At 58.7% G+C, this 57479-nt stretch carries 50 protein-coding genes and 4 tRNA genes (2 of these 54 cut by a window edge); 22 read left to right on the top strand and 32 right to left on the bottom strand.

Annotation, left to right across the window (positions count from 1 at the left end; translation table 11 throughout):
• The 14 genes from rpoC to Q5H89_RS06700 all read right to left on the bottom strand — a co-directional run.
• Nucleotides 1-3133, bottom strand: the 5' portion of a protein-coding gene (gene rpoC / locus Q5H89_RS06765; RefSeq protein WP_305018547.1) for a DNA-directed RNA polymerase subunit beta'. Its footprint begins 1223 nt before the window's first position; the window shows 3133 of its 4356 coding nt (coding positions 1-3133); its start codon is at nt 3131-3133; the stop codon falls past the left edge of the window.
• A 485-nt stretch (nt 3134-3618) separates the two neighbouring features.
• Complete coding sequence (gene rpoB / locus Q5H89_RS06760) at nt 3619-7485, bottom strand: DNA-directed RNA polymerase subunit beta (RefSeq protein ID WP_305018927.1); 3867 nt, start codon at nt 7483-7485, stop codon at nt 3619-3621.
• Between the two features lie 422 nt (nt 7486-7907).
• Nucleotides 7908-8288 carry a 50S ribosomal protein L7/L12 gene (rplL, locus tag Q5H89_RS06755; RefSeq protein ID WP_208131245.1) on the bottom strand — a complete coding sequence of 127 codons (381 nt, stop codon included), beginning with the start codon at nt 8286-8288 and terminating at the stop codon, nt 7908-7910.
• Between the two features lie 60 nt (nt 8289-8348).
• Nucleotides 8349-8903, bottom strand: a complete 555-nt coding sequence (rplJ, locus tag Q5H89_RS06750; protein ID WP_305018546.1) for a 50S ribosomal protein L10 — start codon at nt 8901-8903, stop codon at nt 8349-8351.
• A 16-nt stretch (nt 8904-8919) separates the two neighbouring features.
• Complete coding sequence (gene rplA / locus Q5H89_RS06745; RefSeq protein WP_305018545.1) at nt 8920-9618, bottom strand: 50S ribosomal protein L1; 699 nt, start codon at nt 9616-9618, stop codon at nt 8920-8922.
• A gap of 20 nt (nt 9619-9638) precedes the next feature.
• Complete coding sequence (rplK, locus tag Q5H89_RS06740; protein ID WP_208131242.1) at nt 9639-10082, bottom strand: 50S ribosomal protein L11; 444 nt, start codon at nt 10080-10082, stop codon at nt 9639-9641.
• 115 nt (nt 10083-10197) lie between these two features.
• Nucleotides 10198-10755 (bottom strand): transcription termination/antitermination protein NusG, encoded by a 558-nt coding sequence (gene nusG, locus Q5H89_RS06735; RefSeq protein WP_305018544.1) that lies wholly within the window; start codon nt 10753-10755, stop codon nt 10198-10200.
• Nucleotides 10756-10766: 11 nt separating this feature from the next.
• Entirely contained in the window at nt 10767-10964 is a 198-nt protein-coding gene (secE, locus tag Q5H89_RS06730; protein WP_305018543.1) for a preprotein translocase subunit SecE, read from the bottom strand.
• 53 nt (nt 10965-11017) lie between these two features.
• Nucleotides 11018-11091 (bottom strand) — tRNA-Trp (locus Q5H89_RS06725).
• 160 nt (nt 11092-11251) lie between these two features.
• Entirely contained in the window at nt 11252-12439 is a 1188-nt protein-coding gene (gene tuf / locus Q5H89_RS06720; RefSeq protein ID WP_305018542.1) for an elongation factor Tu, read from the bottom strand.
• A gap of 169 nt (nt 12440-12608) precedes the next feature.
• Nucleotides 12609-12680, bottom strand: a tRNA-Thr gene (locus Q5H89_RS06715).
• A 17-nt stretch (nt 12681-12697) separates the two neighbouring features.
• Nucleotides 12698-12770 (bottom strand) — tRNA-Gly (locus Q5H89_RS06710).
• Nucleotides 12771-12793: 23 nt separating this feature from the next.
• A tRNA-Tyr gene (locus tag Q5H89_RS06705) sits at nt 12794-12873 on the bottom strand.
• 169 nt (nt 12874-13042) lie between these two features.
• Entirely contained in the window at nt 13043-15610 is a 2568-nt protein-coding gene (locus Q5H89_RS06700) for a M1 family aminopeptidase (protein WP_305018541.1), read from the bottom strand.
• 97 nt (nt 15611-15707) lie between these two features.
• On the opposite strand from Q5H89_RS06700, the gene Q5H89_RS06695 reads away from it, so the two are divergent.
• From Q5H89_RS06695 to frr, 3 genes are all read left to right on the top strand, one after another.
• Nucleotides 15708-16211, top strand: coding sequence for a biotin/lipoyl-containing protein (locus Q5H89_RS06695; protein ID WP_305018540.1), 504 nt, complete (start codon nt 15708-15710; stop codon nt 16209-16211).
• Between the two features lie 43 nt (nt 16212-16254).
• Entirely contained in the window at nt 16255-17067 is an 813-nt protein-coding gene (gene pyrH, locus Q5H89_RS06690; protein ID WP_305018539.1) for a UMP kinase, read from the top strand.
• A gap of 100 nt (nt 17068-17167) precedes the next feature.
• Nucleotides 17168-17731, top strand: coding sequence for a ribosome recycling factor (frr, locus tag Q5H89_RS06685; protein ID WP_305018538.1), 564 nt, complete (start codon nt 17168-17170; stop codon nt 17729-17731).
• Nucleotides 17732-17810: 79 nt separating this feature from the next.
• On the opposite strand, the gene nadD is transcribed toward frr, so the two are convergent.
• The 6 genes from nadD to Q5H89_RS06655 all read right to left on the bottom strand — a co-directional run bounded on the left by nadD (nt 17811) and on the right by Q5H89_RS06655 (nt 21991).
• Nucleotides 17811-18407: a nicotinate (nicotinamide) nucleotide adenylyltransferase gene (gene nadD / locus Q5H89_RS06680; protein WP_305018537.1), complete on the bottom strand. Its 597-nt coding sequence runs from the start codon at nt 18405-18407 to the stop codon at nt 17811-17813.
• Complete coding sequence (gene gmk / locus Q5H89_RS06675; RefSeq protein ID WP_305018536.1) at nt 18404-18994, bottom strand: guanylate kinase; 591 nt, start codon at nt 18992-18994, stop codon at nt 18404-18406. Before gmk ends, nadD begins: the two co-directional genes overlap by 4 nt.
• Nucleotides 18995-19006: 12 nt before the next feature.
• A complete protein-coding gene (locus tag Q5H89_RS06670) occupies nt 19007-19309 on the bottom strand; it encodes a hypothetical protein (protein WP_305018535.1) in 303 nt (100 codons plus the stop codon).
• A gap of 58 nt (nt 19310-19367) precedes the next feature.
• Complete coding sequence (locus Q5H89_RS06665; protein ID WP_305018534.1) at nt 19368-20009, bottom strand: sigma-70 family RNA polymerase sigma factor; 642 nt, start codon at nt 20007-20009, stop codon at nt 19368-19370.
• 171 nt (nt 20010-20180) lie between these two features.
• A complete protein-coding gene (locus tag Q5H89_RS06660; protein ID WP_305018533.1) occupies nt 20181-21221 on the bottom strand; it encodes a glycosyltransferase family 9 protein in 1041 nt (346 codons plus the stop codon).
• Complete coding sequence (locus Q5H89_RS06655; protein ID WP_305018532.1) at nt 21218-21991, bottom strand: glycosyltransferase family 2 protein; 774 nt, start codon at nt 21989-21991, stop codon at nt 21218-21220. Before Q5H89_RS06655 ends, Q5H89_RS06660 begins: the two co-directional genes overlap by 4 nt.
• Nucleotides 21992-22107: 116 nt before the next feature.
• On the opposite strand from Q5H89_RS06655, the gene Q5H89_RS06650 reads away from it, so the two are divergent.
• Entirely contained in the window at nt 22108-22977 is an 870-nt protein-coding gene (locus tag Q5H89_RS06650; protein WP_305018531.1) for an SDR family oxidoreductase, read from the top strand.
• A gap of 77 nt (nt 22978-23054) precedes the next feature.
• The gene (locus Q5H89_RS06645) at nt 23055-24095 is read left to right on the top strand and encodes an LLM class flavin-dependent oxidoreductase (protein WP_305018530.1); all 1041 of its coding nucleotides are present in this window, start codon (nt 23055-23057) and stop codon (nt 24093-24095) included.
• 170 nt (nt 24096-24265) lie between these two features.
• On the opposite strand, the gene ahcY is transcribed toward Q5H89_RS06645, so the two are convergent.
• Nucleotides 24266-25585, bottom strand: a complete 1320-nt coding sequence (gene ahcY / locus Q5H89_RS06640; RefSeq protein ID WP_305018529.1) for an adenosylhomocysteinase — start codon at nt 25583-25585, stop codon at nt 24266-24268.
• Nucleotides 25586-25680: 95 nt separating this feature from the next.
• On the opposite strand from ahcY, the gene Q5H89_RS06635 reads away from it, so the two are divergent.
• The 3 genes from Q5H89_RS06635 to metK all read left to right on the top strand — a co-directional run bounded on the left by Q5H89_RS06635 (nt 25681) and on the right by metK (nt 28998).
• The gene (locus Q5H89_RS06635) at nt 25681-26298 is read left to right on the top strand and encodes a hypothetical protein (protein WP_305018528.1); all 618 of its coding nucleotides are present in this window, start codon (nt 25681-25683) and stop codon (nt 26296-26298) included.
• A gap of 118 nt (nt 26299-26416) precedes the next feature.
• Nucleotides 26417-27622, top strand: coding sequence for a THUMP-like domain-containing protein (locus tag Q5H89_RS06630; RefSeq protein ID WP_305018527.1), 1206 nt, complete (start codon nt 26417-26419; stop codon nt 27620-27622).
• Nucleotides 27623-27735: 113 nt separating this feature from the next.
• Nucleotides 27736-28998 carry a methionine adenosyltransferase gene (gene metK / locus Q5H89_RS06625; protein WP_305018526.1) on the top strand — a complete coding sequence of 421 codons (1263 nt, stop codon included), beginning with the start codon at nt 27736-27738 and terminating at the stop codon, nt 28996-28998.
• A 68-nt stretch (nt 28999-29066) separates the two neighbouring features.
• Here metK and hpf read toward each other — a convergent pair whose 3' ends face one another.
• From hpf to Q5H89_RS06605, 4 genes are all read right to left on the bottom strand, one after another.
• Nucleotides 29067-29366 (bottom strand): ribosome hibernation-promoting factor, HPF/YfiA family, encoded by a 300-nt coding sequence (gene hpf / locus Q5H89_RS06620; RefSeq protein WP_305018525.1) that lies wholly within the window; start codon nt 29364-29366, stop codon nt 29067-29069.
• Nucleotides 29367-29507: 141 nt separating this feature from the next.
• Nucleotides 29508-30392 (bottom strand): tyrosine-type recombinase/integrase, encoded by an 885-nt coding sequence (locus tag Q5H89_RS06615; protein WP_305018524.1) that lies wholly within the window; start codon nt 30390-30392, stop codon nt 29508-29510.
• Nucleotides 30393-30545: 153 nt separating this feature from the next.
• Nucleotides 30546-30740, bottom strand: coding sequence for a 30S ribosomal protein S21 (rpsU, locus tag Q5H89_RS06610; RefSeq protein ID WP_305018523.1), 195 nt, complete (start codon nt 30738-30740; stop codon nt 30546-30548).
• Nucleotides 30741-30928: 188 nt separating this feature from the next.
• Nucleotides 30929-32077 carry an acyl-CoA dehydrogenase family protein gene (locus tag Q5H89_RS06605; protein ID WP_305018522.1) on the bottom strand — a complete coding sequence of 383 codons (1149 nt, stop codon included), beginning with the start codon at nt 32075-32077 and terminating at the stop codon, nt 30929-30931.
• A gap of 274 nt (nt 32078-32351) precedes the next feature.
• Here Q5H89_RS06605 and Q5H89_RS06600 point away from each other — a divergent pair, with 274 nt between their 5' ends.
• The 6 genes from Q5H89_RS06600 to Q5H89_RS06575 all read left to right on the top strand — a co-directional run bounded on the left by Q5H89_RS06600 (nt 32352) and on the right by Q5H89_RS06575 (nt 40142).
• Nucleotides 32352-33236: a polysaccharide biosynthesis/export family protein gene (locus tag Q5H89_RS06600; protein WP_305018521.1), complete on the top strand. Its 885-nt coding sequence runs from the start codon at nt 32352-32354 to the stop codon at nt 33234-33236.
• Nucleotides 33237-33271: 35 nt separating this feature from the next.
• The gene (locus Q5H89_RS06595) at nt 33272-35776 is read left to right on the top strand and encodes a polysaccharide biosynthesis tyrosine autokinase (protein ID WP_305018520.1); all 2505 of its coding nucleotides are present in this window, start codon (nt 33272-33274) and stop codon (nt 35774-35776) included.
• Between the two features lie 9 nt (nt 35777-35785).
• Entirely contained in the window at nt 35786-36562 is a 777-nt protein-coding gene (locus tag Q5H89_RS06590; protein WP_305018519.1) for a tyrosine-protein phosphatase, read from the top strand.
• Nucleotides 36563-36613: 51 nt separating this feature from the next.
• Nucleotides 36614-37636, top strand: a complete 1023-nt coding sequence (locus Q5H89_RS06585; RefSeq protein ID WP_305018518.1) for an NAD-dependent epimerase/dehydratase family protein — start codon at nt 36614-36616, stop codon at nt 37634-37636.
• Between the two features lie 150 nt (nt 37637-37786).
• Nucleotides 37787-39184, top strand: a complete 1398-nt coding sequence (locus Q5H89_RS06580; RefSeq protein ID WP_305018517.1) for a tetratricopeptide repeat protein — start codon at nt 37787-37789, stop codon at nt 39182-39184.
• Between the two features lie 127 nt (nt 39185-39311).
• The gene (locus tag Q5H89_RS06575; protein ID WP_305018516.1) at nt 39312-40142 is read left to right on the top strand and encodes a phosphosulfolactate synthase; all 831 of its coding nucleotides are present in this window, start codon (nt 39312-39314) and stop codon (nt 40140-40142) included.
• A gap of 84 nt (nt 40143-40226) precedes the next feature.
• Here Q5H89_RS06575 and Q5H89_RS06570 read toward each other — a convergent pair whose 3' ends face one another.
• Complete coding sequence (locus tag Q5H89_RS06570; protein ID WP_305018515.1) at nt 40227-42992, bottom strand: beta strand repeat-containing protein; 2766 nt, start codon at nt 42990-42992, stop codon at nt 40227-40229.
• 356 nt (nt 42993-43348) lie between these two features.
• Nucleotides 43349-44266 (bottom strand): bestrophin family protein, encoded by a 918-nt coding sequence (locus Q5H89_RS06565; RefSeq protein ID WP_305018514.1) that lies wholly within the window; start codon nt 44264-44266, stop codon nt 43349-43351.
• Nucleotides 44267-44384: 118 nt separating this feature from the next.
• On the opposite strand from Q5H89_RS06565, the gene Q5H89_RS06560 reads away from it, so the two are divergent.
• Together Q5H89_RS06560 and Q5H89_RS06555 are read left to right on the top strand one after the other, a co-directional pair.
• Nucleotides 44385-45050, top strand: coding sequence for a DedA family protein (locus Q5H89_RS06560; RefSeq protein WP_305018513.1), 666 nt, complete (start codon nt 44385-44387; stop codon nt 45048-45050).
• Between the two features lie 75 nt (nt 45051-45125).
• Nucleotides 45126-45869 carry a shikimate dehydrogenase family protein gene (locus tag Q5H89_RS06555; protein ID WP_305018512.1) on the top strand — a complete coding sequence of 248 codons (744 nt, stop codon included), beginning with the start codon at nt 45126-45128 and terminating at the stop codon, nt 45867-45869.
• A 90-nt stretch (nt 45870-45959) separates the two neighbouring features.
• On the opposite strand, the gene wrbA is transcribed toward Q5H89_RS06555, so the two are convergent.
• Nucleotides 45960-46574: an NAD(P)H:quinone oxidoreductase gene (gene wrbA, locus Q5H89_RS06550; protein WP_305018511.1), complete on the bottom strand. Its 615-nt coding sequence runs from the start codon at nt 46572-46574 to the stop codon at nt 45960-45962.
• A 358-nt stretch (nt 46575-46932) separates the two neighbouring features.
• Here wrbA and Q5H89_RS06545 point away from each other — a divergent pair, with 358 nt between their 5' ends.
• The 4 genes from Q5H89_RS06545 (at nt 46933) to uvrB (ending at nt 51492) form a co-directional block, all read left to right on the top strand.
• A complete protein-coding gene (locus Q5H89_RS06545; RefSeq protein ID WP_305018510.1) occupies nt 46933-47526 on the top strand; it encodes an RNA polymerase sigma factor in 594 nt (197 codons plus the stop codon).
• A gap of 18 nt (nt 47527-47544) precedes the next feature.
• Nucleotides 47545-49155, top strand: coding sequence for an outer membrane beta-barrel protein (locus tag Q5H89_RS06540; protein ID WP_305018509.1), 1611 nt, complete (start codon nt 47545-47547; stop codon nt 49153-49155).
• Nucleotides 49156-49201: 46 nt separating this feature from the next.
• Nucleotides 49202-49360, top strand: coding sequence for a hypothetical protein (locus tag Q5H89_RS06535; RefSeq protein ID WP_305018508.1), 159 nt, complete (start codon nt 49202-49204; stop codon nt 49358-49360).
• Nucleotides 49361-49446: 86 nt separating this feature from the next.
• Nucleotides 49447-51492, top strand: a complete 2046-nt coding sequence (gene uvrB, locus Q5H89_RS06530; RefSeq protein ID WP_305018507.1) for an excinuclease ABC subunit UvrB — start codon at nt 49447-49449, stop codon at nt 51490-51492.
• A 14-nt stretch (nt 51493-51506) separates the two neighbouring features.
• Here the strand turns inward: uvrB and Q5H89_RS06525 are convergent, their stop codons facing one another.
• Nucleotides 51507-52010 carry a DUF421 domain-containing protein gene (locus tag Q5H89_RS06525; RefSeq protein ID WP_305018506.1) on the bottom strand — a complete coding sequence of 168 codons (504 nt, stop codon included), beginning with the start codon at nt 52008-52010 and terminating at the stop codon, nt 51507-51509.
• 114 nt (nt 52011-52124) lie between these two features.
• The gene (locus Q5H89_RS06520) at nt 52125-52610 is read right to left on the bottom strand and encodes a hypothetical protein (protein WP_305018505.1); all 486 of its coding nucleotides are present in this window, start codon (nt 52608-52610) and stop codon (nt 52125-52127) included.
• A gap of 240 nt (nt 52611-52850) precedes the next feature.
• Between Q5H89_RS06520 and Q5H89_RS06515 the strand changes: the two genes are divergently transcribed.
• Nucleotides 52851-55163 carry a patatin-like phospholipase family protein gene (locus tag Q5H89_RS06515; protein ID WP_305018504.1) on the top strand — a complete coding sequence of 771 codons (2313 nt, stop codon included), beginning with the start codon at nt 52851-52853 and terminating at the stop codon, nt 55161-55163.
• On the opposite strand, the gene Q5H89_RS06510 is transcribed toward Q5H89_RS06515, so the two are convergent.
• The gene (locus Q5H89_RS06510) at nt 55130-56200 is read right to left on the bottom strand and encodes a glycoside hydrolase family 43 protein (protein WP_305018503.1); all 1071 of its coding nucleotides are present in this window, start codon (nt 56198-56200) and stop codon (nt 55130-55132) included. The two genes, Q5H89_RS06515 and Q5H89_RS06510, sit on opposite strands and share 34 nt — an antisense overlap.
• A gap of 8 nt (nt 56201-56208) precedes the next feature.
• On the bottom strand, nt 56209-56922 hold the full coding sequence (locus Q5H89_RS06505) for an alpha/beta fold hydrolase (protein WP_305018502.1): 714 nt from the start codon (nt 56920-56922) through the stop codon (nt 56209-56211).
• 263 nt (nt 56923-57185) lie between these two features.
• On the opposite strand from Q5H89_RS06505, the gene Q5H89_RS06500 reads away from it, so the two are divergent.
• Nucleotides 57186-57479, top strand: partial view of an RNA polymerase sigma factor gene (locus tag Q5H89_RS06500; RefSeq protein ID WP_305018501.1) — the 5' end (the start) only. Its footprint extends 342 nt past the window's final position; 294 of the gene's 636 nt are visible here — the first part of the coding sequence; the start codon lies at nt 57186-57188; the stop codon falls past the right edge of the window.

Here is a 57479-nt window from a genome sequence, read left to right as displayed (position 1 = left end):
ACTCGGCCAGAATAACGGCGTTGTACGGGTCCCAGTTAACCAGCTCTTGGCCTTTCTCTACCTCCTGGCCTTCCTTCACAAGGAGGAAAGAGCCATAAGGTACGTGATTGGCAATGAACACTTTGCCCGTGCCTTTTTCCACGATGCGGATTTCGCCCGAGCGACCCATCACCACGTTGGTTTCAGCCCCTTCGGAGTTGGTACCAGCTACGGTGCGGATATCTTCGAACTCTACCACGCCGTTGAACTTGGCGCGGATGTTCGCTTCCACCGCAATGTTCGAGGCCGTACCACCTACGTGGAACGTGCGCAGCGTGAGCTGCGTACCCGGCTCGCCAATCGACTGGGCCGCGATAACACCTACTGCTTCACCCTTCTGCACCATGCGGCCCGTGGCCAGGTTACGGCCGTAGCACTTGGCGCAAATGCCGCGCTTGCTCTCGCAAGTCAGCACCGAGCGAATTTCTACCGACTCGATGCTGGTAGCATCGATGCGGCGGGTTACTTCTTCCGTAATCTGCTCACCAGCCGCCAGAATCACTTCTTCGGTCAGCGGGTCGATGATGTCGTGCACGGCCGTGCGGCCCAGGATACGCTCGGCCAGCGGCTCTACGATGTCCTCGTTGTCTTTCAGGGCGAAGGTTTCGGTACCGCGTAGCGTGCCGCAATCCGGCTCGTTCACAATAACGTCCTGCGAAACGTCAACCAGACGACGGGTCAGGTAGCCGGCGTCAGCCGTCTTCATAGCCGTGTCGGCCAGGCCCTTACGGGCACCGTGGGTCGAGATGAAGTACTCGATTACGTCGAGGCCTTCTTTGAAGTTCGACAGAATCGGGTTCTCAATAATCTCGCCTACCGAGCCTTGCAGCGACTTCTGGGGCTTAGCCATCAGGCCACGCATCCCGCCGAGCTGACGAATCTGCTCGCGCGAGCCACGGGCGCCCGAGTGCATCATCATGTAGATGGAGTTGAAGCCCTGGTTCTCCTTTTCGAGGCGACCCATCAGCGTCTCCGTAATCTGCGAGTTAATGCGCGTCCAGACGTCAATAACGGCGTTGTAACGCTCGTTATTCGTAATCAGACCCATCTGGTAGTTCTGCGTTACGGCAGCTACGTCGGCCTGCGCCTGCTTGATGAGCACGTCCTTCTCTTTCGGAATCTGGATATCACCCAGACCCATGCTCAAGCCGCCCTTGTAGGCCGACTGGAAGCCTAGCGTCTTGATGTCGTCCAGGAACTGCGCCGTGCGGGCCATGCCCGTGCGCTTGAACACCATCGAGATGATTTGCTGCAGCTTCTTCTTGGTCAGTAGCTCATCCACGAAACCTACCTCGGTCGGCACGAGCTGGTTGAAGAGCACGCGGCCGGCTACGGTTTCGATGGTCTTCTGCACTAGGTCGTCATTCTCGTCGCGAACCATCGTGCGCACCTTGATGTAGGCGTGCTTCGACAACTGCTTCTCGTTGATGGCGATAACTACTTCTTCGTCCGAGTAGAAGATGCGGCCTTCGCCCTGAATCTTCTCTTCGGGCGTCGAGCGCTTGCCTTTGGTCACGTAGTACAGCCCTAGTACCATGTCCTGCGACGGTACCGCGATGGGCGCGCCGTTGGCTGGGTTCAGGATGTTGTGCGACGCCAGCATGAGCATCGAAGCTTCCAGGATAGCGGCCGGGCCTAGCGGCACGTGCACGGCCATCTGGTCACCGTCGAAGTCAGCGTTGAAGGCCGTACAAACGAGCGGGTGCAGCTGGATAGCCTTGCCCTCGATGAGGCGCGGCTGGAATGCCTGGATACCCAAGCGGTGCAGCGTAGGCGCCCGATTGAGGAGTACCGGGTGGCCTTTCAGCACATTTTCCAGGATGTCCCAAACTACGGCGTCCTTGCGGTCCACGATTTTCTTGGCCGACTTCACCGTCTTCACAATCCCGCGCTCAATGAGCTTGCGGATAATGAACGGCTTGAACAGCTCGGCCGCCATGTTCTTAGGCAGGCCGCACTCGTGCAGCTTCAGCTCGGGGCCTACCACGATTACCGAGCGGCCCGAGTAGTCAACGCGCTTACCAAGCAGGTTCTGACGGAAGCGGCCCTGCTTGCCTTTCAGCATATCGGACAGCGATTTCAGGGCGCGGTTGCCTTCGGCGCGCACAGCGTTCACTTTACGCGAGTTGTCGAAGAGCGAATCGACAGCCTCTTGCAGCATGCGCTTCTCGTTCCGCAGAATCACTTCCGGCGCTTTGATTTCAATCAGGCGCTTGAGGCGGTTGTTGCGGATGATAACGCGGCGGTAAAGGTCGTTCAGGTCGGAAGTAGCGAAACGGCCACCATCCAAGGGCACGAGCGGGCGCAGCTCGGGCGGAATAACCGGCACCATGCGGATTACCATCCACTCGGGGCGGTTTTCCACGCGGGTAGCGGCATCGCGGAAAGCTTCTACTACGCGCAGACGCTTCAGCGCCTCAGCCTTACGTTGCTGCGACGTTTCGTGCGCCGCCGAGTCGCGGAGCGAGTAGCTCAGCTCGTCGAGGTTGATGCGCTCGAGCAGCATTTGCAGCGCGTCGGCACCCATCTTGGCGATGAATTTCTGCGGGTCCTCGTTGGGCAGCAGCTGGTTTTCGCGGGGCAGCTTGTCGATGATGTCCAGATACTCATCTTCCGTGAGGAAGTCGAGCTGCTGCACACCCTCTTCGGCTTGTACGCCGGGCTGCACCACTACGTAGCGCTCGTAGTAGATAATCTGGTCGAGCTTCTTGGTAGGCAGGCCTAGCAGGTAGCCAATTTTATTGGGCAGGCTCTTGAAGTACCAGATGTGCGCTACGGGCACCACCAGTTCGATGTGGCCCATGCGCTCGCGGCGCACCTTCTTCTCAGTCACCTCCACGCCGCAACGGTCGCAGATGATGCCCTTGTAGCGAATGCGCTTGTATTTGCCGCAGTGGCACTCCCAATCCTTTACCGGGCCGAAAATCCGCTCGCAGAACAAGCCACCCATCTCGGGCTTGTAGGTGCGGTAGTTAATCGTTTCCGGCTTTACTACTTCGCCGGTGCTCCGCTCCAGAATTCCTTCGGGCGAGGCAAGCGAAATAGTAACCTTCGAGAAGTCCTGTACTAACTTCTTGTTTTTTGCGAAAGCCATTAGGTTGATTTATTAGCTGTTAGCTGTTTGGCTTTTAGCTGTTAGAGTCTTTTCTAACAGTTCGACGCTACGAAAAGTGCTCTGCGGGTCGGACAGGTACGCCACGCAGTAGGTTTTCGTCAGGCCTTATATCATTTATCATCTACATAAAGCGCCCGATTCCTTTTACTACCCTGACCTGTCTCGGGATAGCTGTTTCGTATCGGGCACCTCTTAACTAAATTCTGTAACTATCAGGTGTCGAGAAAAATATTGTATACAATCCCGACAACACCAGAAATCCACCTATCGCGATTGAAAGAGTTTGGTGCTTCACGTAGAAACTATCGGGGCTGGGTTTACTTCCAAACAGCCCCAACACTTTAACTAAAGTGAGTGCTCCTATAATTAATCTAGCTCCTCCAAACAGGTAAGGCAGATATTCCATTCGCAATTAAGTATTTAGGGAGAGTCAGCTGTTCCGAACTAACTCTCCCTATAACAACTTAGTCCAGCGTGATTTCCAGCGCCAGACCGCGCAGTTCGTGAATCAACACGTTGAACGACTCGGGGATATTCGGCTTGGGCAATACGTCGCCTTTTACAATGGCTTCGTAAGCTTTAGCACGGCCTACCACGTCGTCCGACTTCACGGTCAGGATTTCCTGCAGCACGTTGGAAGCACCGAAGGCTTCCAGCGCCCACACTTCCATCTCGCCAAAGCGCTGGCCACCAAACTGCGCTTTACCACCCAGCGGCTGCTGCGTAATGAGCGAGTACGGCCCGATGGAACGCGCGTGCATCTTGTCGTCAACCAAGTGGCCTAGCTTGAGCATGTAAATCACGCCCACGGTCACCGGCTGGTCGAAGCGGTCGCCGCTCAGGCCATCGTGCAGGTAGGCCCGGCCCCAGTCGGGCAGGCCTGCTTCGGTCAGTTCCTTGGCAACTTCATCTTCGGTAGCGCCGTCGAAAATCGGGGTAGCGTAAGTGCGACCCATTTTCAGGCCAGCCCAGCCAAGTACGGTCTCGTAAATCTGGCCGATGTTCATACGGCTAGGTACACCGAGCGGGTTAAGCACAATGTCCATCGGCGTGCCATCGGGCAGGAAGGGCATATCCTCATCGCGTACGATGCGGGCTACTACCCCTTTGTTACCGTGGCGGCCGGCCATTTTATCACCCACCTTCAGCTTGCGCTTCTTGGCGATGTACACCTTGGCTAGCTGCACGATACCGGCGGGCAACTCGTCGCCAACCTCCAGCGTGAAGCGGTCGCGCTTAAAGCGGGCCGTAATGGTATTGCGACGCTTCGCGTAGTTCTTGATGAGTTGTTGCAGCAGCTCGTTCACGCGGTTGTCGGCCGTCCAGTGGTCTAGCTGCAGGTCCTTGAAGAGGTTCACCTCTTCCGGCACCGCGTAGTTGCTCTCATCGCGGTAGGCGTTCTTATCGGGGAACAGCGCTTCGCTGATGTTCTTCCGGTTGAATTTCACACCCTTAGCCAGCACCTCATCACCAAAGCGGTGCTTGATGCCCTGCGAAGTTTTGCCTTCCAAGAGGGCCACCAGCTTATCAATCATGATAGCTTTTACACCACGCAGCTCGCGGGCGTAGCCTTCCTTCAGGTCTTCAACTTCCTTCTTCGATTTGGCCCGTAGATTCTTGTCCTTCTTCGGGCGCGAGAACAGCTTGGTGCCAATAACCACCCCATTGAGTGAGGGCGGCGCCTTCAGCGAAGCATCCTTCACATCGCCGGCTTTGTCACCGAAGATGGCGCGGAGCAGCTTCTCTTCCGGGGTCGGGTCGGTTTCGCCCTTCGGCGTAATCTTACCGATGAGGATGTCGCCTTCGCGAACCTCCGCCCCTAGCCGGATAATACCGTTGTCATCGAGGTTACGCACGGCTTCTTCGCTCACGTTCGGAATCTCCGAAGTCAGCTCTTCTTCGCCGCGCTTGGTCTCACGCACTTCCAACTCAAACTCCTCAATGTGAATCGAGGTGAAGATGTCGTCACGAACTACGCGCTCCGAGATTACGATGGCATCCTCGAAGTTGTACCCTTGCCAGGGCATGAAGGCCACCTGCATGTTGCGGCCGAGGGCTAGCTCACCGCGGTTGGTGCCGTAGCCCTCGCAAAGTACCTGGCCTTTGGTTACGCGCTCGCCGTTTTTCACCAGCGGCGTGAGGTTGAGGCAGGTATCCTGGTTGGTACGACGGAACTTGATGAGGCTGTACGTCTTGCGTTCCGCATCAAAGCTTACCGACAGGTCGTCTTCGCTCAGGTCGTACTTGATGATAATGCGGTTAGCATCTACCGAGTCCACGTAGCCCTCGCCTTCGGCGATGATGAGCGAGCGAGAGTCGATAGCGGTGCGGCCTTCCAGACCCGTACCCACAATCGGAGCCTCGGGGCGGAGCAGCGGCACTGCCTGGCGTTGCATGTTCGAGCCCATGAGCGCACGGTTGGCGTCATCGTGCTCCAGGAACGGAATCAGCGAGGCAGCTACCGATACAATCTGGTTCGGGGCCACGTCCATGTAGGTATACTCTTCCGGCCCAACGACCGGGAAGTCACCTTCAAAACGACCCTTTACCAACTCCTGCGTCATTTTGCCCTCGTTGCTGAGCAACGAGTTGGCCTGCGCAATGTGGTGCGTATCCTCTTCCTCAGCGGTCAGGAACTTCACGTTCGAGCTCATGTCTACCGCACCGCTCGATACTGTGCGGTAAGGCGTCTCAATAAAGCCCATCGAGTTCACACGAGCGTGCACGCACAGTGACGAAATCAGTCCGATGTTCGGACCTTCCGGCGTTTCAATTGTGCAAAGACGACCGTAGTGCGTGTAGTGTACGTCACGTACCTCGAAGCCGGCGCGCTCGCGCGACAGACCTCCCGGCCCCAGTGCTGATACGCGACGCTTGTGCGTCACCTCAGCTAGGGGGTTGGTCTGGTCCATGAACTGCGACAGCTGGTTGGTGCCGAAGAACGAGTTAATCACACTCGAAAGCGTGCGGGCGTTAATCAAGTCAACCGGCTTGAAATCCTCGTTATCGCGCACGTTCATGCGCTCCTTGATAGTACGCGCCATCCGGGCCAGGCCCACGCCGAACTGGGCGTAAAGCTGCTCCCCTACCGTGCGCACGCGACGGTTGCTCAAGTGGTCAATATCATCGACAATGGCCTTCGAGTTAATCAAACCAATCAGGTACTTCACAATGAGCACGATGTCTTCATTGGTCAGCACGCGCGACTGCTGCTCCATCCCAATCTGGAGTTTCTTGTTAATCCGGTAGCGGCCCACTTCCCCGAGGTCGTAGCGCTTGTCCGAGAAGAACAGCTTCTGGATGATATCGCGGGCAGTCTCTTCGTCGGGAGCCTCCGTGTTACGGAGCTGGCGGTAAATCTGCTCTACGGCTTCTTTCTCCGAGTTGGAATTGTCCTTCTGCAAGGTGTTGTAAATGATTGCGAAATCCGCAATATTCACGTTCTCCTTGTGCAGAATTACCGACTTGGCACCAGCTTCTACGATAGTGTCAATATCCTCCTCATTGATGGTCGAATCGCGCTCCAAGAGCACTTCATTCCGGTCAATAGAAACTACCTCACCGGTATCCTCGTCCACGAAGTCTTCCGTCCAGGTACGGAGAACACGGGCGGCCAGCTTGCGGCCAACGGCCTTTTTGAGGCTCTTCTTATCAGCCTTTACTTCCTCACTCAGGCCAAACAAGTCCAGTATGTCCTTGTCCGTACCGTAGCCGATAGCACGCAGCAGCGTCGTAACCGGGAATTTCTTCTTGCGGTCGATGTACGCGTACATCACGTTGTTTACGTCCGTGGCAAACTCAATCCACGAGCCTTTGAACGGGATAATACGGGCCGAATACAGCTTGGTACCGTTCGTGTGCTTGCTCTGGGCGAAGAATACGCCCGGCGAGCGGTGCAACTGCGATACGATAACGCGCTCGGCGCCGTTGATAACGAAAGAGCCCTTTTCCGTCATGTACGGAATGTTGCCCAAGAAAACTTCCTGCTCAATGGTCTGGAAGTCTTCGTTATCCTTGTCGTTGCAAATGAGCTGCAATTTGGCTTTCAGCGGCACTGCATAGGTCAGGCCGCGGTCGATGCACTCATCCACCGTATACTTGGGTGGGTCAACGTGGTAATCGATAAAGTTCAGCACGAAGTTTTCGCGCGAGTCCGAAATCGGGAAGTTCTCGGCAAATACCTTGAACAGACCCTCATTGGTACGGCTAGCGGCGGCCGTTTCGAGCTGAAAGAACTCCTGGAACGACTGCACCTGCACGTCCAGAAAATCCGGGTACTCGATAACTTTCTTAATCTTGGCGAAGTTGATTCGCTCACTGGCCCCAGTCAGGTGTTTGACTTCGGCGGCCTCAGTTGCTTGCGGTGTAGCCAATTGGAAAGGTTTTAAAAATGTACACGTAAGCTATTGTAGTTACGCGAGTTAGCTCTACTATCAACCTTAGTTTGGAAGATTGCTTTTACACCTGCACCTACGGTAAAAGCCTTCGGACAAACTCAGGCGCGTTGAGCGCAGCAAAGGACCTTACCACGTTGATTGTCAAATGAGTCCGAAACTCTTGCGACTAGTAACGTGATAAGGTCCTCTTATTTTGCTTCGCTCCATGCGGGATGATAGAAGAAGAAAACTGCTAGCGTAAGACAACCAAAAACAATGGCTTTCGGTTGCAAAAGGTAACTTATTCTCTACAAACAGGAAAAGACCTGGCTAAGTGCCAGGCCTAATCCGATTCGGGAGCAAGCCCGCAGGCGAACCTACTTAACTTCTACTTCAGCACCAGCTTCTTCGAGCTGCTTCTTCAGGCCTTCGGCCTCATCTTTGGTAACGCCTTCTTTCAGGGGCTTGGGAGCACCGTCAACCAGTTCTTTAGCCTCTTTCAGGCCCAGGCCGGTCAGGTCTTTTACCAGCTTAACTACTGCCAGCTTCTGGCCACCAGCAGCTTTCAGGATTACGTCGAACGAAGTCTTCTCCTCAGGAGCTTCAGCAGCAGCAGCGCCGCCACCACCAGCTACCATCACGGGAGCAGCAGCAGCCGGCTCGATGCCGTACTCATCTTTCAGGATACCAGCAAGTTCGTTTACTTCTTTAACGGTGAGGCTAACAAGCTGCTCAGCGAAGGCTTTCAAATCGGCCATTTCGGTAGGTATTAGGGGGTTGTAAATTGAAAATTGAAAGTTGAAAAAGGTGAGCAGCGGTTAGCCAGCAGCTTCTTCTTTTTCGGAAAGCGTTTTGAGGATGCCAGCCAGCTTGCTGCCGCCGCTCGACAGAGCAGAGATAACGTTTTTGGCGGGCGATTGCAGCAGGCCGATGAGTTCACCGAGCAGTTCCTGCTTGCCTTTGATGGTGGTGAGGCCTTCAAGCTGGTCAGCACCAATGAAGATGCTGGCGTCGATGAAAGCACCCTTCAGCGCGGGCTTCGGCGTCACGCCACGGCCGTAGGCCTGCGCTTTGTAGAAGTCCTTGAGCAGCTTAGCGGGAGCATTGCCGCTCTCTTTGGAGAACAATACGCCCGACTGGCCTTTCAGCGCCGCGTCCATCTCAGCCGTATCGCCACCGAGGGTGTCGAGGGCCTTGCGGATGAACGAGTTTTTATACACCTTGAATTCCATGCCGCGGTTGAAGCAGAGGCGGCGGAAGTCGTTGATTTTCGCTACCGACATGCCCGAGGCATCGGTAATATAGAATGCGTTGTGCGACTGGAACTTCTCGCTCAACTCATCCACGAGGGCTTGTTTTTCTTCCCGATTCATGGTTGGTTGATGTTAATTAGCTAGCGGAAGAAACCGTGCTGTCAACCGGCACGGCCGGCGACATGGTGCTGCTGAGCGTGATGCTGCGGATGTAGGTGCCTTTCGACGAAGATGGCTTCAAACGACCGAGCGTCTGAATTACTTCCAGCGCGTTCTCAGCCAGCTTGCTGGGCTCAAACGATACTTTACCTACCGAGCAGTGGATGATACCGGTTTTGTCAACTTTGAAGTCGATTTTACCGGCTTTCACTTCCTGCACCGCCTTCGCTACGTCAGTCGTTACCGTACCCGACTTGGGGTTCGGCATCAGACCACGCGGGCCGAGCACGCGACCGAGGCGACCAACTTTCGCCATTACCGAAGGCATGGTGATAATTACGTCGATGTCGGTCCAGCCTTTTTCGATTTTGGCGATGTAGTCGTCCAGGCCTACGAAGTCAGCGCCGGCGGCGGTGGCTTCGGCCTCCTTGTCGGCGGGCACGAGGGCTAGCACACGAACAGTTTTACCAGTGCCGTGGGGCAGGGTGGCTACGCCGCGTACCATCTGGTCGGCTTTGCGGGGGTCTACGCCGAGGCGAACGTCGATATCAACCGAGGCGTCGAACTTGGTGTAAGTAATATCTTTCACCACTTGCGCGGCTTCGAGCAGGCTGCGTACCTGCGTCAGGTCGTGTTTGGCAAGGGCTTCCTTGCGCTTTTTGCTGATTGCTGCCATTGTGTATGTCCTCCGGTTAGTTATTCAGCAAAAGGCGAGTCGCCCTTCACGGTGATACCCATGCTGCGAGCCGTACCGGCTACTTGCTTCATGGCCGACTCTACTTTAAAAGCGTTCAGGTCGGGCATTTTGGTTTCGGCGATGGTACGAACCTGGTCCCACGTTACCGAGCCTACTTTGTTACGGTTGGGCTCTTTCGAGCCGTTCTGCAACTTGGCGGCATCCATCAGGAGAACCGGCACCGGAGGCGTCTTAATGACGAAGTCAAAAGACTTATCCGTGTACATCGTAATCAGGACGGGGCAGATTTGGCCGGCTTTATCTTGGGTGCGCGCATTGAACTGCTTGCAGAATTCCATGATATTCAAGCCTTTACTACCAAGCGCAGGTCCAATCGGCGGCGCGGGGTTTGCGGCACCTCCCTTTACCTGAAGCTTCAGGTAACCTCTAATTTCTTTGGCCATTTGGTTTGTAAAGCTGTGGCTGGCTCGACGTAACTCGCGCTAGCCTCAGTTTAAAGTAAACTCCTAGTGGAAGCCCCGCCTGACCGGAGTGGATATCAGACGACGTAAATAGTAACTATTCCTTCTCTACTTGGGTGTAGCTCAACTCTACTGGCTGAGCGCGCCCGAATATTTTCACGATAACGTTGAGCTTCTTACGCTCTTCAAATACCTCGTTGACGTTGCCACTAAAGCCGTTGAATGGGCCGTCGATAACTTTCACTAGTTCGCCCACGGTGAAAGGAGTTTCCAGCTCGGCCGTCTTCTCTTCCGCTTCGTCAACCACACCTAGTAAACGATTCACTTCGTTGAGCGAGAGTGGCACTGGCTTGGCGTTAGTAGTCTTGGTTTCCTTATCGCCCAAAAAACCGATAACACCCGGCGTCGAAGTGATAATGTTCTGTACCTCGCCATGCGTCAAATCCGAATGGATGATGATGTAGCCGGGGTACAAATTGCGCTCGCGCACGCGCTTTTTGCCGTTGCGCATCTCAAACACTTTCTCAATCGGAATCAGTACCTGCGGCAGCAAGTCCTGTAGATTGTGGCGACCGATTTCGGTCTCCATATACGTTTTGGCTTTCTTTTCCTGGCCGCTCACGGAGCGCACCACGTACCATTTCAATTCCCCCATCTTTGTAGAGCCTAGCGGGCGAAAGTTTGGTAAAATGCGTTGAGGGCAGAGTTAAAGCTCACATCCATCAGGCCCACCACCGCGGCAAATACCAGCGAGCCAATCAGCACCAAGCCGGCGCTCTTTTGTAGCTCAGTGGTCGAAGGCCACGTTACGTTGTAACGCATCTCCTCGATGGTATCGCGGAAATAGTTGTTCAGCTTAGCCATGTCGCAATCAAGCCGGTGAGGGCGTAAAAAAGAGCCGCCAGCAGCGGCCCAGGTGGCACGAGTGGAGAGATTCGAACTCCCATCAAAGGTTTTGGAGACCTCTATTCTACCCTTGAACTACACTCGTGGGTAATAATCCCGACAGCACTATTTGCTTACGGGAGTGCAAAGGTAGTAAAACTTTGTTAGTTAGACAACACTTGCTCACTAACTAGTAAAGTTTTACTTATAAAAAAAACGCCCCCGATTATTCGGGAGCGTCTTTCTATCCAGTCAGGAAGCTACAACTAGTCGAGGATTTCAGTTACCTGACCAGCACCTACCGTACGGCCACCCTCACGGATAGCGAATCGGAGGCCTTTTTCCATTGCCACCTTGTTGATAAGCTCAACCGTGATGGTGATGTTGTCGCCGGGCATTACCATTTCAACGCCCTCGGGGAGGGTGATGATGCCGGTAACGTCGGTGGTACGCAGGTAGAACTGCGGACGGTAGTTGTTGAAGAACGGGGTGTGGCGGCCGCCTTCCTCTTTTGAGAGTACGTACACCTCAGCCTTGAACTTCTGGTGGGGCTTAACCGAGCCGGGCTTGCAGATAACCATGCCGCGACGGATGGCTTCTTTTTCAATGCCACGGAGCAGCAGACCTACGTTGTCACCAGCTTCGCCACGGTCCAGGATTTTGCGGAACATTTCCACACCCGTTACCGTCGACTTTAGGCCTTCAGCGCCCATGCCGAGGATGTCAACTTGCTCACCCGAGTTGATGATACCGCGCTCGATACGACCGGTGGCAACAGTGCCACGGCCCGTAATCGAGAACACGTCCTCTACCGGCATCAGGAAGGGCAGGTCGGTCAGACGAGCAGGAATCGGAATGAACGAGTCAACCGCGTCCATCAGCTCGTTGATTTTGGGAACCCAGTTGGCGTCGCCGTTCAGGCCGCCGAGGGCCGAACCCTGGATAACCGGAATGTTGTCACCATCGAAGTTGTAGAACGACAGCAGTTCGCGGATTTCCATTTCCACAAGCTCGAGCAGCTCGGGGTCATCCACCATGTCCACTTTGTTCATGAACACAACCAGCTGGGGAACACCTACCTGACGGGCGAGCAGGATGTGCTCACGGGTCTGGGGCATCGGGCCGTCGGTAGCAGCTACCACGAGGATAGCGCCGTCCATTTGAGCAGCACCCGTTACCATGTTCTTCACGTAATCGGCGTGACCGGGGCAGTCAACGTGCGCGTAGTGACGGTTGGCGGTCGAGTATTCTACGTGGGCAGTATTGATGGTAATACCACGCTCTTTTTCCTCGGGGGCGTTGTCAATCGAGGAGAAGTCGCGCTTTTCAGCCAGGCCCTGGTTAGCCAGCACCGTGGTGATAGCTGCGGTCAGGGTCGTCTTGCCGTGGTCAACGTGACCGATGGTGCCGATGTTTACGTGCGGCTTCGACCGGTCGAAATTTTCTTTAGCCATTGTAAAGAGTTGAGAAAAAAGAGGGAATTAAAAACTGAAAAAGCACTAGGCCTTATTGCAAGAAAAGCGAAACCCAGCGTGGGCCAATTCAGGCTTGAATGCTGCGTATCGCTTTTTCTGCTGACCCGGTCCTAACCTAGCCCGGGGGCCGGTAGTTCCGTCACTGCTGAGCCATTTATGGGATTTGAACCCATGACCTCTTCCTTACCAAGGAAGTGCTCTACCACTGAGCTAAAACGGCTTATTCTAAATAATTTGAGCGGGAGACGAGGTTCGAACCCGCGACCTGCAGCTTGGAAGGCTGCCGCTCTACCAACTGAGCTACTCCCGCAGATGGCATCAAAAAATCAAATGTGGGGGTAACAGGACTCGAACCTATGAACCCGAAGGAGGTGAGTTACAGTCACCCGCAATTGCCGCTATGCGATACCCCCATTTGTTGCAAATCCAGTCGTTTACCGGAATTGAGACGCAAAAGTACAGGTTTTTTGAGAAGATGCAAGAGATGCAGCAGAAAAAGTTGCTAGATTTTTCCGCTCTCCTGCATTTTCAACTTGGCTAAAAACTACGTTTTTGAATCTACCTGACACCTTTTTACTTGATTTACATCAGGTTATAGTAGGCTTTAAGGCGCTCATCGGGTTCTTTAGTTTTTATGTCCAGCAACACAGCTTTTAACTCGGGCTGGCTGGCCGCCAGGGTCATCAGGCCCCGGTAGGCACCTAGCCGCACCACATACTGCGGGTGGCTGCGGGCCAGCTGCGTAAGGGTTTGCACGCCTTTTTCACGCTCGATAACCGGCATCTGCACCATGAAAGCGCCGAAGGCCTGCAGGTAAGTGTACAGGTCTGCTTCGGTGAGGTCGGGCAGGCGCCGCATAAACCAGGCGTATTGGTCTATGCTGCCTCGCTGCGCGTAGTAATTGGCAATTGCAACCACCAAGCCCGAATTGGGGGTGTTTTCGAGGGCAGCTATTTGGGGCCGGGCATTAACGGCGGGCATCTTGGCCAGGGCTTCGATAGCAGCGGCCTCCACTACGTAGGAGCTATCGCGCAGGGCTGCCTGGTAAGTGGCCGCGTAGTTCTCGTTGGGGAAGGCAGCCAGCGTAACCAACGCCTGCGCGCGCACGGCACTGCTGGGGTCGGCGGTGGCCAGGCGCTGCACTTCGCCGCGCACGGCGTTGGCGCTAGGGCCCCGGTAGCCCCGCAGGTGGTCGAGGGCGGCGCGCCGCACGGCAAAGAAATTATCGGACAAAGCATTGCGAAACAGGCCACTTACCGCAAAATCGGAGGTTTTATTTTGCAGCAGGTCCATCGCCTCGTACTTCTGCAAGTAGTTCTGGGCGTGGTAGAACTGAAAGATTATTTCCTCTACGCTACGCTCCTCATCGAGCTGGGCCAGCAGTTGGTTTTCGCTATCGAACTTGACCATCGTGGGCTTGTCGGCCGCCAGAAACGAGAAGGTTTGGTCGGCTTTGGTGATGGTGACGCGGTGCTCGGTGGGCTTCTCCTTCTGCCAGATGGTGACCATTACCGGCAGGCGAAACACCGGCTGAAACACCGTGTCCTGGGTTTGCTGCACGTGCAGCAGCACCTGCCCGTTGCTGTAAGAGTGAGATATTTTTAACTCGGGGTGGCCGCGCTGCATAAACCACTGGTCGAAAAACCATTGCAGGTCCTCGCCGGTCGTTTCCTCGAACGCGGTACGCAACTTGCTGATTTCGACGGCTGTATATTTATTCTGAGCCAGGTAGTGGCTGAGGGCGGTGAAAAATGCTTCGTCGCCCACGTATTTGCGCAGCATGTGCAACACCCGGCCGCCCTTCTCATACGAGTGCCGGTCGAACATATCCTCGCGGTTGACATAGTGGTAGCGAATGAGGGGCTCGCGCTTCGACTCGGCTTCTTCCAGGTAATGCGCCAGGTCTTGCTGCTGCACCAGGGCCGCCGCGTCGGCGCCGTACTTGTGCTCGGCCCAGAGGTACTGCGAGTAGTTGGCGAAGCTTTCATTCAGCGGCAGGTTGCTCCACGACTCGCAGGTGACGTAGTCGCCAAACCAGTGGTGAAACAGCTCGTGGGCGATAACCGACTCCGAGGTTTCGTAGGGGTTGTCGAGCAGTTCGCGGCGGGTGAGCTGAATGGCCGCGCCGTGCACGGTGGCGGTGGTGTTTTCCATGGCGCCACTCACGTAGTCGCGCACGGCAATTTGCGCGTACTTCTCCCACGGAAACTCGACCCCTAGCTTCTTGGAGAAGAACTCCATCATCTCGGGCGTGTGGCCGAAGATGGCTTTTGCGGTGCTTTTATACTTGGGCTCGACGTAGTAATCGACGGCCTTGCCGTGCCAGGTATCGTTCACCACCGCAAAATCGCCCACGGCCAGCATGGTGAGGTAGGGCGCGGCGGGCAGGCTCTGGCGCCAGGTATCGGTGCGCGAGCCATCGGCGTTTTTCCTGGAGCTGACGAGCAGGCCATTCGACAGCGTTTTGAACTGGTCCTCCACCGTGAGGGTGATTTCCTGGGTCATGCGCTGGTTGGGATGGTCGATGGTCGGAAACCAGCACGAGCTGCTTTCCGTCTCGCCCTGCGTCCAGATTTGGCGCGGCTTGTTGGCCTCTTTGCCCAAGGGGTTAATGAAGTATAAGCCCTTGGCCGAGGTGATGGCTTCGCTGCCGCCGGCGGGCAGCTCATTGGGCTTCGCCAAGTAGCTGATGCGCAGCTGGTAGGGCTGCTCGCGGGCGTGGGCATGGTCGAGGTTGACGGCCAGCTGGCGGCCATCGTATTTGTAGGTGAGCGGCTTATCGCCCTTCGTGCCTACTAGCTGCACGCTCTTGATGATGAAGCCTTTGGCATCCAGCACGGCCACCGCCTGGGGGTAGAAGTGCGAGTGCAGCGACAGCACCGCCGTGCCCAGCAGGTACTGGTGCGCGTAGTCGAAGCGCACGTCGAGCTTGGTGTCGGTTACGTCGGTGAGCTGGGTAGCGCTGGGCTGGTAGGGCGCCGCCGGCGGCAGCCACGACGGCACCGTGATGCCGGCAGCGGCCGCCGCTGCCGGGGCGGGGGCGGCATTTTTCTTGTGCCCGTCCTTATCCCGGCCATTGCCTGCTTGCCCGAAGGCGGTGAGGCTAGCCACCAACACCAAACCAAAACTACCGAAAAGCGAATATTTCATGCGAGAGCCAGACCCAGGATACGGGCGGCAAGTTCCGCATGAAATTAAGATTTGGCTTACCTTTAACCCCATTTCGCCCAGCAGGGCCAGCTTCTCTATGCTCCACATTAGCACTGGCCCAGCCCATAGCTGGGAGGTTGACTTTCGCGCCGCCGACTCTGTTACGCTCAACGGCCAGCCTTTTGCCTGGGACCTGGCCGCGCTGGGCAACGGCCGCTACCACGTGCTGCACCGCGGCAAATCGTACAGTGCCGAACTGGTAGAAGCCGATTATACGGCCAAGGTTTTCATCTTCAAAATCAACGGCCAGCGCATCGAGCTGCAAGCCAAGGACCGCTTCGACCAATTGCTGGAGCGGCTAGGCCTGAGCGATGCTACTACCCTCAAAGTGAACGAGCTGAAAGCCCCCATGCCCGGCCTGATTGTGGACGTGCGGGTGCAGCCCGGCCAGGCCGTGCAGAAGGGCGACCCGCTGCTGGTGCTGGAGGCCATGAAGATGGAAAATATTTTGAAAGCCCCCACCGACGGGGTTATTGAGAGCATTAAAGTAGCCCTGCGCGCCAACGTTACCAAGGGGCAGGTGCTGGTTCAGTTTGCCTAGCCTCTCCTCTCCCACCCAAGTTTCCGCTTTACCGATATCTGTTTTGACTTACCAACGAATTCTTCTCAAGCTCAGCGGCGAGGCGCTGATGGGCCAGCAGCAGTATGGCATTGATGCCGACCGGCTGATGCAGTACGCCACCGAAATAAAGGCCGTGGCCGCTACCGGCGTGCAAGTGGCCGTGGTGATTGGCGGCGGCAATATTTTTCGGGGCGTGCAGGCCGAGCACTTCGGCCTCGACCGCGTGCAGGGCGACTACATGGGTATGCTAGCCACCGTTATCAACTCGATGGCGCTGCAAAGCGCGCTTGAGAAAATGGACGTGCCCACGCGCCTGCTCTCGGGCCTCACCATTCAGCGCGTGTGCGAGCCTTACATTCGCCGCCGGGCGGTGCGGCACCTGGAAAAAGGGAGGGTGGTTATTTTCGGGGCGGGCATCGGCTCGCCGTACTTCACCACCGACTCGGCCGCTTCGCTGCGGGCCATCGAGATTGAAGCCGACGTGGTATTGAAGGGCACCCGCGTGAACGGCATTTACACCGCCGACCCGGAGAAAGACCCTAGCGCCACGCGCTACACCGAAATCACGTTCGACGAGGTTATCAGCAAGAAGCTGAACGTGATGGACATGACGGCCTTCACGCTGTGCAAGGAGAATAACCTGCCCATCATCGTATTTGATATGAATACCGAAGGCAACCTGGAGCGCCTTATTGCTGGCGAAAGCCTGGGCACGCTCGTGACCATGACCCCGAACGGCGACAAGCAGCCCAGCGACAGCTCCGCCCCCAGCCTTCTCGACCCCAAACACAGTGGCCTGCAGCCGCTGGCCGGCAACCAACCCGAGCAAGCTTAGGTAATTTTAAGGGTTGAAGGTTGAATTTTAAGGTATTTCCTTAGAAGTCAGCCTGCAACTGTTATTCAGCACTCAACATTCAAAACTCAACCTTTAAAAAGTGGACGAGGAAATTCAATTTTACCTCAGCGACGCTGAGGAATCGATGGGCAAGGCGGTTGCCCACGTTGGCGTAGAAATGGGCCGCATCCGGGCCGGTAAGGCATCGCCGGCCATGCTCGACGGCCTGCGCGTAGACTACTACGGCACGCCCACGCCCATTGCGCAGATTGCCAATATCTCGGCCCCCGACCCGCGCTCGCTGCTCATCAAGCCCTGGGAAAAAAATATGGTGAGCGAGGTAGCCAAAGCCATTAAAAACAGCGACCTGGGCCTGAACCCCGTGTCGGATGCCGACGGCGTGCGCCTCAACATCCCGCCCATGACGGAGGAGCGCCGCCGCGACCTCGTGAAGCAAGCCAAAAATGAAGTAGAAAGCGGCAAGGTGCGCGTGCGCGCCATCCGCAAAGACACCAACGAGGCCCTGCGCAAGCTGCAAAAAGACGGCGCCGCCGAAGATGCCGTGAAGGATGCCGAAGCCAAGGTGCAGAAATACACCGACGCCCACATCATCGAGGTGGACAAGCTCTTCACCAAGAAGGAAGCCGAGATTATGACCATCTGAGGTCAGCTGCTCAGCAACAGAAAAGGCCCGGCGATAACTCGCCGGGCCTTTTCTGTTACGCTCTATTATCAACCAGCTACTAGCCCAGTTGGCTGCTCACTAGCTCCGCTTCGATTACGTCCGGCACCAGGTAGCGAATTGAAAGACCCTGGCGCAGGCTTTCGCGGATGTACGTGGCCGAAATATCGAGTAGCGGCGCCGCTAGCACCCGCACCCGCGGAAAAGCAGCCAAGTCGGGGATGATTGTGCCGGGCCGGGGATACACGTAGATGTCGAACTCGGCCAGCAGGCGCGCTGCTTCCTGCCAGCGCGGCAGGCCCGGCAGGTTGTCGGCGCCCATCAGCAGCACGAAATCAGTGCTGGGGTGGCGGGCGCGCAGCGCATCGAGCGTGGCAATGGTGTAGCTAGGGCGCGGCAGCTCAAACTCAATGTTTTCGGCGTGCAAGTGGGCGTTGCCCGCAATAGCCAGCTCTACCCAGCGCAGGCGCCGGGCTTCGGGCAGCAGGCCGGCGGCTTGCTTGAAAGGATTTTGGGGAGATACTACCAGCCAGACTTCGGCCAGGTCGGTGCGCGTAGCAAAGTACTCGGCCAGAATAAGATGGCCGACGTGCACCGGGTTGAACGAGCCAAACAGCAAGCCAATGCGCCGCCGGGCTCCGGGGCTGGCCGGCGTCATACCGCCTCCGAAGCGGTATCGGGCTGAATAAAGTCGCGCACCAGCTTTTCGGCGTGCGCTACGGCCTCCTCCAAGTTATCGTTGACCACAGTCACGTCGAATTTGTCCTCGAAGGCAAGCTCGAACGTAGCCTTGTACACCCGCGAGGAAATGCTGGAAGTAGAATCCGTGGCGCGGGCCGTGAGGCGCTGGGCCAAGGCCTCAATGGAAGGCGGGCGCACAAAGATGGCTAGCGCCCGGTCTTTGTAAAACTCCTTGATGCTGAGGCCGCCCTTTACATCTACATCGAGGATGGCGTGCTGGCCGTTGGCCCAAATGCGCTCGATTTCCGATTTGAGGGTGCCATAAAAGGCACCCTCGTAGACTTCCTCCCACTCCACGAACTCATCGTGGCGGATTTTATCCTGAAAATCGGCTACCGAAATAAAGTGGTAGTCTTTGCCATTGACCTCGGCGCGGCCCCGGCGGTCGCGGGTGCAGGCGGAGATGGAAAAGCTCAGCTCCGGGATTAACCCCATGAGCCGGTGCACGATAGTCGTCTTACCCGCTCCCGAAGGAGCCGAGAATACAATGATTTTGCCCTGCATAGGGCCGCAAAGCTAGGCCATTTCGGCTTGCAAACGCGCCATGATGGCGTGCGGCAAGGCCGAAGGGGCAGAGCGGCGGCCTACTTTCTGGTTGAGAAAGCCGATAAAGAACTGCTGCTTCTTGATGTCTTCGAAGCAGGGCGAGCAATCTTCGCCGTGGTGGATGAGGTAGTCCTCATCTTCTTCAGTCAGGACCCGTCCTTCGAGAAGTTGGTCAAGTACAATGTTCACGCGGTCGCAGTCGGGGGCGTTGGCCAGCGGGGAGGCTGAGGCAAGGGGGGCCGACAGATTGGTTGTAGTAGCGGTAGCTTCCATGAGCGAAACGGGAACAGGGTCTTAGCCTGGGTTTAATGAGTGAAAAATAGGCCCGAATCTACTCTTCGGGTTCGGCGTCCTCAACCGCGTCTTGCAGGGCATCGTTCCCATAGCCCATTGAGGAGGCATACTTTTCGAGCTTATCCTTGAGGAAATTACGGGCCCGGTGCAGGCGCGAGCGCACCGTACCGATGGGAATATCGAGCACCTTGGCCATCTCCTCGTAGGTGAAGCCTTCGAGGTCGCACAAAATGATAACCGTCCGAAAATCAACGGGTAACGAATTTAGAGCGCTCGCGACCTCATCGCCGATAAGGTCGCGCGAGGACTGCTGGCGCAGGTCCGACGACGAGGCGCCGGTGTCGGCGTCGCCCTCTACCTCATCCGGATTATAATATCCTTCAACTTCGCTGTAATCGACCTTGGCCGGCTGTTTGCTTTTCTTCCGAAAATCGTTGATAAACGAGTTTTTCAGGATGCGGAAAAGCCAGGCCTTGGCATTGGTGCCGGGCTCGAAGTACTCAAAAAAGCGGTACGCCTTGAGGTAAGTTTCCTGCACCAAGTCGTTGGCGTCGTCCTCGTCGAGGGTAAGACGATAGGCGAAGTTGTAGAGCGGGTCGAGCACAGGCATCAACTCGGCCTGAAAGCGCCGGTCTTTTTCCTCTTTGCTCAGCTTCACCCGTTCGGGAGAGTCACTCATAATTGGGTAGATAGGGCAGGTAATAAAGGCAGTAGCTGGACAAAAGTAAGACCGGACGGCAGCGATTTAGTTGGCCCAGCGCATTAAAAGCGCATGAAACAGCTGGCTGGCTCGCTTGCCAAGGGCTAGCAGATGGCTACCGCAGGCCCTACCTACGGTAGCAACTACTCGTTAGGTTGTCGGCAACGGTTGCCATTGCACTATTTCGGCGGCCACGGCAGCCGCCTCAATGGCCTTAATGCAGGTGCAGGCGGCGGGCTGGGCACGGCAGTCCTGGCAGCCAGGCCGGTCGAAAACCAGGTATTCGGCGTGGGGCCCTAGCGGCCCCCAGCGGCCGGGGTGCATGGGCCTGATGGGCGGATACAGCCCTAGCGCGTGGCGGCCCAGCGCGGCGGCCAGGTGCAGCGGCCCGGTGCTGCCGGCCACCAGCCCATCGGCGGCGGCGATAAAGGCAATAAACTCGGGCAGAGCCAGCCGGCCGGTGAGGTCGGCGGCCAGAAGGGCAGCGTGCTCGCGCAGCCAGTCGGCCAGCTCCTCGCCCTCGGCCGCCGTGCCGCTGATGAATACGCGGTGGCCGGCCGCGTGCAGCAGTCGGGCCAGCTGGCCAAAGTGGGCTAGCCCCCATTCGCGGGCGCTGCCCCGGCTGCGCGGGTGCAGCATGATATTGAGCTGGCCGGGCCGCCGGGCAGCAAGCAGCTGCCGGAGCGCGGGGCGCAACGGCGCGGCGGGCACCAGGCGCACCAAGGCCGCGACCTCGGGCAGGGCGAGCGGCTTGCGGTAGCCTAGCGGCGCCAGCAGCTGCAAGTTGAGCTGCGCCTCGTGCAGCGGCGAGTGGCGCCGGCTGAGGGCCACCAGCCGGTTGCAGGTAAGCCAGTGGAACAGCCGGTTGCGGGTGCCAATGCGGATGGGAATGCCGGCCTGCTTGGCTAGGCGAGCCAGCCACTTAGCAGGAAAAACATGGATGATGGCGGCGGCCTCCAGTTCTTGCAGCCGGGCTAGCTGCGCGGGCCCGGCCAGTTGCGCCAGCTCATCCACGTTCAAAAACTCATCGACCCAGGGGCAGGCTGCCGCTACAGCCGCCGTGTAGGCGCGCCCCAGCAGCACTACGCGGCAGCCAGGGTACTGCTCCTTGAGCCAACCCGCCACGGGCAGCGTCAGCACCACGTCGCCGATGGCATCGGTGCGCGATACCAGAAAGGTGGGCGCGCTCATGCGGTGGGGGCATTTTGAGTGCCGGTTTTCAGCTTTGCAAATTTCAGAAACACGCCCCAGGCCGAGATAACCGCAATGCTGAGGCCCGCAAAGCCGTCGAGGAAGCCTAGCCGGAATACGTAGCCATAGGCAAACTTCCAGAAGGGCTTCACCAGCAAGTGAAAAAGCGTGACCTTCGTCTGGCCCCGCAACGCCCGCTCCCGGGCCGTGATGCTCGTGAATTTATTGAGCTGGTTGACGTGCTGCGCGATGGAATGGTACGAGTAGTGCAGGGCATCGCCGGCGAGCTGGCCGGTGGTGTGGCCGGGCTGCACCACGTAGTGCTCGTGCAGCAGCAGGCCCTGCCAGCGGCCCAGGCGGCGGTCGTAGAGGCGCAGCTTGCGGTCGGGGTACCAGCCGCCGTGGCGCACCCAGGTACCGCAGTAGTTGGTGAGGCGGGCTAGCGCGTAGGCGGCGTGCTGCCAGTCTTTTTTTACGGCCATGATGCTCTGGCGCAGCTCTTCGGTGAGGACTTCATCGGCATCGAGCTGCAATACATAGTTGTAGCGCGCTTGGTCAGTGGCGAAGTTTTTCTGCTCTACGTAGCCCACAAAAGCGTTTTGCACCAGCCGCGCGCCGTGCACCCGGCATATTTCGATGGTGCGGTCGGTAGAGTACGAGTCCACTACCAGCACCTCATCGGCTACCGTGCCCAGCGCCTGCAGGCAGCGGGCAATATTGGCTTCTTCATTGAGGGTGATAATGACGACGGAGAGCGGAACGGTGGGCATGGCAGGTGCAAAGCTAGCAGCCCGGCCAGCAGCCAGCCAACGGCGAGCGGGCGCTGGCCCCTAGCTATCATTCCGGGCCGGGCTGCGTATAGCTGCGTCTCCTACTCTGAATTTTTATGACTGACTTACAAGGCAAAATCATGCTCGTGACGGGTGCCACGTCTGGTATCGGCGAAGTAACGGCCCGCGAGCTGGCCCGGCAGGGCGCGCACGTAGTGCTGTTGGCCCGCAACCGCCAAAAAGCCGAGCGCACCCAGCAAGAAATTATTGCCGCTACCGGCAACCACCAAGTAGACATCGTGCTGGCCGACCTTTCGGTGTTGCAGCAGGTGCGCGATGTGGCCGCCCAAATCCACGACAAGTATCCGCGCCTCGATGTACTGGTGAACAACGCCGGCCTTATGTTTGGGGCCGAGCGCGAGCTGTCGGCCGATGGCTACGAGATGACTCTAGCTACCAACCACCTGGGGCCCTTTTTGCTCACCAGCCTGCTGCTCGACCTGCTGCAAAAAAGCCCCGCCGCGCGCATCGTCAACGTAGCTTCGATGGCATACCGCTTTAGCAAGCCCACGCTCGACGATATTCAGTCGGAACAGCACTACAGCCCCGTTTGGGAATACGGCAACAGCAAACTCTGGAACATCATGTTCACGCAGGAGCTGGCGCAGCGGCTGCGCGCCCACGGCATCACCAACGTAACGACCAATTCGCTGCACCCCGGCGCCGTGGCCACTGGCTACGGCCAGCAAACGGGCGGTATCATTTCGGCGCTATTGGCGCTAGGGCGGCCGTTTATGCTTTCGCCCGAGAAGGGCGCCGAAACCAGCATTTTCCTGGCCACCTCCCCTAGCGTGGCGGCTACCAGCGGCGGCTTTTTCAGCAAGAAGAAGCCCGAGCCGGTGAAAAGTAGCTTCAACACGCCTGCTAACAACAAAAAACTTTGGGAGATTAGCGAGGCCTTAACCAAAACAAACTTCCTGGACTAAATTGATGTTGCTACATTAATCAACAATCTGCGTGCTTTCTTTGCGGTCAGATTACTGTTTGCTACAACTCAAATTTCATGGAATTAGGAATCAGTTCGTTTGGCGAGGTTGCCCCCGCCCACGTAGCCGGCGGCGACCACGCCGCTGCCCAGCGCACGCAGGAGCTGGTGGCTTTGGGCCGCCAGGCCGATGAGGCAGGTCTCGATGTAGTAGCCATCGGCGAGCACCACCGGGCCGACTACGTAGTATCATCCCCCGAAATGGTGCTGGCGGCCGTGGCGGCTGTTACCAAGCAGGTGCGCCTCACCAGCGCCGTTACGGTGCTCAGCTCGACCGACCCGGTACGCACGTTTCAAAACTTTGCCACGCTCGACCTGATTTCCAACGGCCGGGCCGAGATAATTGCCGGGCGCGGCTCATTCATCGAGTCGTTTCCGCTTTTTGGGCAAGATTTGAAGGACTACGACGAGCTGTATGCCGAAAAGCTAGGCCTGCTGATGCAGCTCAACGAGCAGGAAATAATCACCTGGCAGGGCAAGCACCGGCCGGCTATTGCGGGCAAGGGTGTGTATCCGCGCCCAGTGCAACCAAAGCTGCCGCTCTGGATTGGGGTAGGCGGCACGCCCGCCTCGGCGGCGCGGGCGGGCTCGCTAGGCCTCGGGCTGACCATCGCCATCCTGGGGGGTGCCCCGGCGCAGTATGCCACGTTTGCTGACATCTACCGCCGGGCGGCCCGGCAGGCTGGCCACAATGCCGAGGCCTTACCGCTGTGCATTAACTGTCACTTTCACCTAGCCGAAAATTCCAAGCAGGCCGCCGACGATTTTTTTCCGGCCTACGCGCTGGTTATGAACCGCATAGGCCGCGAGCGCGGCTGGCCGCCCATGTCGCGGGCGCAGTTTGACCATTTGCGCGGTCCGGAAGGACCGCTATTCGTAGGCACTCCGCAGGAAATCACGGCTAAGCTGCTTTACCTCAGCAGGGTATTTAACAACACTCGCTTCCTGGGCCAACTGATGCTGGAAGGAATGCCGCACGAGGCCGTTATGCACTCGACTGAGCTATTTGGGAAGCAGGTGGCTCCGGCCGTGCGCGAGGCGCTAGCCGTAACTGCCTAATAGGCAGCTTTAACAGATTGCGCAGATACGCCTGCTCCGTAGGCTCACTTCCTGGCGTTGCTGGCAAACAAAAAAAGAGCGGCCACCTAATCAGGTGGCCGCTCTTTTTACTGGGACCATGTAATGGGGGGCGCGGCCCCACAGTTACGCAATCCTTTTAAACCTACGGTTTAGTAGCGGTACAGGTCCGATTTGAACGGGCCTTCTACCGGCACTTTGATGTAATCGGCCTGTTTGGCCGTCAGCTCATCCAGCTCTACGCCGATTTTGGCGAGGTGCAGGCGGGCTACTTTCTCATCGAGGTGCTTGGGCAGGGTGTACACTTGATTTTCGTACTGGCTACCGCGCTCCCACAGCTCCAGCTGGGCTAGGGTCTGGTTGGTGAACGAGTTCGACATTACAAACGAAGGGTGGCCGGTGGCGCAGCCCAGGTTTACCAAGCGGCCTTCGGCCAGAATGATAACCTCCTTGCCATCAATGGTATAGATATCCACCTGCGGCTTCACCGTGTCTTTGGTGTGGCCGTAGCTGCCATTCAGCCACGCCATATCAATCTCATCGTCGAAGTGGCCGATGTTGCAGACGATAGCCTTGTCTTTCAGGATGCGGAAATGTTCTTCGCGCAGAATGTCGCAGTTGCCAGTAGCCGTCACCACGATGTCTGCTTCCTTCACGGCGTTGCTTAGCTTCTTCACGGCGTAGCCATCCATTGCTGCCTGCAAGGCGCAGATGGGGTCAATTTCGGTAACGATAACACGGGCGCCAGCGCCGCGCAGGCTGGCAGCAGTGCCTTTTCCTACGTCGCCGTAGCCGGCTACTACGGCAATCTTGCCGGCCATCATCACATCGGTAGCCCGGCGAATAGCATCTACGGCCGACTCTTTGCAGCCGTACTTGTTATCAAACTTCGACTTCGTCACCGAGTCGTTCACGTTGATGGCGGGGAAAGGCAGCGTGCCATTCTTCACGCGCTCGTAGAGGCGCAGCACCCCGGTAGTGGTTTCTTCCGATACCCCTTTAATACCGGCGGCCAACTCGGGAAAGCGGTCCAGCACCATGTTGGTAAGGTCGCCACCATCGTCCAGAATCATGTTCAACGGCTGCCGGTCTTCCCCAAAAAACAGCGTCTGCTCGATGCACCAGTTGAATTCTTCTTCGTTCATGCCCTTCCAGGCATACACCGGGATGCCCGCAGCGGCAATGGCAGCCGCGGCGTGGTCCTGCGTCGAGAAGATGTTGCACGACGACCACGTTACCTCGGCACCCAGCGCGATGAGGGTTTCGATGAGCACGGCCGTTTGGATGGTCATGTGCAGGCAGCCAGCAATGCGCGCCCCTTTAAAGGGCTGCGACGCGCCAAATTCTTCGCGCAGGCTCATCAGCCCGGGCATTTCGGCCTCAGCCAGGCGAATTTCCTTGCGGCCCCACTCGGCCAGGCTCAGGTCTTTTACTTTGTACGGAACGTAGGTCGTGGGCGTGGTTGCTACCATGATAGTCGGCAAATGAAAGGTCTTGTAATCCAACCGCAAAGATACGGGTTTGTTGGGGGTTGCGCCCATGCGTTGCAGGCCTATCTTTGCCGGCTATGACCTTTTCTATACTTTCTAATGGCTCGGTAGTACGTTGGCTAGCAGCTACCTCCGTAGCTACCGGGCTTAGCCTGGCCGGCCAGCCGGCGGCGGCACAGCAGGCTCCCGCTACTATCCGCCTCTCGCCCGAAGACGAGGGCCGCGGCCAGTATGGCGCACAGCACAACTTTTACTTTCTGCCCCCCGGCAAAACCGGCGAGGAGAACTACCAGAGCGCTGGCTTCTTCGGCGGCAAGCTGCGGCCCTACCTGGCGGGCAATGCTTCGGCCCTGGCCGAGCTAGACCATTACCAGGGCCACAAGACTGCTTATCTGATTGATAAAGCAGTATTGGTAGGCTCGCTGGGTCTTTATGCCTCGCAGGTATTTGGCCACGGCGACGCCCAGTACTTCAGTGGCACCCAGCAAGTAGCGCTGGGCCTAACGGCAGCCAGCCTGCTAGGCACCCTTTTCATCAATCGCCACACCAACGAGTACCTGAAGCAGGCCGTGGACAACTATAATACCGGCACCGCTGGCAAGCACGGCACGCTGTGGCCCCGGCTGCGGCCGGCGGGGCTGGGCCTGGCCGCCACGGCGGGCCACCCGGTACTAGCCCTGCGCTGGCAGCTTTAAGTTGACTTTGGAAGGGCAATAAGGTCCAAGGAATTGTTGGGAGGGCAGATTGCTCTTCCTAACAATTCCTGCTTCTCTTCAGCACCAGTCAGCCAGTTTTTGCGTTAGTAGCTGCACAATGGAGTTTCCTTTACCCGAGGCGGCCCGACGCTACGTGGCCGCCCACCTGCACGACGACCCCGCCCACCTGGCCTTGCAGGCCCGCCGCCACCCCCACCTGCCCGTGCCCGAGTTGGTGCGCCAGATTCAGGCCCGCCAAAAAGCCCGCGTGAAGCTGCCCACCTGGGCCGACAACCAGGAGCTGATTTTTCCGCCCGCGCTTTCGGTCGAGCAGGCATCTTCTGAGCGCACTGCTACTTACAAGGCGGCCCTAGTGGCCGGGGCTGGCCGGCTGGCCGACCTCACGGGTGGCTTTGGCGCCGATGCGGCGCATTTTGCGGCCGTGGTAGACCAGGTCGACTACGTAGAGCGCGATACCCAGCTGGCCGCCGTGGTAACGTACAACCTGCAGCAGCTCGGCATCACCAATATCACCACGCATGCTGCCGATGCGGCAGCGTTTTTAAGGGCTAGCGAGCAACCGTTCGACTGGCTGTTCTTAGACCCGGCGCGGCGCGACCAGCGGGGCGGCAAAACATTTCGGCTGGCCGATTGCGAGCCCGATGTGCCGCGCCTGTTGCCACTGCTGCTGCGCCACGCGCCGCGCATCCTGCTCAAAACCTCGCCTATGCTGGACATTGAGCTGGCCATTCAGGAATTGAAGCATGTGCGCCGGCTGTGGGTACTAGCGGTTGATAATGAGGTAAAAGAGGTGCTGTATGAGCTGGGCGCCGAGCCGGCCATCGACCCCGAGCGCCTAGCCGTAAACCTGCGCCGCGACGGTACGCAGCAAGACTTTCGCCTCAACCGCGCCCGCGAGGCCCGCGCCGTGCCCCGCTACGCCGAGGCCCAGCAGTATCTCTACGAGCCCAACGCAGCTATTCTGAAGGCTGGGGCTTTCAAGAGCGTGGGCACGGCCTATGAGCTACTTAAGATTCAGCAGCACAGCCACCTGTATACCAGCCAGGAATTGCGGCCGGACTTTCCAGGGCGGATTTTTCGCATTCTGGCCACCGAGAAGGCCGACGGCCCGCACCTGAAAAAACATCTGGGCCCCGAGGGCCGGGCACACGTTACGACGCGCAACTTTCCCGAATCGGTAGCCGACTTTCGGCGGCGCACGGGCATTCGGGAGGGTGGCGACATCTATTTATTTGCCACTACCGACTTGCGCGGCCGCTTTATCGTACTGGTGTGCGAGAAGGTAGCGCCCGCCGCTGCCTAACGCTTGCCCGGCCAAAACGTGGCCGCTCAGGATTTAATGAGTAGTTTTACGGCCCGCCCGCCCGCGCCTCCAACTGGCCGGGCGGGCGGATTTTTGTTTGTTAATTTCCCGCCATGCCCTATCTGTTCACTTCCGAATCGGTTTCGGAAGGCCACCCCGATAAAGTTGCCGACCAGATTTCCGATGCCATCCTCGACGAGTATCTGCGCCAGGACCCTACGGCCAAAGTAGCCTGCGAAACCCTCGTAACCACGGATTTTGCCCTGGTGGCCGGCGAAATAAAGTCGACGGCCCATGTTGATGCCGAGCCTATTGTGCGCGAAACCATCCGGCGTATTGGCTACAACAAGCCCGAATACCTGTTCAACGCCGACACCTGCGAGGTGATGAACCGCCTGCACGAGCAGTCGCCCGACATCAACCAGGGCGTGGTGCGCCAGGCCCCCGAAGAGCAGGGCGCCGGCGACCAGGGCATGATGTTCGGCTATGCTACCAACGAAAGCGCCAGCTACATGCCGCTGGCCCTTGACCTGTCGCACCGCCTGCTCGAAGAGCTGGCCGCCATTCGCCGGTCGGGCCAGGAAATGCCTTACCTGCGCCCCGACGCCAAGAGCCAGGTTACTATTCGCTACTCCGACGACCACCGCCCCGAGGCCATCGAAACCATCGTTATCAGCACCCAGCACGATGAGTTCGACGCCTCGGAAGAAGCCATGCTGGCGCGCATCAAGCAGGATATTCTTACCATCCTCATTCCGCGCGTGAAGGCCAAGCTGAGCCCCGAAGTGCAGGCACTCTTCACCGCTGCTATTCAGCACCATATAAACCCTACGGGCAAGTTCGTTATCGGCGGCCCGCACGGCGACTCGGGCCTTACCGGCCGCAAGATTATCGTCGATACCTACGGCGGCAAGGGTGCCCACGGCGGCGGCGCCTTTTCGGGCAAAGATTCGAGCAAGGTAGACCGCTCGGCCGCCTACGCCACCCGCCACATTGCCAAAAACCTGGTGGCCGCCGGCGTGGCCGACCAGGCCCTGGTGCAGGTAGCCTACGCCATTGGCGTGGCCAAGCCGGTAGGCTTGTACGTTACTACTTCGGGCACCACTAAAGCCTTGGGTACCAATGGCCAGCCGCTCACCGACGGCGAGATTGCCAATAAAGTGAACGCGCTCTTCGACCTGCGCCCCTACGCCATTGTGGAGCGGCTAGGCCTGCGTAACCCCATTTTTGGCGCCACGGCCGCCTATGGGCACATGGGCCGCCAGCCGGGCACCGTAACGGTAAAGATGAAGGATGGCGAAGAGAAAACCTTCGAAACCTTCACCTGGGAAAAGCTCGACTACGTCGACCGCATCAAGGCCGCTTTCAACCTGTAAGCTGCCCTAGCCAGCAAAAAGCCCCGGCTGCCGATGGCAGCCGGGGCTTTTTGCGCTATAAACGGGGCCTAGTGGCTCAGAGATTTCTCTTTGTATTTGGTAATCTGGCGCTTCAGCGCCTCTACGGCGGCATCGGTGGCAGCCTCGAAAGAGGTGGCATCTTCCTGGCTGAAGAGCGTGCTGCCGGGTACCATCAGCTTGATTTCGACCGTTTTATTGGCCACGCCGTCTTTGTTGTTGAGGCGCAGAATTACTTCGCCGTCCGTCACGCGGTCATAAAAATGCTCCAGCTTATTGAGGCGTTGCTGAATGAAGTCGAGGAGGGTCTTGTCGGCATCAAAATGTACCGATTGCATTTGCACTTTCATGGGCAAAAGGGGAATTGGGTGGATGGGAAACCGAGTATGCTGAATGAGTACTGAGGAAGCAAAATACCTTACTGCCCTAGCCGTCGGCTGAACAGCAAGCACTTAGCACATTGCGTACTTATGCTTCATTCCGGATTGAATTCAGGCTCGGGGATGAGCTTGTTCGAATACGGATTTCAGCCGGTCGACGGACAAATGTGTGTACACTTGTGTGGCCGCCAGGCTGGCGTGGCCCAGCAATTCTTTGATGGCATTGAGGTCAGCGCCCTTGCCCAGCAGGTGCGTGGCAAACGCATGGCGCAAAGCGTGCGGGTGCTGGTGCGCGGCCGAAGTTGATACCTGGCTCAGGTACTTCTTCACGGTGCGGTACACCAGCTTTTCGTACAGCGGCTCGCCCTTGTCGGTGCGCAGCAAGGGGCTAGCCGAGGTGGCGGGCCCGAATTCGGCCAGGCGGCTGGCCCGGTACTTAGCAAGCACCAGCAGCAGCGAAGGGTTGAGGGGCACAATGCGCTGCTTATTACCCTTGCCGGTTACGCGCACGGTGCGGGCGCCGCTGTCCACATCGTCTTCCGTAATGCCTAGCAGCTCCGAGAGGCGAATGCCGGTGCCGTACAGCGTTTCGAGCACCAGTTGGTCGCGCACGCCCGCAAAGCTGTCTTCAAACTCGAAGGAGTTAAGCAGCCGGTTCAGCGACTCTTCGGGCACAAATTCGGGCAGCTTCTTCGCCATCTTCGGGGCCTTAATGCGCAGCATAGGATTAGCCTCAATACGGTGCCCGCGCAGCAAAAACTTGTAGAACGAGCGCAGGCAGGCCACTTTGCGATTAACGGTGCGCGGGTCCAGGTCCTGGCCCATCAGGCTCACCACCCAGCCCCGAATGAGCGGGTGCGTGGCCTGCGCGGGGTCAGTTAGCTCATATTCGGCCAGCAAGTAGGCTGCAAACTGCACCAAATCAGTCTGATACGACGTAACGGTGTGCGGGCTAAAGCGCTTTTCGTAACGCAAAAAATCCAGAAATTCTTCCATAGGCCAGTTTCCGGCGCGGGCCAGCCGCGCCAGGGGCTGCAAAGTAGGGCCTGCGCGCCGCACCTGGCTTTGCCCCAATGCCAGAAGCCCGCCCAGCTGCCAAACGGCAAGTGGGCGGGCTTCTCAAAACCAGCAAAAGCTACCAGTAAACGACTACTCGTTCTCGGTGCCGTAGGTAGCCAGCTTGTAAACAGCCTTTTGCTTCAGCTTGCGCTGGGTGATGCTCGGCTTCTGGAAGAACGTGCGGCGACGCAGCTCTTTCAGCACGCCGGTGCGCTCGAATTTCTTTTTGAAGCGCTTCAGCGCACGGTCAACGGTTTCGTTGTCTTTGATTTGAACGATAATCATATCGGGGATTTTGAATGCTTTCGCGACGGGAAGCCGAGTAAATCGGGCCGCAAAGATAATCACGGATTGCGCGAATTCAAACGGATTTCACGGATTTTGTAGTCGATTCACTATGAACACCCTAGCGGCTGCTGTAGAGGCCGTTCACAAAAGCCGTGAAATCCGTTTGAATTCGTGTAATCCGTGCTTTACTTGAGAAGGGCGCGGGCGATAACGAGCTTCTGAATTTCACTGGTGCCCTCGCCAATGGTGCAGAGCTTGGCGTCGCGGTAGTACTTCTCGGCCGGGTAGTCTTTGGTGTAGCCGTAGCCGCCGAAGATTTGCACGCCCTCGTTGGCCACGCGCACGCTCACCTCGGAGGCGTAGAGCTTGGCCATGGCCGACTCCAGGTTTACGTTTTCGCCCCGGTCCTTCATGGCGGCGGCGCGGTAGGTGAGCAGGCTAGCGGCCTCAATCTCGGTGGCCATATCGGCCAGCTTGAAGGCGATGCCCTGGAAATTGCTGATGGGCTGGTTGAACTGCTGGCGCTCCTTGCTGTACTGCAAGGCGGCCTCGTAGGCGCCCTGGGCAATGCCCAGGCTCAGGGCCGCAATGCTGATGCGGCCGCCGTCGAGCACTTTCAGGCTCTGCACAAAGCCGTCGCCGACTTTGCCGATGACATTGGCTACGGGCACCTGGCAATCGGTGAAAATCATTTCGGTGGTTTCGGAGGCGCGCATACCCAGCTTGTCTTCCTTGCGGCCGCCTTCGAAGCCGGGCGTGCCGCGCTCCACGATAAAGGCCGTCATGCCGTGCGAGTCGCCGACCTCGCCGGTGCGGGCAATTACCACGGCCACGTCGCCGCTCTTGCCGTGGGTGATGAAATTTTTGGCACCGTTCAGCACGTAGTGCTCGCCGCTAGGGTCGAGCACGGCGGTGGTGCGCATGTTGCCCGCATCGGAGCCCGTGTTGGGCTCGGTGAGGCCCCAGGCCCCTAGCCATTCGCCCGAGGCCAGGCGGGGCAGGTACTGCTGCTTTTGCGCTTCGGAAGCGTGCTGCAGAATGTGGCCGGTGCAGAGCGAGTTATGCGCGGCCATGCTCAGGCCGATGCTGCCGTCGATTTTGGCCAGCTCGGCAATGGCCGTCACGTATTCCTGGTAGCCAAAGCCCGAGCCGCCGTACTGGGCGGGCACGAGCACGCCCATCAGGCCGAGCTCGCCGAGCTGGCGGAACAGGTCGCGGGGAAACTCCTGGGTATTATCCCAGCGCATCATGTGGGGTTTGATGTGCTGGAGGCCAAAATCGCGCACCATCTGCGCAATCATGGTCTGGTTTTCGGTGGCCACGGTAGCTTCCATGAAAATAAATTGGGTGGGGGGAGGGGGAGAGAATGTCGGCCGGCCGGGCCGGTACCGCAAAAATACGATTTTGAGACCGTTAAATCTGGCGGGCCTGGCTGGCCCTGCCGGCTCGGTTTTTGAAAGGCCGCCATAAAAGAGTTACTTTTGAGGCATTTTTTACCTTTCGAGGTTGTCAGCCAGCACCTCTGGGCTAGGCAGCTTCTACTGAATATTTTTTCTTTTGGCTCTTCTATCTCAGCTTTCGCCTTGCTTGCGCCGGCGGTTTTGGCTTTTGGCCCTGCCGCTGCTTGGTCTGCTCTCGTCGTGTGCCACCAGCCGCTACTACAATCAGCGCACGATGTTTCAACTCACCAAGGGGCGCGATGGCGTGGTGGATACGGCCAGGCTGCGGCGGGCCGTCAACCGCACGGCGCGCAACTACACCATTCACCCCAACGACCTGCTCAACATTCAGGTTTACACCAACAAAGGCGAAAAGCTGATTGACCCTAACGGGGAGCTGCGCTTTGGTACGGGCATCGGCAGCGCGGGCAGCGCCATTGCCACCGGCGCCAGCACCAGTGGCCGGGGTGGCGGCGGAGGCGGGAGCGCCGTGCCTGGCAGCACCCAATATGTAGTGCAGGCCGATGGTACCGTGCACCTACCACTGGTAGACCGGGTCTACCTGCAAGGGCTCAGCCTTATCCAGGCCGACAGTGTGTTGAAAATCCGCTATAGTGCGTATTACAAAGAGCCGTTCATTAAAACGGCCGTGAGCAACAACCGCGTTATCATTCTGGGTGCCCCCGGCGGCCTGGTCATTAACCTGGCTAATGACAATATGAACCTGCTCGAAGTACTGGCCCTGGCCGGTGGCCCCGATGGCGGCGCGGCCGGGGGTAGCACCGGCATTGCCCGCAATGGGGGCCGCATCGATAATATTCGCATCATCCGGGGCGATTTGAAGAACCCCCAGGTACAGTTTATCAATCTCAATACGTTGGAAGGCATGCGCCGGGGCAACCTGCAGGTAGAGCCCAACGATATTATTTATATCCAGCCGGTACGGCGGCCTCTGCTGGATAATCTGAACGATGCGACGCCGGTGCTTAGCCTAGCGTCGACTTTGCTAGGGCTGACTAGCATTGCGTTTTCTCTAATAAATTACCTCCGGTAGTTTTCCGCCACTATCTATTTAAGTGCGCTACTATTATGGCATCAAGCGAAAACGCGGAACTGGAAGAGCTTATCCGGCGAACGACTACGGGCACGGAAGCTAACCTGCCAGCAAGCGGCGGCACGGGCGATGATGACTCGGACGGCGAGAGCAGCTTTGACCTGAGCACGCTGGTATTGGTGGCGCGCAAAAGCCTGCCCTGGGCCGCCCTGCTGGTAATGCTGGGCCTCACGGCTTCCTGGCTGTATCTGCGCTATACTAAGCCCGTGTACAAGGCTAGCTCGGTGCTTAAGATAGACGAGCGTAGCGAAGCCGGCAACCTTGGGCTGGGGGCCGCCATAGGCAGCGAAGGCAGCCGCGGGGCGCAGCTGGCCGGCGAGGTAGAGCTGATTAAGTCGGAGCTAACCTATCGGAAGCTCAAGCAGGTAGTGCCGCTCGATGTAAACTACTATACCCAGGGCACGGTGCTGGAGGCAGAGATGTTTAGCAACTGTCCCTTCCGGGTAGAGTACACTATCAGCGACCAGGCGTACTACAACCGGAAATTCAATGTAACATTCACAAGCGCAACTACTTACCAGCTGAGTGTGGCGCTAGGGTCTGAAAACCTGGGCGGCACTTATAAAATAGGCCAGGCGGTGCAGCTGCCAGGCATTCAGCTGCGGCTGCTGCCCACTTCCTCTACCCCGGCCAGCCCGGGCTTCTCCGAAGCTGCTTACCATTTTATCATCCTGGATGATAATACGATAAATGGTTACCTTGACCGCAACCTGGCTACGGAAGTGCTGAACGCAGGGGCGAATACCATCCAGATTTCCTTCCAGGATTATAACCGTCTTAAGGCGCAACGCCTTGTGAATGCGCTGGATAGCGTATACCGCGACGCCAAGGTAGCGCGCAAGCAGGAATCAACCGAAAAAGCGCTCGCGTACCTCGACCAGCAGTTAGCTGCCACAGGCAACAGCCTGGCCAAGGCAGAAGACAATCTTAAAAACTTTGTGCAGCAGAATGGCACCTATGATGCCAAAAGTGAGCTAAACGCAATTACTGAAGAAATTGCCGCCATTCAAAAAGACCGCCTGGAGCTGGAGCAGAAGCTTGCCTTGCTCAACGAAGTAAGCCGCCTTTCTACCCAGGAGCGCATCACGCCTAATGATGATGTATCGGTAGCGCAATCTATTCCGGGGCTGGCTACCATCGACAACCCGGCTATTGCGCGGCAATTGGAGGAGCTGAATAGCTTGCAGCAGAATCTGCGGCGCATTCGGCGCTCCTACCAGGATGTAACGGAAGCCGTGAAGCAGCCGCAAGAGCAGGTGGCCTTTGCCCAGGCCACGCTAAAGCGCCAGATTGTGCAGGCCCAGGCGCAGCTGCGTACCCAGCTAGGCTTGCTTAACAGCCAGCAGGGCAAGCTCAGCGGCGAGCTGCAATCGATACCGGGTAAGGAAACGGAGCTGGAGCGCCTGCGCCGCCCGCTGGAGCTGTACGGCTCTACGTACCAGAACCTACTGGAGAAAAAAGTAGAGTATAATATCAAGAATGCCGGCACCACGGCCGACTTTCAAATTTTGTCTCCGGCCTACGCTCCCGACGCTCCCATCTCGCCCGTTAAGCTGCTGGTGTACGCCATTGGGCTGGCCGGTGGGCTGCTACTGAGCCTGGGCCTGATTGCCACCCGCTACCTGATGCATAACACCATCACGAGCGTGGGCGAACTGGAGCGCAATACCAAAGTGTCGGTGCTAGGGGTTATTCCGACCTACGAGAAGGAAAAGCTGAATATATCACGGATGGTGGTGGACAAGAACCCCAAGTCGTCGGTATCCGAGGCCATCCGCTCTATCCGTACCAACCTCGACTTCATCAGCCCTTCGAATAAGAAGCGCCTGATATCGGTTACGTCGACTATCTCGGGCGAGGGCAAAACCTTCGTTACGGTTAACCTAGGGGGGATTATTGCCCTCTCGGGGCAGCGCGTTATTATCCTTGACCTGGATATGCGCAAGCCGAAGGTAAACCTGGCCTTCGACGCCGAAAACGTGCGCGGCATCAGTACTATCCTCATCGACCGCCACTCGGTGAGCGAGTGCATTCAGCACACGAGCATCGAGTCGCTGGATTTTATTTCGGCCGGCCCCACGCCGCCCAATCCGTCGGAGCTTATCCTGCATCCGCGCTTCGACCAGATGCTGACGGAGCTGTACCGCACCTACGACGTGATTCTGATTGATACGCCGCCGGTAGGCTTGGTTACGGATGGTATTCTCATCATGCGGAAGGCCGACGTGCCGATTTACATCGTGCGGGCCAACTACTCGCGCAAAACCTTCCTCAAGAATATGAACCGCCTGATGCGCAACAATCAATTTACGCGCATGTGTACCATCCTCAACGATGCCAAGGCCGAGGGCTCTTACGGCTATGGCTACGGCTACGGCTATGGCTATGGCTATGGCTACGGCAGCTACGGCATGGGCTACTACGAAGAGCCGGTGCAAAAGCCCACACTGGGCCAGCGCATTAAAGGGCTGTTTAACTAACCTGGCAGCATGGCAGGTTTTTGGCAGCGCCTACTAGGCACCAGCACCCCGGCCGCCGCCCCGGCGACCACCCAGCCGCTGGCGGCGCTGCAGGTCGATATGCATTCGCACCTGTTGCCAGGCCTCGACGATGGTGCCGAAACCGTGGCCCATAGCCTCGACCTGCTGCGCGAGCTGCGGGCCCTTGGCTTTACCAAGCTCGTGATGACGCCCCACATTATGGGCGACTTCTACAAGAACACACCCGAAGGCATCCGCGCGGCGCTGGCCGAGCTGCGGGCCGCCGCCGCCGAAGCCGGGCTAGCCGACGTAGTGCTGGAATGCGCCGCCGAATACTACCTCGATGAGTGGCTGGGCCGCAAGCTGGCCGATGGCACCGAGCTGCTGACCTTTGGCGGCGAGCGCCGCTACCTGCTGCTGGAAACCTCTTACCTCAATGAGCCGCTCAACCTCAGCGGGACTATTTTTGATTTGCAGGCGGCGGGCTACCAGCCGGTGCTAGCCCACCCCGAGCGCTACGTGTACCTCTACAACCGCTTTTCGGAGATAGAGCGGTTGCGTCAGGAGCATGGCGTGCTTATGCAGCTCAACCTCAACTCTTTGGCAGGCTACTACTCACCAGCGGCCCGCCACGTGGCCGAAAAGCTGATTGACGGCGGCCTGGTCGACTTTGTGGGCACCGATACGCACCACCTGCGCCATACGGCGGCCTTGGCGTCCAAGACGATAAAGTCTGCTCACTTTCGTAAGCTGATGGCGCTTCCCCTGCTAAATAATACCTTGTAAGGCAGCGCGCTGCACAGCGCAAGCTGCTCTGCGGCGCCTCTTTTTGATGCTATGATTTTTGTAACGGGCGGCACGGGTCTTATTGGCTCTTTCGTTTTGCAGGAGTTGCACGCCCGGGGGCTAGCCGTGCGGGCGCTTTACCGCGGCGCAGCAGCGCCGGCTACTGCCCCTGCCGGCATCGACTGGGTGCGGGGTGACCTGCTGGACAGCAGCTTGCTGGACAGCGCCCTCACTGCCGATGTAACGCACGTGCTGCACTGCGCCGGCCTGGTTTCGTATGCGCCGCAAGATGAGGATGCGCTGCTGCACGTGAACGTCGAGGGCACCGCCGCCGTGGTAGATGCCTGCCTGCGGCGCCCGGGCATTCGGCTCGGCTACGTGTCGTCGGTGGCCGCGCTAGGGCAGCCCGCCGCCGACCCGGCCGGCAACTCAACCACCCCGCGCCTGCTCGACGAAACGGCTACCTGGGACCTGGGCGCCAGCCACCCGGCCTATGCCACCAGCAAGTACCTGGCCGAGCTGGAAGTATGGCGAGGTATTGCCGAGGGGCTGGCCGCCGTTATTGTCAACCCGTCGATAGTACTGGGGCCCGGCGACTGGCACCGCAGCAGCACCCGACTGTTGCGCTACGCCTACGACGAGCACCGGTTTTACACCCAGGGCCAGCTCAATTTTGTAGATGTGCGCGATGTAGTGGCTCACCTGCTGCGCCTCACCCTCGACTTACCAGCCCTGCCGGCGGCCCGTTATATTCTCAACGGCGGCCTTCATCCCTTGGGCGAATTTTTAACTGAGCTGGCGGCGGCCTTCGGGCGGCGGCCACCCACGGTGGCCGTGCCCAACTGGGCGGCCGAGGTTATCTGGCGGCTCGAATATGGCCGGGCCTTGCTTACGGGCGGCCGGCCGCTCATCACCCGCGATACCGCCCGCGCCGGGCGCCAGCCCGTGCGCTACGATGCTGAGCGAGCTATGCTTGCCACCGGCCTTCCATTTCGCCCCCTGGCCGAGACTATTGCCTGGCTGGCCGAGGCCACTAAAACGAACCGGACGCCTCACCCCACGGTTGTATCTTAGCGAATAACGGATAGCGGGGCCCGGTACCTGCCAGCAGCCCGCGGCTACTGGCCAGATTGGCCACCGCAGTGCCTGGCGCCGGTTTCTGGCATTAAGTTAGCAGCTTGGCCAACACCCAGCTATCCGCCCTATTTCGTGACTATTATGCGCATGAACGAACCATTTGATGACCCGCGAGCTGCCCAAGATATGGTGCGCCGCTACGAGCAGATGCTGGCTCACGACGAGGCAGTGTTTTTTGACTTGGAGGAGTTTGAAGTAATTATTGACCATTATGTAACCAGTGCGGCTTTCGACAAAGCTCAGCAGGCCTGCGAGGCGGCGCTTAGCCAATATCCTTTTTCGACCGAGCTGCTTATCGACCGCGCCCAGATTTCGGCCATGCGCGGCGACTATGCCGAGGCCGAGCGCCAGATTGCTACCGTGGCTACCCTCGACCCCGATAATGCCGACGTGGCCGTTACGCGCGGCATCATTGCCACGCAGCGCGGCACGTTTGAGGAGGCCGTGCGCTATTTTCAGGCTGCGCTAGAACGCAGCCCCGACCGCGAGGATATTCACTTCAACCTGGGGCTAGCCTACCAGAGCTGGCACAAGTACAAGAGCGCGGCCCGCCACTATAAGCACAGCCTGCGCCTGCACCCCGACAACGAAACCACGGTGCAGGAGCTGCTCAACTGCCTGGAAGTCAGCAACCGGCTACCGGAGCACGAAGAATTTTTTCAGCGCTTCACCGACGATGACCCATACTCGGCCGTGGCCTGGTACAACCTGGGCCAGTACTATTACCGGCTCGAAAAGTACGAGCAGGCCGCTGCCGCCTTCGACTACGCTATTACCATTGAGGCCGATTTTTACGACGCCCACCATTGGCTGGCCGACACCTACGTGTGCCAGCAGCGGTACCAGCAGGCCATCACCGAGTTTGAGTTGAGCTACCCGCCCAACGAGCCTACCGATGAGGCTCTGTGCAACATTGGCGAGTGCTATGAGAAGCTTCGCTCCTGGGAGCAAGCCCGCCAATACTACCGCAAAGCGCTCGAAATTAACCCCGAAATGGATGAGGCGTGGTTTGGCCAGGGCGTGCTGCTGCAAGAGCAGGAGCGCCCGTTTGAAGCCTTGCACTTTTTCCGCAAAGCCGTGCAGCTCTATGGCGACAGCGGCGAGTACTGGGCCGCGCTAGGGGCCGCCGAAAACCAGGTGGGCAACATCGTGAGCGCGCTCGAAGCCTACGAGAAAGCCACCGAGGTAGCCCCCGACGATGCCACCGGCTGGGTAAGCTGGAGCGCCATTCTCTACGAGCAGGGCCACTACGAAGAGGCCGTAGACCTGATGCAGCACGCAGTGGAGCTGCACCCGCACGAGGCGCATTTTCACTACATGATTTGCGCTTATTTGCTGGCGGCAGGCCGCCTGCGCGAGGCTTACCAAGAGCTGGAAACGGCGCTTACCCTCAACTACGAGCAGCATTCCTTGCTGTTCGACTACTTTCCGGAACTGGAGAAGCAGCCCGCTTTGCAACGGCTCATCGACCAGTTTCGCAGGTAGCCGGGGCTAGCGGCCAGGCTTGCTGGCGGCGGCTGTGGCTTTCTGAGCTAATTTTGTACCTGCTCGCCTGTGTGGCGGGCAGGTTTTTTTTGTTCTTTAACAGCGGTTTTTTGCCCGTATAACACGCATGAACTATTCGCTCTCCCAGCTCCCGGAACGCACCCAAAAGCCTCGCGAGCAAGGCTTTACCATGATGATGGACAAAGGTCTAAGTATGCGCGAGGTCGAAGACTTTCTGGAGGTTGGCGGCCCGTACACCGACATCGTGAAGCTGGGCTGGGCCACCTCCTTTGTAGTGCCCAACCTGGAGCGCAAGCTGGCTATTTACCGCGAGGCCGGCATTCCGGTATACCTGGGTGGCACCCTGTTTGAGGCTTTCATTATTCGCAATCAGTTTGATGACTACCGCCGCCTGCTTGATAAATACGGCCTGGAATATGCCGAGGTATCGGATGGCAGCATCGACCTCAACCACGACCGCAAGTGCGAGTTTATCCGGGAGCTGAGCAAGACGGTGAAGGTGCTGAGCGAGGTCGGCTCCAAGGATGCTGAGAAAATCATCCCGCCCTACAAGTGGATTTCGCAGATGCAGACCGAGCTGGAGGCCGGGGCCGTGAAGGTAATCGGCGAGGCCCGCGAGGGTGGCAACGTGGGTTTGTTTCGTAGCACAGGCGAAGTACGCTCGGGCCTGGTAGAGGAGATTCTGACCAAGATTCCGTCGGAGCGCATTATTTGGGAAGCTCCCCAGAAGGCGCAGCAGGTATGGTTTATCAAGCTGCTAGGGGCCAACGTGAACCTGGGCAACATTGCCCCGAATGAGATTGTCAGCCTCGAAACCATTCGCCTGGGCCTGCGCGGCGACACCTTCTCGCACTTTCTGGATATGGACGCGGTAGACCCCATGTTTCAGCCCGCAGCCAAGACGGGTAAGCCCGGTACTTCCATGCCGCGCGGCTAGCCTCAGGTAGTCTTTCCAGGGCATAAAAAAGGGCCTGACTCCGTGGAGTCAGGCCCTTTTTTATGCCCTGGCGAATTAGTTCGCCTAGCGCTTTTGCATCCGCACGGTTTTGGTTTCGCCCGAAGGGAGCGTCACTTTCACCAGGTAGATACCAGCGTTTAGCTCGCTGCCAACCGGCACGGCCAGTTCGGTAACGCCAGCTACGGTCGTGATGTCGCGGCTCACGATGCTGCGGCCAGTCATGTCAAGTACCTGAATGCGACCGGCACCGGCGACTGGCGACTGCACCACCAAGGTAGTCAGGTCGCTGCTAGCCGAGGGGTTCGGGTAGATGTTTACCGAGGTAGCACCGGCTGCAATCGTAGCGAAGCTTACCACTTTCACCGGCGAGTAAGCACTGGTGCCATCCACATCTATCTGACGCAAACGGTAGTAGCGCAGGCCCGATTTGCCGCTTTCGATGTCCGTGTAGCTATAGGTCTGGTACTGGTTGCTGGTAGCCGAGTAGCTAGCCACGAAAGCCAGTTTGCGGTACGTTTTGCCATCCGTCGACACTTGCACTTCAAAGCCGGCGCTGTTGGTTTCGTCGGCAGTAGCCCAGGTTACGAGCGTATTGTTAGCCAGGCGCTTGGCATCGAAGGCTACTAGGTGCACCGGCAGCGGGTTGGTGCGGTCGCCCAGAGTGAACGTGGCAAAGCTGGTTACGCCATTAGCAGTCAGCGTATTGCTTACCGTGTCAATAGCCGTGCGGCCTAAGTTAACGAAAGTGTTACCGCTGTTGGTTGATAGGAACAAAGACAGGTTGTTTTCAGCAATAGTGATGTTGCCGCTTTGGCCTAGGCCTTTGGTTTCGCTGTTCAGGTAGCGGAATTGCATATCAGCATACAAGCCACCCGAGTTCGTGTTGGGGTTGCCCGGGCGCACCCCGAAGATGCGGCGAATACCGCTGGTAGTGCTTACCGGGTTATAAGCCTCGGCCGTGTTGCGGGTCACGTCAACGGGGCCAGGGTTATTGCCGCTGAAGATAAGCTGCATACCGATGTTGCCGTACGTGTACGTATCGCCAACCGTGGTGTTAGCACGCGTGGTGCGCACAAAGCCGCGCAGGTAAGCAGCGTCGCGCTCATCTACCAGTTGAGCACCTTGGTTGTTGTTGATGTTGGCCCGGTCAGCTAGCACCACTACTGATACCGTAGGCTGGGTGATATCGGTCACGAGCAGGCCGTTCACGAACGTGATAGCCTGGTTGACGTTCATAGCACCTTGCAAAGACTTAGTGCCACCACCAGCAATACGCACGCTCGAAAAGCTGCCGCTGCTGATGGTTTGGTTGGTACCCACAAAGCCTACCGTGGTGTTATCGCGGGCAATGAAGCTGTCGTAGGTATTATCAAAGTCACCATACACATTCAGCGTACCAACTACTAGGCGCAGAATAGAACGGTTGGCCTGCGAAGAACCCAACATAGTAAGGTTACGTGCTTCGGCCAGAGAATAAGCCGTGTTATCAATAAACGTTTTGGTACTGTCAGGAGCCGTGTAGGTGTAAGTAGTAGCGGCGTAGATATTCGGGTAGGGGTTCTTAACGCCACTGCCCAAGTTCTGAATTTCCGCATTCACATTGCGGTCCGGAATACCATTATTCCAGTTGGCGGCGTCAAACCAGTTATCGTTTTTGCCACCTACCCAACGTGTTACCTTAATAGCAGTACCCGTAACGGTGAAGTTGGCGTTGTAGAACTGCCCGCCGTTGTTATCGATAAGCGTGAAAGAAGTTGGGTTAGGGGAAGTCGAGTTATCAGTGCCGCTAGCCTGATAATAGATATCCAGCGTGTACGTACCGGGGGTCGAAACCAGGCTCACCAAGTTGATATTTGCCGTGCTGGTAGCGAATGAGCGGCTGCCATTGCTATTGCTCGTTTGCGGCAGGCTGATGAAGTTGAATGCCCCACCACTGCCATTCTGCGGGCGCACGCGGTAGTAAAGCGTAACGTTGCTGATAACGCGGCTACCGGCCTCCGTAGTAGCGGCCGAGCCACCGTTCAGAATAAGCTGCCCGCCGTTGATATCGTAAGAGCTACCGAGGTTAGAGCCCTGGTAAGGGTTTGGGGTAGCAGGATTTACGTTATAGATGGAGTTTGCTCCGCCGTTGGGGGCTACGTACACCGTTGTGCCCGACAGGGTCGGGGCGGGAGGAGCAGTAAGAGTGAAAAGTGCCTGGTAAGTAGTAGAAGCTGGGTCCTGGTCGGTATTCTGCGTTCCGGTAGAACTCTGCGTATCAGTCTGAAATACTACTTCCAGGATGTAATTACCACCCGTCGTCAACCCGGCAAGCAGGTTAATGTTGGCCGAGCTAGTCGAAAAGTACATGCTTCCGTTCAGCGTGCCGTTTGCAGGCAGAGGAACCGTATTGTAGGCCGGGGCAACTGTTCCCTGCATATACACGCGATACCGGAAACGAGCGGCCGCAATAGTATAGGTAGCTGATTTGGTAGCGCCCGGCGGGTCGGCCTCAATCGAGCCACCGTTAAGCACTAGCTGGCTGGTTCCCGTTACATCATAGGTACCCAGGTTTTGCGAGGGAGAACCTTTTCCCAACTTGGCGTAGGCCAGATAAGGGCTTTCGGTAGCAGTGCCCGCATAGTTGGTTGGGGTCGAAGCACTGGTGCTGCCAGAGGTTTGCTGCGTTAGCGTAATGGCATCATTGTAGTAAACTGATGATACCGTTTGGGCCAACGCCGACTGCGACACGCTGAAAATTGCCAGCATAGCCAGCAAGGAGGTGAGAGCACGTTGAAAGCGCGACTGCCCGTCGCGCTGCCGCTCTCGCTTGAGTGTAATGTTCCTCATGTTGTCAAATGGTAAATAAAGTGCAAATTGAGATGCCGCGTAAGGACAATTGCCGCCTTATACGGGGGTTGGAAAAAAGGTGGTGCGTTTTTAAAAAAATTTTAATCGGCTTGTATTTAGCTCCTACCGGCTGGCACACAGCAGTACTCTGCGCGCTGAAAAGCCCGCTGCTAAAGCTGGAGCATACCCGCAGAAACAAAGCAACGCCACCAGTAAGGGGTGCCCTTGCTTGCAGTGCCTGGAAAGGCATTCAGACTTAAGATTAGGGAAACAAACTGACGACTTCTAGCAAGTCGGTTTTGTGAGGCGCCTGGGAGCGCGGGCCTGCCGGGCAGGCAGCTAGCACCAGCTAGCAATTAATGAACCACACTATACGGTGGAGTAGCCAAAGCTTTCTTTCTATCCGAAAGCTCGACTTGTAGCACGTCGTGAACACTGACGCGGATGCGATTGGAAAGCTGCGTAATAGGCAAATCGTTAGAGTCCAGCCCAAAAGGATTCTCTATTTCTTCCCCTATCATTTCCAGGCCTAGCAGCGCATAGGCCCCGAACATAGTAATAGGAATCATAAAGTACCCGGAGGTAGACAAAAGTACGAACGGCATTACACCAATGAATGTCAGAATGTACGCTTTTATGAAAAAAGTGTAAGAAAAAGGGATTGGTGTGGCTTTAATGCGCTCGCAGGTGCCACTCACCGACATCATATTTAAAAAATGCGGCTTAAAGGTGAGCAGGTGGGTATCCCGAATAATTTCAACTTGCCGCAGCTGCTCCACGCTTTCCTGCAACACGGCAATGAGCGTAGTGGCTACGTTCTCGGCCGTGCGCAGTCGCTCCATAATATCGGGCGTCGACTCCATCTGCTCAAATTTCATTTCTCCCCGCAACGAGCCTTTGAGGGCAAAGGGGAAATTGGAGATGAGGGCCGCGAAATAACGCCGGCTAGCCATCGCATCGCGCGGCAGCACGGCATTGAACTCGATGGCCAGGCCCCGGCACTGCGATACCAGCTCGCCCCACACCCGGCGGCCTTCGTAGTAGCGGTCGTAGGCCGTGTTGGTCCTGAAGACCAGCAGCAGGCTGAGCAGAATACCAAGAAAGGAGAAGTACTCCCGGCTGATATTCAGCATGTGATGATGAAATTCGAGCCCCCAAATGGCAATGGCACCGCCGTATACGCCCACCAGGCTCACCCGCACCAGCAGCTGGCGAATAACAATGGAGGTGTGAAAGTGCCGGAGCGCCTGCCACCAGTCACCTCCTTTGTACACAATCATAACGCGTAGGTTTTTTGCAGCCTTATAACGCGAGTGGCCTTGCCCGCGTTGGGTAGCGCCTTCAATCTTCGTACCAGCCTGCCGTTCTTTGCCGGCTCAACCCTTTTTACGCATGGAGCTTCTCAAGCATTTTTTCGACCTGATTTTGCATCTTGATAAGACGCTCGTGAGTGTAGTGCACGAATACGGCAGCCTGACTTATCTTATTTTGTTCATCATTATTTTCACCGAAACCGGGGTTATTGTTTTTCCCTTCCTGCCCGGCGACTCGCTGCTTTTCGTGGCCGGCACCCTGGCAGCCCAGCCCAGCCCCGAAACCGGCCAGCCACTTCTGAATATTTTGTATCTGGTGCCGCTGCTCATTGCCGCCGCTTTTATTGGCGATAACCTCAACTATGCCATCGGCGACTACTTGGGCCCGCGGGTATTTCGGGAAGATTTTCGCTTTCTAAAGCGCAAGTACCTGGAGCAGACCCAGGCTTACTATGCCAAGCACGGCGGCAAAACCATCATTATGGCGCGCTTTATTCCGATTGTGCGCACGTTTGCGCCGTTTGTGGCGGGCGTCGGCACCATGAAGTACAAGTTCTTTGCCTCATACAGCATTGCCGGGGCTGTGTTGTGGGTGGTATCGCTTACGTGCGCGGGCTACTTTCTGGGCTCCATTCCGTGGGTAAAAAACAACTTTACGCTCGTTATTTACGGTATCGTGCTGTTTTCCATTTTGCCGCCAGCCATCCAGTTTATCAAAGGCAAGCTGCAGGGCCAGGCTGCATAAGGCAGCTGTTTTCAGTATTTCAGGCTAGCCGAAAGGATGCGCTGGCGCCAGGGCCACACTTTTAACTTCCTGCTTATGCGCACCTTTGGGCTGTTGGGCCGCTCGCTGGCTCATTCGTTTTCCCAGACTTACTTCAGCCAGAAATTTGACCGCCTCGGCCTCGCCGATTGCCGCTACGAGCTGTTTGAGTTGGCGGAAGCCAGCGAGCTGCCGCAGCTGTTGGCCCGCCACCCCGACCTGGCCGGCCTCAACGTCACTATTCCGTATAAGGAAAAAATCTGGCCTTATCTAACGCGGGTGGCGCCCTCGGCGGCGTTGGTGGGCGCCGTCAACGTTATTGAGTTTTTGGCCGACGGCAGCCTGGTGGGGCATAACACCGACTACCTCGGCTTCCGGGAGTCGCTACGGAAGTTTTACCCCGCTTCGGTGCCCAATCGCCGGGCTCTTGTGCTAGGCACCGGCGGCGCCGCCAAGGCCGTAGCCGTGGCGCTACGCGAGCTGAATATTCCGCACTGGCTCGTATCGCGCGATGCGCTGGGCGCGGGCCTCACCTACGCCGAGCTAACGCCGGAGCTGCTGGCCGCGCACTCGCTCATTATCAATACTACGCCGCTAGGTACCTACCCGGCGGTTGAGGAGTGCCCGCCCCTACCCTACGCGGCCCTCACACCGGCGCATTACTTGTTTGACCTCATTTACAACCCGCGCGAAACCTTGTTTTTGCAGCGCGGCCACGCGGCCGGGGCCCACACCCAAAACGGCTTCGAGATGCTGGAGCTGCAGGCCGAAGCCGCCTGGGCTATCTGGAACGCCCGCTAGCCCCTGGCTTGGCAATCAAAAGCCCCGTGGCGCTGACAAATCAGCATCACGGGGCTTTTGCTTTTATTCGGGCCGGGAAAGGCCGTGGGCCTATTCAGCCGCCAGCTTGCGTGCAATCTCGGCGGTGTGGCGGCCCTGGAAGCGGGCACCTTCCAGCTCGTTGGGGCTGGGCTGGCGCTCGCCCTGGCCGCCGGCCACGGTGCTGGCGCCGTAGGGCGTGCCGCCCGTTACCTCTTCGTGGCCCATCTGGCCCTGCCAGGCATAGGGCAGGCCCACAATAACGAAGCCGTGGTGCAGCAGCTCGGTGTGGAAAGCGCGCAGGGTGGTTTCCTGGCCGCCGTGCTGGGTGGCGGTGCTCACGAAGGCGCCGCCCACCTTGCCCACCAGGGCACCTTTTGCCCACAGGCCGCCGGTGCTATCCATAAAAGCCTGCATCTGGCCGCAGAGGTTGCCGTAGCGCGTGGGCGTGCCGAAGAGAATGGCGTCGTACTGCGTAAGCTCGTCGGGCGTGGCGATGGGCAGATGCGCAAAGGCTTTTTGCGCGCCGGTGGCACCAGTTTTGTCCAGAACTTCCTGGGGCAGCGTTTCGGGCACGCGCTTCACTACCACTTCGTTGCCGGCTATTTCGCGGGCACCTTCGGCAATGGCCTCGGCCAGCTGCCACACGTGGCCATAGGTGGAGTAAAACAGCACAAGGGTTTTCATGGGCTTCGGGGAAAGTGAAAGTTAACCTACTGGCTAGCGGCAGGAGAAGTTGCCGTTGCAAGTAATTAATGTACATACATCAATTACTTGAACCTTGTTGCTTGGGGCTAATTACTTATTCTATAACGAACACATTATCAGCAAAATATTTTTGGGCTAAGAATTCTTACGGGGCGCGGTGCAACGGTTTGGCGGGCCAGGGCTTCTTCAGGGCAGACGAGTAAGCAGGCCGTGTAGTCCCTGGCCCGGGGGCGTATCTTTCGTTCGCAGTTCGCAGCGCTATGTTCCAACTTTTTCACACCGGCTTTGCCCGGTTTTGCTCATGAGCGCGCTGGCCTGGCCCGCGTTGGCCCTTGGTATGGCTAAGCCCACTGCTACAAAGCTCACGGCGAGCCGCCCCACCCCCGCCGCCGCCCTCAGCGAAGAAGAGCTGATAGACGGCTGCCTGCAGGGCCTGCAAACCGCCCAAAAGCAACTCTACGAGCGCTACTCGGCCCGTATGATGGCCGTGTGCCTGCGCTATGCCCAAACCACCTTTGAGGCCGAAGACGTGTTGCAGGAAGGCTTCGTGACGGTGTTCCGGACCCTGGCAGGCTTCCGGCGCGAGTGCCCGCTGGAGTTCTGGATTCGGCGCATTATGGTGAATGCGGCCCTGCGCCAGCACCGCCGCAACGCGCCCCTGGTAGCCGTGAGCGACGGCGACTACCCCGAAACGCTGGCCAGCGAAGAATTTACCTTCAGCAATTATGCCTACAGCGAGCTGCTGGCCGTAGTGCAGGAGCTAGCCCCGCGCTACCGGCTGGTGTTCAACCTCTATGCTATTGAAGGCTACACGCACAAAGAAATCGGCGAGATGCTGGAGATTTCGGAAGGCACCAGCAAGTCACAATATTCGCGGGCGCGCGTAGTGCTGCAAAACAAGCTAGCCCGCCTCCAGCCGCCTGCCAAGTAAATTATCAGTCAGTAGATTATGAATCCCTCCACCCCTCCCAAGGGCAGCCTTGAAGACTTATTTCGCCACCACCTGCTGGAAAGCGAGGCGGCGGCCGTGCCCCCGCGCGCCCAGGTGTGGGAGCAGGTTGACAACCGCCTGCTGCTGGCGCAGAATGAAAAATACCGGCGGCGGCTGGTAGCGTATCGCTGGGCTATGGCTGCCAGCCTGCTGCTGGCTTCGCTGGCCGGCGGTGGCTGGTGGCGCAGCCAGCAAGGCGCGGCCCCGGCCGGCACGCTGGCCCAGGCCACCACGCAGCCTGGCGGCCAGCCAGAGCTGGCAACCACGCGCTCGGCGCAGCTAGCCGGCAGCGGTGCTGCGCCAGCCACGGCGCCCCTGAGCCCGGCTGCGGCCGTGGCCACCGCTACTCGTTCCCTTTCTTCCACCAACCCTTCTGCTATCGACCAAACTGCTACTCTTTCGGCTTCGGCCCTTATCGCTCGTGCTCATGCCCGGGCGGCGCAGCCTGCGGCTACGTTTTACTATGCAAAGCGCGCTTCCCACGCGCAGGCCGAGACTAGCCCCGTGGGCAGCAGCGTAGGCTTCGGCAGTGTGCCACTGGCCGCGGGTGAGCCGGCTAGTGCCACTGAAAGCGCTGCGCGTCTGGCCACATTAGCTGACAGCCAGGGTGCCAGCAGCCACTCTGCCAGCCGGCCGGCGCACGAGGCGCCGGCTGAATTATTACCCGCCACTACTGCCGCCGCCAGCCAAACCCTGGCCCTGGCAGAGGCACGCAGCGTGGCTTCGGAGGCGGCACTGGCTACGCGCCGGGCCAGCCTGGCTACATTAACCGCTGGCCTGCCGCCGCGCCTGCCCGAGGTGGCCGTAGCCCCGGGCCCACCCCTGGAGCTGGCGCGCCGCTGGCAGTATGGGCTAGCCTACTCGGCCAGTGCCTACCAGCCCAACATCGACTGGGTTAAGCCGGTGACGGCCTACAACCTGGCGCTGGGCTTTACCTCGGCTAGCCTCACCCGCTCGGCAGCAGCCGAGTACCGCGAGAATCTACGGCCCGGCCTGGGCCAGCGCCTGAGCCTGTGGGCCACCCGCCGCCTGGGCAACGGCCGCTGGAGCCTGCGCACGGGCCTGGAGGTGGCCCAAAACACGGCCACTTCGGCCAGCTCGGTCGCGTTTGTGGGCGAGCAAGTGGCCGACCTCAACTACACGCAGGCGAGCCAGCACCGCTTGCAGCGCACATCTTACCGCTACCGCTCGGTGAGCGTGCCCGCCGAGCTGCGCTACGGCAACCCCGCCAAAACGGGCTTTTCATTTTATGGCCGGGTGGGAGCTTTCGTGTCGGCCCTGCTCAATGTGCGCAGCGAGGTAGACGGCACGCCCGAAGCCGGGCGCACCTACACCCTGCAATCGGGCAGCACGCCCTACCGCCCCTACTCGGGCGGGCTGCGCGGCGGCGCGGGTATGCAGTACCGGCCCGCCGGCCACCAGTGGTCGCTTAACTTCGGCCCGGTAGCCGAGCTGGGCATCCTCAGTCTCAACGCCGACCCTAGCCAGGATTTCTGGGGTCAGCAGCGCCCCTATAGCTTTGGCTTAGAGGCCGGCATGGAGCTGGGACGCGGGTTCAAAATTCAGTAGCCCTGGCCTATGGCATCTTATTTCTCTCTTCCTTTTCCCTTTCCACATGCCGTTTCTGTTACGCCTGGTATTAGTAGCACTAGCCGGAATGTGGCTGGTGGGAGCACGCCACGCCAGCCAGCGGGCGGGTACGCGCCCTGGCGCGGCCCGGGTAGCGCTGCGCCCGCCCGCCCCGGCCATGCGGCTGGCTAGCCAGCGGTGGTGAGCAAAAGCTGGCCTTTTCGCGAAATGCAGAAACCTCGCCCGGCAGTTTGGGGTTAACGAGGTTGGCTTATTTGTGCCCGTTTCTGCATGTCTACCTACCAGCTCACTTCCGAATTTAAACCTACCGGCGACCAGCCCACGGCCATTGCCCAGCTTGTGCAGGGCGTGAACAGCGGCGAGCCGGCCCAGGTGCTGCTAGGGGCCACCGGCACGGGCAAAACCTTCACGATGGCCAACGTGATTGCCGAAACCGGCAAGCCCGCCCTCGTGCTGTGCCACAACAAGACCCTAGCGGCCCAGCTCTACGGTGAATTCAAGGCGTTCTTCCCGCAGAACGCTGTCGAGTATTACATCAGCTACTACGACTACTACCAGCCTGAGGCTTACATTGCCAGCTCCGACGTCTTCATTGAGAAGGACTTAGCCATCAATGAGGAGATTGAGAAGCTGCGGCTGCACTGCACCTCTACCCTGCTGAGCGGGCGGCGCGATGTAGTGGTGGTGGCCTCGGTATCGTGCATCTACGGCATCGGCAACCCCGAGGAATTCAGCAAAAACGTTATTTTCCTGGCCCCGGGCCACCGCTACTCGCGCAATAACCTGCTCTACCAGTTCGTGCAGATTCTGTACTCGCGCACCGAGGTTGAGTTTACCAGGGGCTCGTTTCGGGTGAAGGGCGACACCGTGGACGTGTTTCCGGCCTATGCCGACTACGCGTACCGGATTTTCTTTTTCGGCGACGAGATTGAGGCGATTCAGAAAATCGACCCGGCCAGTGGACGCAAGCTGAGCGACGAGAAGAACATGACGCTGTACCCGGCCAACCTGTTTGTGACCGGCAAGGAAACGCTGAATACTGCTATCAAGGAAATCCAGGATGACATGGTGCAGCAGCACAAGTACTTCGAGAAGGAAGGCCGCGACGTGGAGGCCAAGCGTATTCAGGAGCGCACCGAATTTGACCTGGAAATGATACGCGAGCTAGGCTACTGCTCGGGCATCGAGAACTACTCGCGCTACTTCGACCGGCGCGAGCCGGGCTCGCGGCCGTTCTGCCTGCTCGATTACTTCCCCGACGACTACCTGCTGGTGGTGGACGAGAGCCACGCTACTATTCCCCAAATTAGGGCCATGTGGGGCGGCGACCGCTCGCGCAAGACGGCCCTCATCGAATACGGCTTCCGCCTGCCCTCGGCGTTCGACAACCGGCCGCTGACCTTCAACGAGTTTGAGAGCATGTACCGGCAGGCAGTGTACGTTAGCGCTACGCCGGCCGACTACGAGCTAACCCAGGCCAACGGCGTGGTGGTGGAGCAGGTCATTCGCCCCACCGGCCTGCTAGACCCCGAAATCGACCTGCGGCCCAGCATCAACCAGATTGACGACCTGCTTGATGAAGTGGATGAGCGCGTGAAAGCCGGCGACCGGGTGCTCGTGACCACCCTTACCAAGCGCATGGCCGAGGAGCTGAGCAAGTACATGGAGCGGCTTGGCATCAAGGTCGAGTACATTCACTCGGATGTGAAGACGCTGGACCGGGTGGAAATTTTGCGCCGCCTGCGCCTGGGCGAAGTCGATGTGCTTATCGGCGTAAACCTGCTGCGCGAAGGCCTTGACTTGCCGGAAGTCAGCCTGGTGGCTATTCTGGACGCCGATAAGGAAGGATTCCTGCGCGACCAGCGCTCGCTGATTCAGACAATGGGCCGGGCGGCGCGCAACGAGAACGGCAAGGTCATTCTCTACGCCGACCGCATGACGGGCTCGATGCAGCGCGCCATCGACGAAACCAACCGCCGCCGGGCTACCCAAATGGCTTACAACGAGGAGCATGGCATCACGCCGCGCACCGTGCGCAAGAGCCACGCCCAGATTATGGGCCAAACCGACCTGGCCGACTACCGCACCGTGGAGGCCCAGGCGCCGGCCGGGGCCTACGTCGAAGGTGGCGCGGCCCTGGCCATGGCTGCCGAGCCCGTAGTGGCCATGATGAACCGCGCCGAGCTGGAAAAGCTCATCAAAACCACCGAAAAGCAGATGGAAGCCGCCGCCAAAGAGCTGGATTTTTTGCAGGCCGCCAAGCTGCGCGATGAGCTAGGGGCCCTTAAGCAAGCTTTGAAAGGCAAGCGCGACTAGCGCCAGCGGCCAGCCTACTTGTCTTGCTTCACCACGCTCACGGTGCCATCGTGCTCCAGGCGCACGGTTTTGGCCTGGGCCAAGTCGTCGAGGTTGGCCGCCCCGCGCACGGCGGCTTGCAGAGCTTCCTCCGAAAAGCTAGCCCGGCGCAGCTCGTGGTGGTTGATAGCCGCGCCTTCGGCCAGCACCGACGCCTCGCCTTTTATTAGGCGGCCAAAAGCCGGAAAAAAGTACGTAGCATAGGCTAGCAGCCGGTGCAGCAGCACCAGCGTCACGGCCGCCGCAATGATGACGCCAAATGGTGAGTCGCCGGCAATGGCGCGGCTCAGAATGGCACCCAGCATAAACTTGACCACCGTTTCCTGGCCGCTGTTGCTGGCAAACGTGCGCCGGCCCGATACGCGCAGCAGCACCAGGGCAATGATAAACACTACCAGCGTGCGCCAGCATATCTGGCTAGCCGTAATGGTGTCGGCCTTGGCATCAAGGCCTAATAGTTCAACCAGAAAGTCAGTCATGCCGGGTAGGGTAAGGGCGCAAAGCTTACCTATACGGCTAGCCAGCAAAATGACTGCCTGCGTAGTGCCTGTGCGGCACGCTTCAGGCAGTCATTTTACTTGAGTGGCAACGCTTTATTCGGCTTGCTTGCGGGCGCGCTTGGCGGCGGCCGTGTTGGCTACCACGTGCTCGCCGGCCTTGGAGCCGGCCTGCTTTTTAGCGTTGGTGGCCTTGCGCTCGGCGGGGGTCAGCTCTTCCCAGGCCTTGGCGGGCAGGTAGCGCGTGATGCCGGAGTCGCGGCGGGCAGGCTTTCCATCCGACGTTTGCCAGTCCTGGCCGTTCCAGGTATGCAGGCTTTTTTGCTTGGAGTTGGGGTGGCGCTGCAAGTAGCCACCGCCACCTTTTTGGTAAGCCAACGTAAGGAGCTGCGATTTGCGGGCGCTCCAGGTGCCGGGTGCGCCACCCTTGGCGGCGGCCCGAATCTCAGTTTTCAGGCGCTCGCGCAGGGAGGGGTCGGTGTAGGTGTTTTCGTCGGTGCGGCGGCGGGCAGCCGGGCGGGTTTTTGTACGCTTGCGGACCGGGGTGCTACTGGCTGCGGCGTCGGGGGCAGGGGTTTTCATCAGGGGGCCAGAAAAGTAGAACAGTTGACCTACGCGGAAAAATCGGCAAGGTTGCACCAAGATGAAGAAGTTTTTGCACTTGTTTAACATTAGTAATCAGAATGTTAAACAAAAATGGAATTTAGTTGCCCAGCTCGGTGCCCCAGCTGCTGGCAAGGGCAGCCAGCCGCCAGGCCTTTGCGTAAGGGGGCAAAACATGAGGGGGCCTACCTTGCGGCCCTATTTGCTTTACCTACTTTTATGCTTAAAAAAATACTTTATCTACTGCTGGTGCTGGGGTTAGGGCAGCCGGCTTTTGCGCAGCGCGTGGGGCTGGTGCTCAGCGGGGGCGGGGCCAAGGGCCTGGCCCACGTAGGGGTGCTCAAGCAGCTGGAAGCCAATGGCATTCCCATTGATTATATCGTGGGCAACAGCATGGGCGCCGTGGTGGGCGCCATGTACGCGGCCGGCTACTCGCCGCGCGACATTGAGCAGATTGTGCTCTCGCCCGAGTTTCAGAACTGGGCCAACGGCAAGGTGCTGCCCGATAAAACATTTAACTTTTTGACGGCCGAGCCCTCGCCGTCCTCGCTGCGGCTAGGCCTGTCTATCGACTCTACGTTCAAGGCCAACATCTCGCCCACCTTGGTCAACGACCTCAACCTCAACTTTGCCCTGGCCCGGCTGCTGGCGCCGGCCGCTGCGGCCGCCAAGTATAATTTCGACAACCTGTTTGTGCCCTACCGCTGCCTGGCCACCGAGGTATTTACGCGCAAGGAAGTAGTGCAAAAATCGGGGCTGCTGGCCGATGCCGTGCGCAACTCGATGGCTTACCCGCTCGCCTTCCGGCCCATTCGCAACCTCGACGGGCGCTACCTCTTCGACGGGGCCGTGCTGGACAACTTCCCTACCGATGTTATGCGGCAGGATTTCAAGCCCGACATCATGATTGGGGTGAATGTGGGCGATGTGGCGTTCAAAAAGTACCCATACCAGAAAGACGATGCCTTGCTCACGAGCACGCTGGTTTTTCTGGGCTCCAGCGTGGCCGACACCAACAGCGTGGGCAAAAACGGCATTTACATTCAGCCTAACCTGGGCAACCTGGGCGCGGCTGATTTTGACAAGGTGCGCAGCCTGATTGCCCAGGGCGACACGGCCACCCAGCTCAAGCTGGCCGAAATAAAGCAGCGCATTACGCGGCGCGTCGATACGCTGGACTTGCAGCGCCGCCGCCTGGCGTTTCAGCAGAGCGTGCCGGCCCCGCGCTTTGTGAAAGTGGAGGTGCAGGGCCTGCGCCCCGACCAGAACGAGTATGCGCGCAGCTTTTTTCGCAAGGATGGCTCGACTTACTCCATCGACGACCTGGAAGAAGGCTACTACCGGCTGGCCTCCGATGACTATTTCCGGAATATCTACCCGCGCATTCGCTACGACGAGGCCCTGAAGGGCTACGTGTTTAACGTAGATGCGCAGCGTAACAACAACGTAGCCACCGAGATAGGCTTCACACTCAGCACCCGGCCCATCGAAAGCCTGTACCTGGGCATCGAGTTTCGCTACCTGCGGCGGCTGCTGTACTCGGCGGCGGCCAACGTGAGCGTGGGGCGCTTCTACAACGGGGCGCAGGGCACGTTTCGGCTCAATGCCCCGGGCCGCCTGCCGTTTTACATTGCGCCGCTTATTACCTACAATCAGTGGGATTTTCAGCAAACCGGCGTGCTGCTGGGCAGCGATGCCCTGAGCACCCAGGTGCAGCAGAAGGACACCAAAGTAGGCGCCCAGATTGGCGTTTCGCCCCGCTACCGCTCGCGCATGGTGCTCGACCTGGGGGCATTTTATAATGTGGACAGCTACTCGAACAAGGACGAGATTTCCTCCTCGGCCGTGCTCGACCGCACCTCCTTTAAGGGTGCTACGGCGGCCATTCGCTTTGCCCGCAACTCGCTCAACCGCAAGCAGTACGCCACGGCGGGCCGGCGGGCCATTATTACGGTGCGCGGCGTTACGGGCACGGAGGTATACGTGCCGGGCTCTACTTCCAATTTCGAGGCGCTGGGCGAGCGCTCGCGCCACCACGAGTGGCTGCAGTTTCGGGGCACGTATGAGCGCTACTACGCGCTGAGCAAAGACAAGTCATCCTGGGGCTACTTCGGCGAGATAACGGTGAGCGGCCAGGGCGAATTCTTCAACTACCGCTCGTCGCTGACCACGGCGCCGGTGTTTGCGCCGCTGCCCGACTCGCGCACGCGGTTTTTGGAGCGCTACCGCTCGCCGCGCTTCGTGGCGGCGGGGCTGCGCTACACCCAGCTGCTGTTTGGCAAGCTGGAATGGCGCTCCGAGCTGTTCACGCACGTCAACATTGCTCAGCTCGAAGATAACAACCAGCTGGCCGAGCGGGCTTCGGGCATCAGCCGCCCCTACCTCACGGCCTCCACGGGGCTCATTTTCACCACCCCGGTGGGGCCGTTAGCCCTGCACGCGCTGTACTACGACGACCCCACGCCGGGCAACCGCTTTGGCTTATACGCCCACCTGGGCTACATCCTGTTCCGGGGCCGCTCGCTCGAATAGCCGGCGCCGGCCTGGTGGCCAGGCCACACGGGCCCCGGGTGGGGCTCGGTACTAGGCGTGCCCACGTGCGGCCAGCCATCTTCGTCATACACCACTTTATCAAGCAGCAGCACGCGGCGCGAGTAGCCCTGCTCATCGTTGATGGCATCGAAGGTGGGCTGGCGCTGGTCGATGGCGTGGTAGAGCAGCCAGTCCTGGCCCGCGGCATCGGTCACGAGGCAGTTGTGGCCGGGCGCCAGCCAGCGCTGATTGCCGGTAAGAATGGTACCCGCCGTGCCAGTGGCTTCGGCTAGGGTTTCGTAGGGGCCGGTGGCGTGGCGGGCGCGGGCCACCAGCACGGCGTAGTGGGCATCGGGCCCGCAACAGTTATCGCCCGAGTAAAAGAGGTAGTACCAGCCCGCCCGGTAGTGCACCCAACTGCCCTCAATAAGGTAGCCGTAGGAAGCATAGTCGGTGGCTAGCCGGGGGGGTACGATTATCTCCGCCGCGCTGCCCGGCGCAAAGCCGAGCCCATCGGCCGCCAAGGCCCGCACGCGCAGCGGCCCAAAGCCCGAGCCCCAGAACAGCAGTAACTGCCCGGTAGCGTCGTCAACAAACTGCATGGGGTCAATATCTTCAAAGCCGGGGCCGCCGGCCAGCAGGGGCCGGCCACTATCCACAAAAGGGCCGGTGGGCTGCTGCGCCACGGCTACGCCCAGGCACATGCCGGCCGCGGGGTCGTTGGGCTGCGCCGAAAAGTAAAGCAGGTAGCGGCCATCGGCGTGGCGGCTCACGTCGGGGGCCCAGAAGCGCTGGCTGGCGGCGGCCCAAGCGGGCTTGGCCGGCAGGGCGTCGCCGAGGTGTTCCCAGGCCATAAGGTCGCGCGAGCGGGCCACCTGAATATTTAGAATCTGCCCCTGATAGCGGGTTTGGGTGGCGTAGGCATAGTAGTAGCCATCGGGCGCTAGCACTACGCTAGGGTCCGGAAAGTCGGTATCCAGCACCGGGTTCTGGTAGGTGGCTGGCAGCAGCGTCTTCGCGGATGGGGCAGGATTCATAGGACAGATTAAGTAAGGTACTGACCTTTCAACACCTCTTCCGGGGCTTCCAGCGGCAGCAGGTGCCCGGCACCGGGCACTACGGCCATCATGGTGCCCGGGGGCAGCCGCGGCAGCGTTTGCTGGCGTTGCACTGCGGGCGAAATGGCCTGGTCGTTTTCGCCCACTAGTAAGCGGCAGGGCACTTCTATGGTGGCTAGCTCGCCCGAAATATCCTCGCGCGAGCCGTGCAGCAACCAGGCATCCCAGGCGGCCTGGGTGGTGCGCAGGTTGTCGGCTACTACTTGTGCGTGCTGCGCATTGCTGAGCGGAATTCGGGTAATTTTATTAAACGTCTTTTCGGCCTCGGCAGGTTGGCCGTAGGCGGCCAGGCTAGCGGCTCGGTCGGCGTCGCTCATCGGCTCGGGCGTGGGCGGCGAGGGCGACAGCAGCAGCAGGCTACGCAAGCCGGCAGGGCGGCGGGCGGCCAGCAACATAGCTACTTTACCGCTCATACTATGGCCAATAATATGATAATCAACCAACTGCTGCTGTTCAACATACTGCGCTACCCAGTCGGCGTAGCTGGCCACTGAGTAGTCGAAGCCCGCCGGCGCGGCCTGGTTGCCAAAGCCCGGCAGGTCGGGGGCTAGCAGGCGGGTGCCCGGGGGCAGCAGCGGCAGCAGCGGCTCAAATTCGCGGCCGGAGCCGGCCCAGTAGTGCAGGGCGAGGTAGGTGGTCATGGCGGGTAAGGTAGCGGATAGGCCTAGTACTACGCGCCCGCCGGATGCTGGTTAACGGCTGGGCTAGCTGGGCAAGTCGCCTACTGCACTGAAACTCAAAAAATAGTTTGCGCCGCGGCCCGCCGTAGTTGTAAAATTCGGGCGTCGGCTGCTACATTTGGCTCGATTATGGCGGCTTCACTCGCTATTCACTCCCCTTTTTTTCTTAACGCTGCACACTATCGACCAAAAGCTCTACGTTCCCTCATAACCCGTAGTTCTTTATGGAACCCCTGCAGCCGAGCGACTCCGCGCTCATCGACCTCTACCTGGCCGGCCGCGAAGCCGCCTTTGCCCAGCTGCTCCAGCGCTATCAGGCGCGGGTGTACACGACCATTCAACTGGTAGTGCGCGACGAAGACCTGGCCGACGACCTCACCCAGGACACCTTTATCAAGGCCATCCACACCCTCAAGAGCGGGCGCTACCAGGACGAAGGCAAATTTGGCTCGTGGCTGTGCCGCATTGCCCACAATTTGGCCATCGACGCCTTTCGGCGCGCAAAAAGAGCGCCCCAA

The organism is Hymenobacter cheonanensis (assembly GCF_030581075.1).
In the GTDB taxonomy this organism is placed as follows: domain Bacteria; phylum Bacteroidota; class Bacteroidia; order Cytophagales; family Hymenobacteraceae; genus Hymenobacter.
This window is presented reverse-complemented; position numbering and strand designations above follow the sequence as displayed.

Coding starts and splice junctions, on each gene's coding strand:
- rplL (WP_208131245.1), bottom strand. CDS start 8,288: ATGGCCGATTTGAAAGCCTTCGCTGAGCAGCTTGTTAGCCTCACCGTT.
- rplJ (WP_305018546.1), bottom strand. CDS start 8,903: ATGAATCGGGAAGAAAAACAAGCCCTCGTGGATGAGTTGAGCGAGAAG.
- rplA (WP_305018545.1), bottom strand. CDS start 9,618: ATGGCAGCAATCAGCAAAAAGCGCAAGGAAGCCCTTGCCAAACACGAC.
- rplK (WP_208131242.1), bottom strand. CDS start 10,082: ATGGCCAAAGAAATTAGAGGTTACCTGAAGCTTCAGGTAAAGGGAGGT.
- nusG (WP_305018544.1), bottom strand. CDS start 10,755: ATGGGGGAATTGAAATGGTACGTGGTGCGCTCCGTGAGCGGCCAGGAA.
- secE (WP_305018543.1), bottom strand. CDS start 10,964: ATGGCTAAGCTGAACAACTATTTCCGCGATACCATCGAGGAGATGCGT.
- tuf (WP_305018542.1), bottom strand. CDS start 12,439: ATGGCTAAAGAAAATTTCGACCGGTCGAAGCCGCACGTAAACATCGGC.
- Q5H89_RS06700 (WP_305018541.1), bottom strand. CDS start 15,610: ATGAAATATTCGCTTTTCGGTAGTTTTGGTTTGGTGTTGGTGGCTAGC.
- Q5H89_RS06695 (WP_305018540.1), top strand. CDS start 15,708: ATGCTCCACATTAGCACTGGCCCAGCCCATAGCTGGGAGGTTGACTTT.
- nadD (WP_305018537.1), bottom strand. CDS start 18,407: ATGACGCCGGCCAGCCCCGGAGCCCGGCGGCGCATTGGCTTGCTGTTT.
- gmk (WP_305018536.1), bottom strand. CDS start 18,994: ATGCAGGGCAAAATCATTGTATTCTCGGCTCCTTCGGGAGCGGGTAAG.
- Q5H89_RS06670 (WP_305018535.1), bottom strand. CDS start 19,309: ATGGAAGCTACCGCTACTACAACCAATCTGTCGGCCCCCCTTGCCTCA.
- Q5H89_RS06665 (WP_305018534.1), bottom strand. CDS start 20,009: ATGAGTGACTCTCCCGAACGGGTGAAGCTGAGCAAAGAGGAAAAAGAC.
- Q5H89_RS06660 (WP_305018533.1), bottom strand. CDS start 21,221: ATGAGCGCGCCCACCTTTCTGGTATCGCGCACCGATGCCATCGGCGAC.
- Q5H89_RS06655 (WP_305018532.1), bottom strand. CDS start 21,991: ATGCCCACCGTTCCGCTCTCCGTCGTCATTATCACCCTCAATGAAGAA.
- Q5H89_RS06650 (WP_305018531.1), top strand. CDS start 22,108: ATGACTGACTTACAAGGCAAAATCATGCTCGTGACGGGTGCCACGTCT.
- Q5H89_RS06645 (WP_305018530.1), top strand. CDS start 23,055: ATGGAATTAGGAATCAGTTCGTTTGGCGAGGTTGCCCCCGCCCACGTA.
- ahcY (WP_305018529.1), bottom strand. CDS start 25,585: ATGGTAGCAACCACGCCCACGACCTACGTTCCGTACAAAGTAAAAGAC.
- Q5H89_RS06635 (WP_305018528.1), top strand. CDS start 25,681: ATGACCTTTTCTATACTTTCTAATGGCTCGGTAGTACGTTGGCTAGCA.
- Q5H89_RS06630 (WP_305018527.1), top strand. CDS start 26,417: ATGGAGTTTCCTTTACCCGAGGCGGCCCGACGCTACGTGGCCGCCCAC.
- metK (WP_305018526.1), top strand. CDS start 27,736: ATGCCCTATCTGTTCACTTCCGAATCGGTTTCGGAAGGCCACCCCGAT.
- hpf (WP_305018525.1), bottom strand. CDS start 29,366: ATGAAAGTGCAAATGCAATCGGTACATTTTGATGCCGACAAGACCCTC.
- Q5H89_RS06615 (WP_305018524.1), bottom strand. CDS start 30,392: ATGGAAGAATTTCTGGATTTTTTGCGTTACGAAAAGCGCTTTAGCCCG.
- rpsU (WP_305018523.1), bottom strand. CDS start 30,740: ATGATTATCGTTCAAATCAAAGACAACGAAACCGTTGACCGTGCGCTG.
- Q5H89_RS06605 (WP_305018522.1), bottom strand. CDS start 32,077: ATGGAAGCTACCGTGGCCACCGAAAACCAGACCATGATTGCGCAGATG.
- Q5H89_RS06595 (WP_305018520.1), top strand. CDS start 33,272: ATGGCATCAAGCGAAAACGCGGAACTGGAAGAGCTTATCCGGCGAACG.
- Q5H89_RS06590 (WP_305018519.1), top strand. CDS start 35,786: ATGGCAGGTTTTTGGCAGCGCCTACTAGGCACCAGCACCCCGGCCGCC.
- Q5H89_RS06585 (WP_305018518.1), top strand. CDS start 36,614: ATGATTTTTGTAACGGGCGGCACGGGTCTTATTGGCTCTTTCGTTTTG.
- Q5H89_RS06580 (WP_305018517.1), top strand. CDS start 37,787: ATGAACGAACCATTTGATGACCCGCGAGCTGCCCAAGATATGGTGCGC.
- Q5H89_RS06575 (WP_305018516.1), top strand. CDS start 39,312: ATGAACTATTCGCTCTCCCAGCTCCCGGAACGCACCCAAAAGCCTCGC.
- Q5H89_RS06570 (WP_305018515.1), bottom strand. CDS start 42,992: ATGAGGAACATTACACTCAAGCGAGAGCGGCAGCGCGACGGGCAGTCG.
- Q5H89_RS06560 (WP_305018513.1), top strand. CDS start 44,385: ATGGAGCTTCTCAAGCATTTTTTCGACCTGATTTTGCATCTTGATAAG.
- Q5H89_RS06555 (WP_305018512.1), top strand. CDS start 45,126: ATGCGCACCTTTGGGCTGTTGGGCCGCTCGCTGGCTCATTCGTTTTCC.
- wrbA (WP_305018511.1), bottom strand. CDS start 46,574: ATGAAAACCCTTGTGCTGTTTTACTCCACCTATGGCCACGTGTGGCAG.
- Q5H89_RS06545 (WP_305018510.1), top strand. CDS start 46,933: ATGGCTAAGCCCACTGCTACAAAGCTCACGGCGAGCCGCCCCACCCCC.
- Q5H89_RS06540 (WP_305018509.1), top strand. CDS start 47,545: ATGAATCCCTCCACCCCTCCCAAGGGCAGCCTTGAAGACTTATTTCGC.
- Q5H89_RS06535 (WP_305018508.1), top strand. CDS start 49,202: ATGCCGTTTCTGTTACGCCTGGTATTAGTAGCACTAGCCGGAATGTGG.
- uvrB (WP_305018507.1), top strand. CDS start 49,447: ATGTCTACCTACCAGCTCACTTCCGAATTTAAACCTACCGGCGACCAG.
- Q5H89_RS06525 (WP_305018506.1), bottom strand. CDS start 52,010: ATGACTGACTTTCTGGTTGAACTATTAGGCCTTGATGCCAAGGCCGAC.
- Q5H89_RS06520 (WP_305018505.1), bottom strand. CDS start 52,610: ATGAAAACCCCTGCCCCCGACGCCGCAGCCAGTAGCACCCCGGTCCGC.
- Q5H89_RS06515 (WP_305018504.1), top strand. CDS start 52,851: ATGCTTAAAAAAATACTTTATCTACTGCTGGTGCTGGGGTTAGGGCAG.
- Q5H89_RS06510 (WP_305018503.1), bottom strand. CDS start 56,200: ATGAATCCTGCCCCATCCGCGAAGACGCTGCTGCCAGCCACCTACCAG.
- Q5H89_RS06505 (WP_305018502.1), bottom strand. CDS start 56,922: ATGACCACCTACCTCGCCCTGCACTACTGGGCCGGCTCCGGCCGCGAA.